The sequence below is a fragment of the Shewanella sp. FeAMO genome (assembly GCF_053653955.1).
This window is the reverse complement of record NZ_CM132201.1, coordinates 3,452,182-3,509,852: the sequence shown is the minus strand read 5'-3', so window position 1 is coordinate 3,509,852 and position 57,671 is coordinate 3,452,182. Positions and strand designations below refer to the sequence as shown.

41 protein-coding genes and 1 pseudogene (1 of these 42 running past the window's edge) are annotated in these 57,671 nt (G+C 54.0%); 18 read left to right on the top strand and 24 right to left on the bottom strand.

All coding sequences use genetic code 11. The annotated features are described in order from the left end of the window. The 3 genes in view from ACWAU4_RS15765 to ACWAU4_RS15755 are tightly spaced (at most 8 nt apart) and all read left to right on the top strand, a layout consistent with a single transcriptional unit that may run on beyond the window. Window positions 1-220, top strand: the 3' portion of a protein-coding gene (locus tag ACWAU4_RS15765; protein WP_208124968.1) for a pilus assembly protein. Its footprint begins 3,362 nt before the window's first position; the window shows 220 of its 3,582 coding nt (coding positions 3,363-3,582); its start codon lies off the left edge, out of view; its stop codon occupies window positions 218-220. An 8-nt stretch (window positions 221-228) separates the two neighbouring features. Beyond that, window positions 229-624: a type IV pilin protein gene (locus ACWAU4_RS15760; RefSeq protein ID WP_208124967.1), complete on the top strand. Its 396-nt coding sequence runs from the start codon at window positions 229-231 to the stop codon at window positions 622-624. Further along, on the top strand, window positions 621-920 hold the full coding sequence (locus ACWAU4_RS15755; RefSeq protein WP_141250864.1) for a TapY2 family type IVa secretion system protein: 300 nt from the start codon (window positions 621-623) through the stop codon (window positions 918-920). The genes ACWAU4_RS15760 and ACWAU4_RS15755 overlap by 4 nt, the downstream gene beginning before the upstream one ends. Window positions 921-957: 37 nt before the next feature. Here ACWAU4_RS15755 and ACWAU4_RS15750 read toward each other — a convergent pair whose 3' ends face one another. The 6 genes from ACWAU4_RS15750 to ACWAU4_RS15725 form a co-directional block, all read right to left on the bottom strand. After that, window positions 958-1,365: a CBS domain-containing protein gene (locus ACWAU4_RS15750; protein ID WP_025011917.1), complete on the bottom strand. Its 408-nt coding sequence runs from the start codon at window positions 1,363-1,365 to the stop codon at window positions 958-960. Window positions 1,366-1,416: 51 nt separating this feature from the next. After that, a complete protein-coding gene (gene olsF, locus ACWAU4_RS15745; RefSeq protein WP_275955702.1) occupies window positions 1,417-3,165 on the bottom strand; it encodes a bifunctional ornithine lipid synthase OlsF in 1,749 nt (582 codons plus the stop codon). Window positions 3,166-3,180: 15 nt separating this feature from the next. After that, the gene (locus ACWAU4_RS15740) at window positions 3,181-4,047 is read right to left on the bottom strand and encodes a UDP-2,3-diacylglucosamine diphosphatase (RefSeq protein WP_052658119.1); all 867 of its coding nucleotides are present in this window, start codon (window positions 4,045-4,047) and stop codon (window positions 3,181-3,183) included. An 89-nt stretch (window positions 4,048-4,136) separates the two neighbouring features. Further along, window positions 4,137-7,787, bottom strand: coding sequence for a two-component regulator propeller domain-containing protein (locus tag ACWAU4_RS15735; RefSeq protein WP_208124966.1), 3,651 nt, complete (start codon window positions 7,785-7,787; stop codon window positions 4,137-4,139). 139 nt (window positions 7,788-7,926) lie between these two features. Then, window positions 7,927-9,204 (bottom strand): YjiH family protein, encoded by a 1,278-nt coding sequence (locus ACWAU4_RS15730; RefSeq protein ID WP_243880387.1) that lies wholly within the window; start codon window positions 9,202-9,204, stop codon window positions 7,927-7,929. A 372-nt stretch (window positions 9,205-9,576) separates the two neighbouring features. Continuing rightward, window positions 9,577-11,121 (bottom strand): methyl-accepting chemotaxis protein, encoded by a 1,545-nt coding sequence (locus ACWAU4_RS15725; protein ID WP_208124965.1) that lies wholly within the window; start codon window positions 11,119-11,121, stop codon window positions 9,577-9,579. A gap of 516 nt (window positions 11,122-11,637) precedes the next feature. Here ACWAU4_RS15725 and ACWAU4_RS15720 point away from each other — a divergent pair. Next, the gene (locus ACWAU4_RS15720) at window positions 11,638-12,345 is read left to right on the top strand and encodes a DUF998 domain-containing protein (protein WP_054744358.1); all 708 of its coding nucleotides are present in this window, start codon (window positions 11,638-11,640) and stop codon (window positions 12,343-12,345) included. 44 nt (window positions 12,346-12,389) lie between these two features. Here the strand turns inward: ACWAU4_RS15720 and ACWAU4_RS15715 are convergent, their stop codons facing one another. Both ACWAU4_RS15715 and ubiU read right to left on the bottom strand, forming a co-directional pair. After that, window positions 12,390-13,250, bottom strand: coding sequence for a U32 family peptidase (locus tag ACWAU4_RS15715; protein WP_044734920.1), 861 nt, complete (start codon window positions 13,248-13,250; stop codon window positions 12,390-12,392). 10 nt (window positions 13,251-13,260) lie between these two features. Further along, entirely contained in the window at window positions 13,261-14,262 is a 1,002-nt protein-coding gene (gene ubiU, locus ACWAU4_RS15710; RefSeq protein WP_044734919.1) for a ubiquinone anaerobic biosynthesis protein UbiU, read from the bottom strand. A gap of 140 nt (window positions 14,263-14,402) precedes the next feature. On the opposite strand from ubiU, the gene ubiT reads away from it, so the two are divergent. Further along, entirely contained in the window at window positions 14,403-14,921 is a 519-nt protein-coding gene (ubiT, locus tag ACWAU4_RS15705; protein ID WP_025011922.1) for a ubiquinone anaerobic biosynthesis accessory factor UbiT, read from the top strand. A 1,460-nt stretch (window positions 14,922-16,381) separates the two neighbouring features. Here ubiT and ACWAU4_RS15700 read toward each other — a convergent pair. Next, window positions 16,382-16,873 carry a glutathione peroxidase gene (locus tag ACWAU4_RS15700; protein ID WP_028779821.1) on the bottom strand — a complete coding sequence of 164 codons (492 nt, stop codon included), beginning with the start codon at window positions 16,871-16,873 and terminating at the stop codon, window positions 16,382-16,384. Between the two features lie 118 nt (window positions 16,874-16,991). Between ACWAU4_RS15700 and ACWAU4_RS15695 the strand changes: the two genes are divergently transcribed. Beyond that, window positions 16,992-18,362, top strand: a complete 1,371-nt coding sequence (locus tag ACWAU4_RS15695; RefSeq protein WP_028779822.1) for a magnesium transporter — start codon at window positions 16,992-16,994, stop codon at window positions 18,360-18,362. 110 nt (window positions 18,363-18,472) lie between these two features. On the opposite strand, the gene ACWAU4_RS15690 is transcribed toward ACWAU4_RS15695, so the two are convergent. Then, complete coding sequence (locus ACWAU4_RS15690; RefSeq protein WP_144218318.1) at window positions 18,473-19,456, bottom strand: DUF4382 domain-containing protein; 984 nt, start codon at window positions 19,454-19,456, stop codon at window positions 18,473-18,475. A gap of 234 nt (window positions 19,457-19,690) precedes the next feature. On the opposite strand from ACWAU4_RS15690, the gene ACWAU4_RS15685 reads away from it, so the two are divergent. Both ACWAU4_RS15685 and ACWAU4_RS15680 read left to right on the top strand, forming a co-directional pair. Then, window positions 19,691-20,206: a GNAT family N-acetyltransferase gene (locus tag ACWAU4_RS15685; RefSeq protein WP_096142621.1), complete on the top strand. Its 516-nt coding sequence runs from the start codon at window positions 19,691-19,693 to the stop codon at window positions 20,204-20,206. A gap of 228 nt (window positions 20,207-20,434) precedes the next feature. Next, a complete protein-coding gene (locus ACWAU4_RS15680; RefSeq protein ID WP_454290576.1) occupies window positions 20,435-22,102 on the top strand; it encodes a GGDEF domain-containing protein in 1,668 nt (555 codons plus the stop codon). A 93-nt stretch (window positions 22,103-22,195) separates the two neighbouring features. Here ACWAU4_RS15680 and ACWAU4_RS15675 read toward each other — a convergent pair whose 3' ends face one another. After that, complete coding sequence (locus tag ACWAU4_RS15675) at window positions 22,196-25,315, bottom strand: NAD(P)-binding protein (RefSeq protein WP_208164080.1); 3,120 nt, start codon at window positions 25,313-25,315, stop codon at window positions 22,196-22,198. Window positions 25,316-25,545: 230 nt separating this feature from the next. Here ACWAU4_RS15675 and ACWAU4_RS15670 point away from each other — a divergent pair, with 230 nt between their 5' ends. Further along, complete coding sequence (locus ACWAU4_RS15670) at window positions 25,546-26,268, top strand: helix-turn-helix domain-containing protein (RefSeq protein ID WP_208134734.1); 723 nt, start codon at window positions 25,546-25,548, stop codon at window positions 26,266-26,268. Here the strand turns inward: ACWAU4_RS15670 and ACWAU4_RS15665 are convergent. Beyond that, the gene (locus ACWAU4_RS15665; protein WP_054744361.1) at window positions 26,262-26,669 is read right to left on the bottom strand and encodes a hypothetical protein; all 408 of its coding nucleotides are present in this window, start codon (window positions 26,667-26,669) and stop codon (window positions 26,262-26,264) included. The two genes, ACWAU4_RS15670 and ACWAU4_RS15665, sit on opposite strands and share 7 nt — an antisense overlap. 305 nt (window positions 26,670-26,974) lie before the next feature. Between ACWAU4_RS15665 and ACWAU4_RS15660 the strand changes: the two genes are divergently transcribed. Continuing rightward, window positions 26,975-27,421 (top strand): GNAT family N-acetyltransferase, encoded by a 447-nt coding sequence (locus tag ACWAU4_RS15660; protein ID WP_037466951.1) that lies wholly within the window; start codon window positions 26,975-26,977, stop codon window positions 27,419-27,421. A gap of 418 nt (window positions 27,422-27,839) precedes the next feature. Here ACWAU4_RS15660 and ACWAU4_RS15655 read toward each other — a convergent pair whose 3' ends face one another. The 6 genes and pseudogenes from ACWAU4_RS15655 to ACWAU4_RS15630 form a co-directional block, all read right to left on the bottom strand. Beyond that, window positions 27,840-28,304: a GNAT family N-acetyltransferase gene (locus ACWAU4_RS15655; protein WP_054744371.1), complete on the bottom strand. Its 465-nt coding sequence runs from the start codon at window positions 28,302-28,304 to the stop codon at window positions 27,840-27,842. Window positions 28,305-28,603: 299 nt separating this feature from the next. Beyond that, window positions 28,604-30,034, bottom strand: a pseudogene (locus ACWAU4_RS15650) (PfaD family polyunsaturated fatty acid/polyketide biosynthesis protein); the annotation flags it as partial. A 226-nt stretch (window positions 30,035-30,260) separates the two neighbouring features. Further along, entirely contained in the window at window positions 30,261-36,128 is a 5,868-nt protein-coding gene (locus ACWAU4_RS15645) for a hotdog fold thioesterase (RefSeq protein WP_338327200.1), read from the bottom strand. Between the two features lie 15 nt (window positions 36,129-36,143). After that, window positions 36,144-38,444 carry a PfaB family protein gene (locus ACWAU4_RS15640; RefSeq protein WP_208124959.1) on the bottom strand — a complete coding sequence of 767 codons (2,301 nt, stop codon included), beginning with the start codon at window positions 38,442-38,444 and terminating at the stop codon, window positions 36,144-36,146. Beyond that, a complete protein-coding gene (locus ACWAU4_RS15635; RefSeq protein ID WP_454290324.1) occupies window positions 38,441-46,027 on the bottom strand; it encodes an SDR family NAD(P)-dependent oxidoreductase in 7,587 nt (2,528 codons plus the stop codon). The genes ACWAU4_RS15640 and ACWAU4_RS15635 overlap by 4 nt, the downstream gene beginning before the upstream one ends. After that, window positions 46,024-46,809 (bottom strand): helix-turn-helix domain-containing protein, encoded by a 786-nt coding sequence (locus ACWAU4_RS15630; protein WP_208124957.1) that lies wholly within the window; start codon window positions 46,807-46,809, stop codon window positions 46,024-46,026. The genes ACWAU4_RS15635 and ACWAU4_RS15630 overlap by 4 nt, the downstream gene beginning before the upstream one ends. A 392-nt stretch (window positions 46,810-47,201) precedes the next feature. Here ACWAU4_RS15630 and ACWAU4_RS15625 point away from each other — a divergent pair, with 392 nt between their 5' ends. Then, window positions 47,202-47,486 carry a hypothetical protein gene (locus tag ACWAU4_RS15625; RefSeq protein ID WP_129978400.1) on the top strand — a complete coding sequence of 95 codons (285 nt, stop codon included), beginning with the start codon at window positions 47,202-47,204 and terminating at the stop codon, window positions 47,484-47,486. 75 nt (window positions 47,487-47,561) lie between these two features. After that, the gene (locus ACWAU4_RS15620; protein ID WP_208124956.1) at window positions 47,562-48,302 is read left to right on the top strand and encodes a 4'-phosphopantetheinyl transferase family protein; all 741 of its coding nucleotides are present in this window, start codon (window positions 47,562-47,564) and stop codon (window positions 48,300-48,302) included. A 61-nt stretch (window positions 48,303-48,363) separates the two neighbouring features. Here ACWAU4_RS15620 and queF read toward each other — a convergent pair whose 3' ends face one another. After that, entirely contained in the window at window positions 48,364-49,221 is an 858-nt protein-coding gene (queF, locus tag ACWAU4_RS15615) for an NADPH-dependent 7-cyano-7-deazaguanine reductase QueF (protein WP_025887237.1), read from the bottom strand. A 59-nt stretch (window positions 49,222-49,280) separates the two neighbouring features. On the opposite strand from queF, the gene syd reads away from it, so the two are divergent. After that, a complete protein-coding gene (gene syd, locus ACWAU4_RS15610) occupies window positions 49,281-49,922 on the top strand; it encodes a SecY-interacting protein (RefSeq protein WP_144221236.1) in 642 nt (213 codons plus the stop codon). Window positions 49,923-49,997: 75 nt separating this feature from the next. Here syd and ACWAU4_RS15605 read toward each other — a convergent pair whose 3' ends face one another. Next, a complete protein-coding gene (locus ACWAU4_RS15605; RefSeq protein ID WP_025010967.1) occupies window positions 49,998-50,771 on the bottom strand; it encodes a Zn-ribbon-containing protein in 774 nt (257 codons plus the stop codon). After that, on the bottom strand, window positions 50,771-51,109 hold the full coding sequence (locus ACWAU4_RS15600; protein WP_025010968.1) for a hypothetical protein: 339 nt from the start codon (window positions 51,107-51,109) through the stop codon (window positions 50,771-50,773). Before ACWAU4_RS15600 ends, ACWAU4_RS15605 begins: the two co-directional genes overlap by 1 nt. 166 nt (window positions 51,110-51,275) lie before the next feature. Between ACWAU4_RS15600 and ACWAU4_RS15595 the strand changes: the two genes are divergently transcribed. After that, window positions 51,276-51,641, top strand: coding sequence for a DUF3192 domain-containing protein (locus ACWAU4_RS15595; RefSeq protein ID WP_037466957.1), 366 nt, complete (start codon window positions 51,276-51,278; stop codon window positions 51,639-51,641). A gap of 22 nt (window positions 51,642-51,663) precedes the next feature. Here ACWAU4_RS15595 and ACWAU4_RS15590 read toward each other — a convergent pair whose 3' ends face one another. After that, window positions 51,664-51,894, bottom strand: a complete 231-nt coding sequence (locus ACWAU4_RS15590) for a DUF2789 domain-containing protein (protein ID WP_025887242.1) — start codon at window positions 51,892-51,894, stop codon at window positions 51,664-51,666. A gap of 222 nt (window positions 51,895-52,116) precedes the next feature. Between ACWAU4_RS15590 and ACWAU4_RS15585 the strand changes: the two genes are divergently transcribed. Next, a complete protein-coding gene (locus ACWAU4_RS15585) occupies window positions 52,117-52,767 on the top strand; it encodes a GNAT family N-acetyltransferase (RefSeq protein ID WP_096142629.1) in 651 nt (216 codons plus the stop codon). A 12-nt stretch (window positions 52,768-52,779) separates the two neighbouring features. Beyond that, complete coding sequence (locus tag ACWAU4_RS15580; RefSeq protein ID WP_025887243.1) at window positions 52,780-53,085, top strand: DUF962 domain-containing protein; 306 nt, start codon at window positions 52,780-52,782, stop codon at window positions 53,083-53,085. Window positions 53,086-54,860: 1,775 nt separating this feature from the next. Here ACWAU4_RS15580 and ACWAU4_RS15575 read toward each other — a convergent pair. Next, window positions 54,861-55,250: a DUF3301 domain-containing protein gene (locus ACWAU4_RS15575; RefSeq protein WP_025010973.1), complete on the bottom strand. Its 390-nt coding sequence runs from the start codon at window positions 55,248-55,250 to the stop codon at window positions 54,861-54,863. After that, on the bottom strand, window positions 55,247-56,260 hold the full coding sequence (locus tag ACWAU4_RS15570; protein ID WP_208124955.1) for a DUF3549 family protein: 1,014 nt from the start codon (window positions 56,258-56,260) through the stop codon (window positions 55,247-55,249). The genes ACWAU4_RS15575 and ACWAU4_RS15570 overlap by 4 nt, the downstream gene beginning before the upstream one ends. A gap of 104 nt (window positions 56,261-56,364) precedes the next feature. Here ACWAU4_RS15570 and ACWAU4_RS15565 point away from each other — a divergent pair, with 104 nt between their 5' ends. Together ACWAU4_RS15565 and truC are read left to right on the top strand one after the other, a co-directional pair. Next, window positions 56,365-56,688 (top strand): YqcC family protein, encoded by a 324-nt coding sequence (locus tag ACWAU4_RS15565; RefSeq protein WP_028779843.1) that lies wholly within the window; start codon window positions 56,365-56,367, stop codon window positions 56,686-56,688. Further along, the gene (truC, locus tag ACWAU4_RS15560; protein WP_144132626.1) at window positions 56,660-57,502 is read left to right on the top strand and encodes a tRNA pseudouridine(65) synthase TruC; all 843 of its coding nucleotides are present in this window, start codon (window positions 56,660-56,662) and stop codon (window positions 57,500-57,502) included. The genes ACWAU4_RS15565 and truC overlap by 29 nt, the downstream gene beginning before the upstream one ends. Window positions 57,503-57,671 lie beyond the last annotated feature (169 nt).

Here is a 57,671-nt window from a genome sequence, read left to right as displayed (position 1 = left end):
TTATGAGTTTTTGGAAGTGTGTGAGGATTGTATTCCTCAGCCACCCAAGATCATTACCCCGCCCAAAGATCCAGATGACCCGGATAATCCGGACAATCCAGATGCTGCCTTGATTATTGGTCGCGGTGAGTGTGATGAAACCGGTGAAAACTGTTCCGGTACAGTGGCGCTGGATACAGGCCTGAGTACCAACAAGATTTATTATCATGTGAATGAGTAGGATAAGAGATGAAAAAAGCAGCGGGTTTTACCCTGATTGAAGCCATGATCACTGTGGTCATTATCGGCATACTGGCGGCGATCGCTTATCCCTCTTATGTGCAGTACATTGCCAAGAGTACCAGGGCTGAGGCTCATGCAGCCTTGATGCGACTGGCCAATCTGCAGGAGCAGTACTATTTGGACAATCGCACTTACGCCACGGATATGACCAAACTGGGGCTCAATGCCAGCCCCTTTATTACTGAAAATGGTCACTACAGCATAGCGTCAACCGGCACCGGCAGTTTTACCCTGACAGCAACGGCGCAAGGGGTACAGGCCAGTCGTGACAGCAAGTGCAAGACGCTGACCTTGACTGACGCCGGGGTTAAAGGCGGCGCCTCTGCGGAGTGTTGGAAATGATGAAATCAATCAAATATGGCTTGTTGCTCATCTTGCCCGGTATCGTTTTGACAACTCATGCCGCCGAGCGGCAGGAGGTGAAGTGTCACTTGATCACCAGCAAGGGAGAGCAAATTGCCTTTTATCGTTGGGATCTGGAAAAGCAGCCGCTATTGATGGCGCGTTTGAGTAGCAAGCCGCTCAAGGATACTCAGGGGAAACGTTACTATATCAAGCAGGCCAGTGAGTGTGTGTTGCTCAATGAGGAGTTCAGCTCTGAAAAGGCCCGTAAGTTGGATGAGGTAACTCTGAGATAGCTTTCACCCAGGCCTATGAAGTCTGAGCCTATTGTGGTTAACAGCAATAGGCTCGCAATAGATCTTTCCAGGTCACTATGCCGACAATCTCACCGTTTTCCAGTACCGGCAGTGAACCTATATCTTTCTCCAGCAGTAGTCTGGATGCCTGAGCCAAGCCTAGATGAGGCGCAACGGTCACAGGATTACGGCTCATCACTTGATGCACCCGCTTATTGAGGGTCTCCAGATCTCTGCTGGTGGCCGTTTCGCTGCCAAGATTGGGGCTTAAGGCCCGCAGCAGATCCCGTTCGGACAAGACGCCTTCCAGCTTGCCTTCATCATCCACCACCAGCAGATGATGAAAGCCTGCATGATGAAATATCTCTTTGGCCACACTCAGGCGGTCGTCCATTTCCACTGTGACGACCCGGGTGATCATGATATCGGCGATGCAGAGCTGCATAGGGATCCTCCATAACCTTTTCTTTGTTATATCAGAGCCCTGTCAATAATGCTAACTCGGAGCGTTGTCATCTTGCTGATTGAGTTCCTGCAGATGACAATCGATATAGCGGCTGCGTTTCTTGAACTTGAGTTTGTCCAAGTCCACCAGCACCAAACCATCAATACAGTCGGCAAAGTCGGCATCCACTCCAAAGGCGAGGAAGCGCACCCCATCAGGCTGGCAAAGTTCGCCGTATTGCTTGTAGAGAGTTGGCACAGCGGCGCCCATACTGGCAAGGGTCTGCTTGAGCAGTTTGAACGCGCCTTGGTAATCTGAATCAACATAGAGCTTATCCAGTTCAGCCTGGCGCTCAGGAGGCAGACCAAAAGGCGTGAAAGACTGTGCCAGCTGTGTCTTACAGGGAAACTGCTGCAGGTAGAAGTGCACCAACATCTCCTTGGCCTGTGCCGGCAACTGATTGCTTATGGTCACAGGACCGAAAAGGTAGCGGTAGCCGGGATGACGAGCCAGAAAGGCACCTATGCCGTACCAGAGATAATCGAGACTGCGCTTTCCCCAATATTTAGGTTGCACAAAGCTGCGGCCGAGTTCCAGGCCCTTGGCGAAATAGGGAGCAAATTCTGTTTGATAGTGAAACAGTGACTCACTGTAGAGGTTTTCACCTGCACTGTGCAAGCGGGCGACTTCGGCAAAACGGTAGGCGCCGACTATCTCCAGCTCCTTGGGATCCCAGAGTACCAGGTGTAGATAACTGGAGTCGTATTTGTCTATGTCTCTGCGTTTTCCTGTGCCTTCACCCACGGCGCGAAAAGCCAGCTCCCGCAGCCGACCTATTTCCCGCATCACTGGGCTGCTGCCCTGATGGCGATAGAGGAAAATCTGCTTGTCATCCTGAGTTTGACCAAGCTGTTCGCACTGCAGTAAAGCCTGTTGCAACTCACGACGTTTTTCCGGATGGGCGATGGCGCTCTGGGTGTTGAACAGTGGGCTGCGGTTCTTGCCTATGCGATAGAGGTGGTTCTTCAGCAGGCTGACCCGGGTTTTAAGCGGGAAGTCACTGCCGCTGACCGCTTCGGCCGGGATAAGCTCGCCGATACGCACCGGCAGAGTATTACTGGCTTGTTTAAACATCTCCTTGACCAACAGCAGGGTAGCCAAAGGTTTATACAAGATGGAAGCACCGTAAAAGGTCGCCGAGTTCTTGGCATCGACATACATGGGCAGCAGCGGCGCATTGCAGTTGATAGCCATCTTCAGGAAGCCTGTTTGCCACTGGGTATCGCGAATGCCGCTTGGTCTGAGTCTGGATACCTCACCCGATGGAAAGATGAGCACAGCGCCTTCACTGCGCAGATGTTGATGGATCTTCTCCAGGTGTTGTCTGGGGGTTCCGCCTGTCATATTGCGAACCGGCAGCAGGATGTTGTGCAGTGGCGTCAGTGTCATCAACAGCTCGTTGGCAACCACTTTAATGTCAGGCCTGACTTCGCTGATTAGTTTTATCAGCACCAGAGCATCCAGCGAACCTATTGGATGATTAGCGAAGATAACGACCCGGCCCTGATGGGGAATGTTTTCCACCTCACTGTCCGGAACCGTATAGCTGACGGCAAAGCTTTCCAGCACTTGTTCAACAAAATCCACGCCCTTGAGAAAACTGAATTGGCCGGCGATATCATTGCACTCCCGCTCATTAAGCAGATAACGCAGTAAGGCCTTGGTTGGCTTGGCGAGCCAAGGCTTGCTGTTGATATTGGGCAGATTGGATTCCACGACTTTATCGACGGTAAACATCATAATGGGGTACCTGATTTAAGCAGCTTGTTGTTCTTGTCCCTGCCAGGCGAAGCGTTTCAGTACTTCGGTCCGGCCCAGTTGTTCATTCCAGCGCTCGAGTTGCAGCTCGCCCTCGAGGGTTTCAGTCAATAGAGTGCAGTTCTCTACCCAGTCACCATCATTGGCATAGATAAAGCCGCTCATTTCCGTGAGCTCCGGCTGGTGAATATGGCCACAGATGATGCCGTCCACCTTCTGCTTGCGGCCATAACGCACCACGGCTTCGCGAAAACTGTTGATGGCTTGCTGGGCCTTGCCGACTCTTTGCTTGATAAAGCCGGCCAAAGACCAATAGGGATAACCGAGACGGCGGCGAACCTTGTGCAATTGGCGGTTGAGAAACATCAATACATCGTAGAGGTGATCGCCGAGGCGGGCGGTGATACGGCCGATACAGACTTCGGAGTCAAATTGATCGCCATGCAGCATCAGCAGGGTTTTGCCGCTCAGGGTTTGATGTCGGTACTCTTTGCTGATAATGACATCGGCGAGTTGCAGCTGGTGGTAATCCTTAAACAGCTCGTCATGGTTGCCGGGCAGATACACCAGCTTGATGCCGCTCTGTGCCATTTGCAGCAGTTTTTGCAGCAGTTGGTTGTGACTCTCGGGCCAGAATACCCGGCGTTTGAGGGCCCAGATATCGACTATGTCCCCCACCAGATACAGCACCTTGGGCTGAACGCTGTTTAGGAAATGCAGCAGATATTCGGCCTTGCAGTCAATGCTGCCCAGGTGAATATCCGAGAGCCAGAGGGCGTTGAGCTTGATGACAGACTCGGCTGCGCGGCGGGAGGATGGGTGAAATGTCGATGGTTTTGCTACCAATGACTTGCTGTCTTTCATCGCGGCTCCTGGATAAAACCAGTGAAACGGGTTTGACTGTGAAAGACTCTAAGTCAGTTATTTGACCTTGAAGTGACGTCTTGATGACCTTATTGTGACGCCCCTGAACTTACCTCTATATCATTTGGCAGTATGATGCGGAACTCGCTGCCATGACCCGGTGCACTGATCAGACGGATCTCGCCGCCAAGTACTTGAGTCACCAGGTTATAGACTATGTTCATCCCCAGGCCACTGCCGCCTTTACCGCGTTTGGTGGTAAAAAAGGGAACAAAAATATTCTGCTGTACTTCGGTATTCATGCCGCAACCATCATCACGGTAGACAAGCTCTATGCCGTTATCTGTGCGGCTGACATTGAGCGACATCCGTCCCTCGCTTCCTTCTGGAAAGGCGTGTACCAGTGAATTGGTAAAGAGGTTACTGATAATTTGGTAAAAGACGCCCGGAGTGGAGTTGAGGGTGATGTCGGCCGGGCATTGATAGCTGTACTTGTGAGGCGAGCGGTGCAGCATGGGGTTGAGCGACAGGAAAATCTCATCCAGATAGTGCCCCAGGTTAAATTCCCGCAGTTCTTCATGGGATTGATCGACGGAGAGCTGTTTGAAGCTGCGGATCAGCTTGGCGGCGCGTTCCAGGTTGGTCAGCATCAGTCGGCTGCAGTCGGCCACTTCACTCTGGTACTGTTCGAAATCCTGCTGATCGACATCCTCGGCGTAAAAGCGCTTGTTGAAGGCTTTAACATTCTCCGCCAGATGCGAAGCCGCGGTGACACAGATGCCTATGGGAGTGTTGACTTCATGGGTGATGCTGGCAACCAGACCACCAAGTGTGGCCATTTTCTCCTTATCCAGCAGTTCAGACTGCGCCAGTCGTAACTCTTCCAGGGTGTGGTTCAGTTCATCATTGCTCTGTTGCAGCGCTTCAGTGCGCTGTTTAACCCTCTGCTCCAACTCCTGATTGAAGCGACGCAGTGCCGATTCGGTTTCTTTCAGTTTCTGAATATCCTTGATGGTTCCTGTAATCCTTAAAGGGCGCCCCTCTTGATCCCTGGTCATGACCCGGCCACGGTTGAGTACCCAAAGCCAGCTGTCGTCCTGGGTCTTGCCGCGATAGCTGAGTTCAAATTCTTGCCGGCCTTTATGAAGGCAGGCATCAATCTCGGGCCAGATGAGCGGCAAGTCTTCGGGATGGACACAGCGCTCCAGCGTATCTTTCAGGTGGGTTTCGGGCTCGGGATACCAGAGAAATGCGTTATTGCGATTGGCCTCCTGTGCCTGCAAATCCCAATCCCAAAACTCATCGCCACTGCCGATAAGTGCCAGTTGCAGCTTTTGCTCGCTGCTCGCCACCTGTTGCAGCAGTTTTCGTTGCTCAATAAACTTCTGCCACCTGTTATAGGCAAAGCCAAATATCAGGCTCAGCAACAATAAGCTGTAAATAGTATAAGCCCAGGGGCTTTGCCAGGGCCTGGGGGTTATGCTCAGCAGCAGGCTCTGCGCCGGGCTGGTATTGCCGTCAATATCCACAGCTCTGACCATAAAGCGATAGTCACCGGGTTTGAGCGCCGGGAAGAAGGCGGTTCTGGCCCCCCGGGTATTGAGCCACTCCTGCTGCATGCCTTCGAGTTTGTATTGATACTCAAGATGCCTGGCGTGATGCAGGTTCGGGCTGTGGAATTTGAGACTCAGCGGCAAGGCATCAACCCCCAGAACCAGTTTCTGTCGGCTCCAGGGTTTTGGTGCGTGCTCTTGTGTTTGCCCCAGGGCCTGCAGTTCATCTATGATCGGCTGCGCCGGAGGTTTCCTCGCTGGTAAAGCGGGGGGCTGGATATGGTTGAGACCTTTTACACCGCCGAGAAACAAGCTACCGTCCCGATCGAGAAACCCGGCGCCAAAGTTGAACTCGTTGGCTTGCAAGCCATCTTCATAAGCAAAATTCCGGCTTGTGCCTGTTGCGGGATCCAGCCATGACAGGCCGCTGGCGCTGCCAATCCAGAGTTTGTTGTCGGCATCATGTTGCATCAGGTAGGCGACATCGCCTATCAGGCCGTGTTGGCGATCAAACATTTGATACTGCCCGCTATCCGGGGTGAATGAGAATACGCCGTCACTGGATGCTATCCATAACTGTCCATCCGGATGTTGGTAGATGGAAAACAGATGCTTGCTGGGTAGAGGGACTTCAGTATCCGTGGACCAATGAGATACACTGCCATCCGGCTTGAGCCTGAATAGGCCTTCACCGTAACTGGTGATCCAGATATTGCCGCCGTTATCCTCCAGTATCGAAGTGGTTTCTGTTTTGGGCAGCGGCGTGGCATCCGGCGCGGCAAAGCCTTTTTCGATACCAAGATAACGGCTGACTCCGGCTTCTTTGGTTGCTATCCAGGCAATGCCACTTTGATCAAAGGTTAAACTGTAGAGGGTGTTGGCCGGTAGTGAGCCCGGTTCATTGGCCTGATGGCGATAGTGCAGATAGCTGTCGCGCTCGGCATTGAAGATCAGTAAGCCTTCGCCCCGAGTGCCAATCCACAGCCGGCCCTGACTGTCTTCTTTGATAAAACCGATAAAGGCCTTATCCAGCAGTTGGCTTGCTAGCGGCGAGGGTTTGAAGCCTTGAATTTTGCCTGAGTCAGACTCCAGTGCCTGATAAAGGCCGCTGGCGGTGCCGACCCAGAGTTGCCCCAGATGATCGCGAAAAATCGCTCTGACATCGCCATTACCCAGGTTGTGGTTCTCGAAACTGTTGGGGAGCAGTTTTCCCATGGCTTCCTGATTGAGATCCAGCTTACCGAGACCGGCTCCCTTGGTCGCTATCCAAAGTTGGTTGCTGTCATCCAGATGCAGCGTCTGGATGGTCTTGCCATCGCTGTTTTGTTGCCAAAGAAGCTCCCGGGTTTGAGGTGTAAACCGCACTAGACCGAGTTTATCCACCGCCAACCAGAGACGTTGCTGTGGATCCAAAACCATATGCCGAATGCCGGCATCGCCAAGTTGGTTGATGGAGTAAGGCACGGCCTCGGTTCCCAAAGACCAGTGCCAGAGCGTTCCTTTGCTTGCGAGCCATAAACTGCCGTCTTTGGCCTGTATCAGAGACTCTACCTGAGCAGACTGCGGCAATATTGTCATCTGTTGCCAGGACTTGCTGTCATCCAGCTGCCAGAGCGAGTCTCCTGCAAGATACAAGTCGCCGGAAGGCGTTGCATAAAACCTCAGTTGTGAAACGGTATTTGTCTGAAGCTGCTGGCTATCCAGGCGTTGGCGGCGTTTTGGGTCGTAGCGCCAAACCTTGGCATCATCCATCAGCAGCCAGAGCATGCCTTGCTTGTCTTCTGCCAGCTCGCGGATCCCGGTCAGCGGCAGATCGGCTTCGGCACCCAATATTTCAAAGCGGCCACTGTCCGGATGATAAAGATTCAGGCCATCGCTCAAGGTCAGCAGCCACAACTCCTTCTGGCTTGAAAACAACAGCCTTTCAATGTGATTGCCACTAGGGCCGTGGGGAGCGTCCTGCTTACTGTAGATTCTGAAATGTTCGCCATCGAAGCGGTTGAGTCCGGCTTGTGTGGCTATCCACAGGTGACCACGATCGTCTGTGGCGAGGTCATTGACAGTGTTCATCGACAAGCCGTCTTCGGCCTGAAATTGCTCAAGGACGGGGCGATAGCCCAATGACGGCGTCAGGCTATCGAGGCACCAAAGTGCCGTAAAAAGGAGCAGCAACGCAAAGATTTTCACCGAAAAGCCTCAAAAACGAACTTTTTTCAGTGTAGATGCTGGTGGCCGAAATGCGAATTTTGTGAGCACATTCTAGTGCTTAGAAATAAAAAACGGCCGCATGTAGCGGCCGTTGTGGGGAAGTCCGGCTAAATTGCCCTTAGAACAGTAGATGTGCCATCCCGGCAATCACAGGCAGAGTAACCAGGGTTCGCAGCAGGAAGATGGCAAACAACTCCCAAATTTTCACCGGTATCTTGCTGCCGATAAGCAAGGCACCTACTTCACTCATGTAGATCAATTGGGTGACAGACAGCGCCGCAATCACAAAGCGTGTCATGTCGGATTCTATGCTGGTGGCCAGAATCGAGGGGATAAACATATCAGCAAACCCGACGACTATAGTCTTGGAGGCTTGGGTAGCTTCGGGGATCTGCATCAGTTCCAACAATGGAATAAAAGGCTTACCAAGATAGTTAAATACCGGGGTGTATTCGGCGATGACCAGAGCTATGGTCCCCAATGCCATTACGACAGGGAGCACACCGAAGATCATATCGATGACATTTTTCACCCCTTCGGAGAGCACCTTGAATACGCCACCTGTGTGGGACGCCTTGGTGAGCGCCAGATCCAGTCCCCAGGACAGAGAGTTATGACCTTTTGGCAGCGACTCATCATCTTTTTGTCTGGGGCTGCCATCAACATAAACATCCTTCTTGCGCGACAGCGGCGGCAACTTGGGCACTATTATGGCGGCAACAATACCGGCCAGACAGACTGTCAGGTAGAAGGGTACAAACATTGCCTGCAGTTTCACTTGGGTGAGTACCACAAGGGTAAAAGTGATGGAGACTGCCGAGAAGGTGGTGCCGATAACCGCCGCCTCACGCTGGGTATAGAAGCGGTTCTCATACTGTTTACTGGTCAGCAAAATACCAACGCTACCATCCCCGAGCCAGGAGGCCATACAGTCGATGGCGCTGCGTCCCGGCAGGTTGAACACCGGCCGCATCAACTTGGTCAGTAAGGTTCCGAAGAGTTCCAGCAGGCCAAAGTTGAGCAACAAAGGCAGGAACATACCGGCAAAAAAGAATACACAGAACAGCAGTGGCAACAGGCCATTCATCACCAAGGCGCCGGTGGAATCGGCTATGAGCATCTCAGGGCCAACCTGGAAGAAGGTCAGACAGATAAATATGGCGCCCAAAACCCTGACCAAGAGCCAGGCAGGGCTGATATTCAACAGGGAATTGAGAAACTTGCTGCGGCGGATAAAACCGGGGCGCAGGAGTTTCACCAATACACTGGCCGTGGCGGTAAATACCACTATGGCGCAAATTATGCTGGTCAAATAATCATTGAGCAAATTCTTGAGTTCACCGGCCAACACCGCCACAGGAATGGTCAGTTCGTTGTTATAGCTGATAGGCGTCATAAAGAGTAAGACGCCGAGCAGAGATGGCACCAGGAAGGTGAGTATGGTTGTTATGTTGCGGGGTTGTTTTTCGTCTGCCACGGTTATTACACCCTGAATCTACACTAATTGGATGAGTAACAAAGCTACTCGCCAGGGGCAATATTGGCTCTGAATGCATTTTCATTCAACCGGCCCCCGAATTTAAGGGGGCAAGATTACCCCCTTAGCGCGGCTATGTAAATTCATTCGCTGTCAGTTCTGTCTCTTTGATCACAACAGCATAGTTATTTCCTGTCCTTGCTTAATTATTATTTAAGCAGTTCCTTATGAAAAGTCCTTCAAAAAGAAATGGTTAAATATTTGTTATTCAGGCTGAACCTGGGCTTTGTCTCAGCCGAAAGTCTGTCTCAGGTTCAGCGACCTGTCGGCACTGGCCTTTAACTGCAATACGGCTTGCTCAACCTGACACAGGGCGCTGACATTGTCATTGGTGGCGCCGTGAATCGTCTGTATGCCGCCTGCTATCTCTTGCACTACTTGCCCTTGCTGGGTTGCCGCCACGGCGTTTTGTCTGGCGAGATCGTGTATTTCAGCCATCCCCTGATTAACTGTGTTGATGGACTCCACAGCCGACAATGCTTCGGTGGCGCACTCCTGTGCCTGTTGTCTACTGGCTTCCATCTCATTGGCCCACTGGGTCAGCATGCTGAACATGGCCTCTATGCTGGCAGATATACTCTTGGTGGACTGCTGGGTGCGGCCGGATAAGGCTCTGACCTCATCGGCGACCACCGCAAAGCCGCGTCCCTGTTCGCCGGCTCTGGCTGCTTCTATGGCTGCATTGAGAGCCAGCAGGTTGGTTTGGTCGGCAATGGCGTCGATTTCCGACATGGCGTTGGCAACTTGCTGTGCTTCATCGTTCAGGCGTTTGGCATTGGAAGCCGCCCTGGCAACATCATCGGCCAGGTGGAGAATATGTTCACTGTTCTGATGCATCACATCCCGGCTTTGACGACAGAGGCCATAAGCCTCATCTATACGGCCTGAGGTTGCCTGGGTGTTGTCAGCCACATCACTGATAGTGGCATGCAGCTCTTCGATGGCACTGGCTATCTGCTGCATCTGTTGTTGTTCCAGATCCATGCCGACTCTGGCCTGCTCTGTGGCCACCACCAACTGAGCGGCAATATCATTGGTTTTAAGCGCTTGATCCTGAGTCCGGCCCAAAACGCCCTGAAGCATGGCGGTCTTACGCTGCAACTGAAATTCGAGCACGGATGACGTATCGTGCCCGGCATAGATGAAGCGACTGACAGAATCGTACTCTTGCTTGAGTGCCATCAATCGTGCCGGAATACGAAAGGCTTCGTCATAGAAGATAGCCAGATTGAGCGCCATCAACATGGCTCCGGCCAACACCACGCCCCAGCCCCAGATATAGCCGCTAAGCAGTAAGCCAGAGCCGGCCACCAGTGCCGAAAGCAAGCGTTTTTGCGTCAGCGTCAGCGGATCTTTGACTCTTTTGCCCTGATTCAGGCGACTGTATACCTTGATGGCCCGTTTGATGGTGCCTTGACTGGGTTTAACCCTGACAGATTGATAACCAATGATTTTTCCCTGTTCAAAGATGGGGGACACGAAAGCATCGACCCAGTAAAAACCACCGTCCTTACAACGGTTTTTGACCAATCCCCGCCAGGAACTGCCGGCCTTGAGGCATTGCCACATTTCGGCAAAGGCCGCCTTGGGCATGTCGGGATGGCGAACCATGTTGTGGCTGTGGCCCAACAGCTCGGCTTCAGAAAAACCCGATATCTCAGCAAAGGCCGGGTTGACGTAAGTGATAACGCCGCGAAGATCTGTGGTGGAAATGAGTTCGTCGGTGGATTGCAGACAGACTTCCCTGTCTGTGGTAGTGGAATTCCTTCTGGACATCTTTAATTCCGGCTCAGAGTTAGTGGCCCGATATTGATTCAGGCCTTATTATCGTTTTAAGTGTGATAAGCATAACATTTTTGTGGTTATTTGAGTGAGCGCTTTTTGCAACTTTTTTAGAGGTAAAGCGTTTGCAGGTTATTGATATGTATACTAATTGAAAACTTCGATGGCCAGTGTTTTAGTCGGGATAAAACTCTGCAAACAAGCAATCCAACGGCTGGACACAGTGAAATCTGCTAGCGCCGTATTTTTGCTCTTGGGCGGAACTGCAGTTTTCAGACCCGGCATGATCTTGCTAACCAAGGTTACTGTCATCTCCTGCGGGAGGGTATGCCAAAACAGCAAAGGATGGCCGAGGCATCAAAGTGCAATAATTCGACCGGAAGCGAATTTTGTTGTTTAAACTCGGGTAAATAAGCGATCGGTAACGCAAAAAGACCTTGCCCGGGCTTTAAAAAAAATCTGGAGCATGTAAGTTAGACAACAGAAAATGAATCCGGGGCATACACTGGCATGTTAAGAAGACAGAGACTGGCAAGAATGGCGTTGAGCTTTGGTTTGCTGGGACTCTTTGGACTGCTGCTTGGCCTGGGATTGGTTGTCTGGGGCTATCAGAGCGGCGATGGGCGGGAGTTCAGCCTGCTCAATCACAGCCTGAGTGAGCTGGGCAGTTACGGCCATTCTAAGTTGGCGGTACTGCTCAATGGTGGTTTGTTCTTCGGTAGTTTGAGCCTGGTGCTCTGTTGGTTATTCACCCTGCAGTTGTCTCGCTTATTGAGCAGCCATCTCCTGTATCTCAGTCTGACCCTGACTTGTATGGCCCTGGCCGGTGTTGGCCTGTTTCCCGTCAATGTCTATCACCTTCATATCCTGATGCTGAAGTGGTTCTTTATCTTTGGCTGTATCAGTGTCGGCTGCTACCTGGTTTATCTGCTGCAGCGCCCCTTTGGTGCCGCCACTCTGTGGACTCTGATCCCGGCGCTTATCAGCGGTGTCAGTCTGGGCGCGTTTCTGTTTCTACCGCATCTTGAACTTGGTATTACCGAGGGGGATAACCCCTTTTACCATGAGTTGGTGCTGCAATTACCTCGGCCTGACTTTTGGTGGCCGGCAGTCCTCGAATGGCTGGGGCTTGGCAGCTTTATGCTCTGGGTCCTGTGTTTGTTGCTGTGCACAAAAAAGGCCCCCGATGAACAGGAGCCTGTTGAAAGTCCTTATTAAAGGCCGGAAAAGCCCACAGCACGGGCTTGCTTAAGACCTTGACGCTAACGTCTATAGACCATGCCAGGTGCGCCGTGCCAGTATCCATTACAGGCTTCTTTGCCTGTTTCAGCATCGACTTCACTCCCTGCATTTTGCAGTAAAGACTCCGCCAAAGCGATGGAGTCATGGCCATCCGGTGACACCCTGAACCAGTCAACACTCAAACGTTTCATTTCTGGTATTTCCCGTCTGAGATCGCAGCGGGCTGCCGACTGAGTCTGTATGCCGTTGAGTCGCAATAGCGGTTGTTGCTCCTGGGTCTGGGCGACCAGGCCTTTTGGATGCTTGATGCATACCGTCTGACAGTCATCCTTTGCCAACCCTTGATGACGGGCGGTGAAGCAACGGGCCGAGTGCGCCAATGGTAAATAACCATGACCCAGTACTTCAATTTCAAAGTTTGGCGTCGGGGCGGTGACTTTTTGCAGCCACATCTTTGACAGCTCAATGGGCATCACAAAGCGCTGCATGCCCCATTGATGCAGCTTTTCCAGGCTGGCTCTGTTGTAGTTATTGATACTGGCACCACAGACAAAAGGCAGTCCCTGCTCCCGCGCCATACCAACGGCTGCCATATCATTGGCCTCAACTATGAACTCACCATTATCGAGTTGCTTTTTAAGCTCTTTAAGCTCGGATTGTGCCTCTATCAAGGCCAGAGTCGACAATACAACCTGTTTGCCGGCGGCTTTGAGCTCAAGGGCCAGGGCCAGATAATCGGCAAACTTCATCTGCCTGCGGCGGCTGCAAACGGCTTCACCCAGATAAACCAGTGGAATAGTGCTGTCTGCAACTTCACGGTAGAAGGCCTGCACTTGTGCTTTGGGCCAGCAATAGAGCAGCGGGCCAAGAGAAATATTCATAGAAAACTTCCTATTGCCAGCTGCGCTCGTAGGCACCCAGCGTGGTGGTTTGTCCCTCGGATACTTTGGCCAGCGCGGCATGCCATTCGGGTTTGGATTGGAACCGCTCCGGCGCATTCTGATAGGTGTCCAGAGCCTGGCGCCAAACCCGGGTAACCTGTTCCACATAGGCGGGGCTGCGTTGGCGACCTTCAATTTTAAGTGACACTATGCCGGCCTGGGCCAGTTCCGGCAGCAAGTCCAGGGTATTGAGGCTGGTGGGGGACTCCAGCAAAAAGCCCGGCTGGCTGTCTTCTTCGGTCAGATAACGTCCCTTGCACACAACCGGGTAGCCCATCTGCTCGTTCAACCCCGAGCTGTCAATCAAGACTTCGTTGAGGCGGGTCTGGCGACAGCCCTGATTTTCCTGCCAGCGCACATGTTTTGCCGGTGAGCAGGAGCCACCTGAATTGGGTGATTCCCCGGTCACATAGGAAGACAACTGACAGCGCCCTTCGGCCATGATACACAGACTGCCGAAGGCAAACACTTCCAGATCAACCGGGCTGGCCTTGGCAAGATCTTTGACCTGCTTGATGGATAGCACTCTGGGGAGTACGGCGCGCTCAATGTTGAATTCACGCTTATAGAGTGCCAGGGCACCGAGATTGGTGGCGCTGGCCTGTACCGAAAGATGCAGCGGCAGGTGAGGGTAGTGGCTATGGGCATAATCCAGTAGCGACAGATCGGCCATGATCAGTCCATCTATATCCGTGTTGGCGGCCAGATCGACGGCCTGATACCAACGTTTCTCTTCACCCGGTTGCGGAAAGGTATTAATAGTCAGATACAGCTTGCGCCCTTGTGACTTTACCTCTTTGGCTGCTTGTTGCAGTTTGGTCGGTGTGAAGTTCAGTCCGGCAAATGAGCGGGCATTGGTGTCGTCTTTCAGCCCCAGATAGAGGGCATCGGCGCCGGCGTTGAGAGCAGCCTTGAGTGATGCCAAGTTCCCGGCCGGACACAGGAGTTCCATGTTAACTTTCTCCCTAATTACAAACAAAGCCGCAGTTTATCGACCTTTGGATCTCACAGAATTGATATAAAACAGGTTTATGATCATAAAACTTGGTTAGACTGCCGGAGTTTTGGCATTTTAATCAGGAGTAACTCAAGATGCGCACGGCTTTAGCCGCCAAGGCGGCGCGCGATATTCTCACTCTGGCTCCCAAGTTGGTTGGAAAACCACTGACCTTGGTTCCCTTCGCCATCAAGGCGAACGTACTGCAGCAGCTATTGGCGGTATTGCTCAGCGAACAGGTTAAGGATGGTGAATTGGACTTTCTTGAAGGGCAATGGGTGGGCGTTCGGGTCGAGGATATGGAGTTGGCATTTGAAGTCAGTTTCGAACAAGGTTTCAAGGTGCGGCCTTTTACGGCTCCGGAAGTCACCTTCAGCGCCAATAGCGCCGAACTCTTGCTGGTCGCCGCCGCCAAAGAGGATCCTGACACCCTGTTTTTCCAGCGCCGACTCAGTATTGAGGGCGATACCGAATTGGGCCTCGAGGTCAAAAACTTGCTGCTTGGCATAGATGTTCAAAGTATGCCAAAGGGGTTGAAGCTGATGTTGGATAAGCTGGCCAATATGCTGACCACGCTCCTGCAAAGTTCACAAACCGCACCTCAATGGGCCTGACAAACAGTAAAATCCTGGCATAAAAAAAGCGACCCATTTGGGTCGCTGTCAGAGTTCAATCTAAACTCTGGATGGTGCGCTAGAAACCATCTTGAAGGGAGGATAATGATGAAACACTCGGTTCACTAATTCTGACTGCCGATTTTTCCGCGAGTTCCCGCACCAAGCAAAATAATTCAGTTTTATTTGCTTCACTCCTATCTGTAGATCCCCAAAAAGTCTGCCACATTATGCTCTTACAGTGATTTTGACTCAGTCTTTGCATTTTCTTGAATGGCAATATTGGCATTAACTATTTATCTATCCGAATGAGTCGAGCTGTAGGATAAAAAAAATGGCAACCCAAGGGGCTGCCATACAAGGTCGTACAAAACTGATTCGTACAAAACTAAGTCGTGCAAAGAATGAAAACCCGCTGCGCTAGCGTCGGGCCCCCATCCAAGGGAGATGATGATGAAACACTTGGAAAAGGTTCAGTTATTCAGAGTCGGCTTTGACAAAAAAGGTTCCCTGGAAGAGAAATTTTTTTTGCTGACCTTGGTTTGCAATGAAAAACCGGGGATAAAAAAATGGCAACCCAAGGGGCTGCCATACAAATTCGTACAAAACTAGGTCGTACAAAACTGATTCGTACAAAAAGTCGTGCAAAGAATGAAAACCCGCTGCGCTAGCGTCGGGCCCCCATCCAAGGGAGGTGATGATGAAACACTTGAAAAAGGTTCAGTTATTCAGAGTCGGCTTTGACGAAAAAGTTTCCCTGGAAGAGAAATTTTTTTGCTGACCTTGGTTTGCAATGAAAAACCGGGGATAAAAAAATGGCAACCCAAGGGGCTGCCATACAAATTCGTACAAAACTAGGTCGTACAAAACTAAGTCGTGCAAAGAATGAAAACCCGCTGCGCTAGCGTCGGGCTCCCATCCAAGGGAGGTGATGATGAAACACTTGAAAAAAGGTTCTGTTATTCAGAGTCGGCTTTGACGAAAAAGTTTCCCTGGTGGATAAATTTTTTATCTGCGACATGCCAAGCATGATTAAAGGCAGAGGGTTAAGTCCCCAAACAGCATGAAAATAGGTAATAAAAATGGCAGTCCAAAGGACTGCCTAAAAAATGCAGGGGACAAAGATCTTGTGCGCTAGCTCCAGTATCTCAGTCCAAAGGGAGATGATGATGAAACCGTTAAAATCGCTTCACTTATTCAGAGCCATTCGGAGAGAAAAAGTTCAGCCATAAAGAGATTTTTCTTGGGGAGCCGGCAGGCATAAAAAAAGGCAGCCATTAAGGACTGCCTTATGATCTATCGAAGATCAATGGGGCCGCGCTAGAAGCCCCTTAGGGAGAATGATGAACATGAAAAAGTAAATTCACTGCTCAATATGTTGGAGTCTTTAGTGATGTTTTGGTTCCCCCTGAATGGCGAAAAATAATCATGTTTTTTTAATTGGTTTATTTTTCAATTGATTATTTATCCTGTAACAGCTGGAGAATCTGTTCACGCAGAGCCTCGGGTTTGGTTGTGGGAGCATAGCGCTTGATGACTTTGCCATGGCGATCGACCAGAAACTTGGTGAAATTCCATTTAATCCCTTCCGAACCCAACACGCCAGGGGCCTGTTGCTTGAGCAGTTTAAACAAGGGATGAGCATTGGGGCCATTGACTTCCAGCTTGGCAAACAGTGGGAAGCTGACACCAAAATTCAATTCGCAGAAGGACTGGATCTCCTGCTCATTGCCCTTTTCCTGAGCACCAAACTGGTTACAGGGAAAGCCGAGTACAACCAGGCCTTGGTCTTTGAATTCCTGATACAGGCTTTCCAATCCGGCATACTGAGGAGTAAAGCCACAGGCACTGGCGGTATTGACCAGTAACATGACCCGGCCTTGAAATTCACTGAGATCCGTTTGTTGTCCTTGGATATTCTCCAGTGGGATAGCGTATATTGAGTTAGACATAGTGGCTCCTTGGTTGAGTCTTTACTATATATGACAAGTTTCATTGTCAGCAATTTATTTGTGTGCAATTTAAAGTGTTGGTCCAAGCGCATACCTAGAAAAAAGAGAGGAGAGTTGAGTGACACAAACAGCAGCCGAGCCGGAGCTTCAACCTCAAGCAGAAGTGGGGCAGGTGGTACAGCAGTTAACGCTATTGGAGGGCGAGGCTCAGGCCGAGGTCTTTGGTGAGATCCTTGAAGAGGCCGAACCTGGCACTATAGCCTTATTGCTGGAGTCCTTGCCGCTGGATGAACGCTATGAGCGCTGGAATCAGATAGCCTTTGCCGAGCGCTCGGCTGTGCTCAGCTTGATGCGCGCCGAACCCAGGATGAGCCTTCTTAGGCAGATGTCTGTGGAAGAGGTGGATCTGTTGCTGGCGCAGCTGTCAGCTGAAGAGATGATCGAGTGGAGCGATTATCTGCCCGACAGCTTTATCGACCGCGCTTTGGCGCAAATGGGTGAGCGGCAACGCAAGCGCTACGAGCTTTATGATCAATACTCGGAAAATGAAATAGGCCGTTACACAGAACATCAGGCCTTGGTGCTCAGTAACAAAAGCCGGGTGGAACAGGCGCAGCGTTTTTTCCGCCGCATTGACTTGGATTGCTGCGAAAATCTCTATCTGGTGGATGAGGATAATCATTACCAGGGGACAGTCAGTCGCTATGAGATTTTTCGCCAGGATCCACAAACCCAGCTTATTTCGCTTATTGAACCGGACAGCCGGGTATTGTCGGCCGATTCATCCTTGATAGAGGCGGCCGAAGCGATAGAGCATAGCTCAGACATTGAACTGCCGGTGGTCGATGAAGAAGGCACCTTAATCGGCCGCTTGACGCTGCGAACGGCAACCGCCTTGGTGCGAGAACACTATGAAGCGCGTTTGATGGCTTCGGCCGGTATGGATGAATCCGATGACCTGTTTGCGCCTATCGTCAAGGGCGCGCGTCGCCGCGCCATTTGGCTGGGGATCAATCTGCTGACGGCATTTTTGGCCTCTGCCACCATAGGTTTGTTCGAGGATGTATTGGCAAAAGTAGTGGCGCTGGCGGTATTGATGCCGATAGTGGCTTCTATGGGGGGTATTGCCGGATCGCAATCATTGACCCTGATGATCCGCGGCATGGCGATGGGACAGATTTCCATAGGCAACCTGTTTTCCTTGATGAAGAACGAACTCGGGATAGGGGCACTCAACGGCATTCTCTGGGCCATACTCATAGGTTTGGTGGCCGGGCTCTGGTTTGACGATAACCTGATTGGTATGACGATAGCCGTGGCAATTTTGGTCAATATGCTGGTTGCGGCCTTGGCCGGGGTGGCAGTACCCATGATATTACAGAAATTCAATCAGGATGCTGCGCTTTCCGGCTCGGTGATCCTGACCACGGTCACGGATGTTGTCGGCTTCTTTACCTTCCTTGGATTGGCAACCTTACTGTATCTATAGTCGTTAGCTTTTTTATGGCGCAGCATTGACCACTTCTGCAAAGTGGGCTCAATAGAAGACAGTCAAAAGAAAAGGGAGCACAGGCTCCCTTTCACAAAAGGCTTTGAAAGCTACTGGGCGACAATTGCGTTGAAATCTTGCACAGTGTCGGTTTGGTTGCTCAGGGTGACCTGATGCAACTGAGGGGCAGGGTTGGGAATGATAAGACTATCATATTGCTCTGGATCGTCATTTTCCGCGCTGCAGCTGAAGGCTACTGTATAATCCCCGGCGGGAATAAAGCCAAAGGCGTATTTGCCGAAGTTACCCACTTCATACTCTACTTCGACCGAGTTGTAAGGCACTACGGCATCTTCTGGTACGGCATTCTGATTGACATCCGGATCTAGGTTGTCGGTCAGCAGTGCAGGGTCCAGATCGTGGCCGGGATAGAGGTAGACAAAGTTACCGCTATCGGCAGCACATTCACCTGCGTTGAACAGGTTGATATCCACTTGGCCGGACAATGAAGCCACAGTCGCGTTGTCGACTATAGTCACGCCATGAGGCTTGAGGTTGTAACGCTGGCCATTTTGGTTCTCCACCAGACTACGGCGCAAGTCAAACTCTATGGTAAAACGCTGAACGCCGGCGCTGCCGACCTCAAAGCTGCCCAAACGCAGTTTATTACTGGGTTGTTTGAGTGGCACTTGACCGGTTTCGTCGATCACATAGCTGAGATCTGAACCGACCGATTCATCCAATACATGCAGGATGAGTTCTGAATAAGTGCCTACTTCCAACTCGGCATCGCTGAGGATGAGGGCGCTGTCGCTGCCTTGATATTCCAGCAGATCCAGTTGGCGGTAGTCCTCGCCATTGGCGCCGGAGACCTCGAGGATGATGTTATCCTGTCCCGCCCTTACCAGCTCAATTTTGTCAAATGCCACTACCACTTTTTCGGCGCTGTCGACCGGGGCATCAGACACGGCAAAGCTGACTTTGGCGGTATCAGGCGTAGGTGTCGGCGGGGTGTCATTGTCACTACCACCACAGGCCGCCAGTAATAGGCCTGAGCCGCAAAGCAGTGCAATAGTCGAGATACGATTTTTCATCTTGGTTCCTCTTGTTGTTCCCGGAGCGTGACTGCTACCCGATTACCGGGGGTTACTCAGAGAATTATGTTTGTTGTCTGCCACAAACTCCCTCAATGGGGCTAACATACTAACCAATTGCGGCTTTTACCTGTAGCCATACGTTAATCTGGTTAAGCCGAGGTTAAGTTTTATGGGGGATGTCCCCTTCAATAGCTCACATATCCGCCAAGTATAGTCACCAAAGGAGTATCTATGCCTAATCCTGCCCAGGAAATCACGGTTTCTCTGGCCCAAAGTCCAGATCTGATTGCTGCCGCTTGCGCTTTGGTGGACAGCCGCGATGATAATGCTCACCCCTTGGATCATCAGGCCTTTATGGCCTCCCGTGCTGTGATAGTGGCGCAAAACGGGGCCGGGGAGCTGGTGGGCTGCGCTGTGATTAAGGCCGGACGAGGAGATATCGCCGAGCTTGGGTATTTAATGGTACATCCTGAGTACAGAAGACGGGGGATTGCGGCGGCCTTGACGCGAAAGCGGATCCAAATCGCCCGGGAAATGGGGATTCGGCTATTGTTTGCTACAGTTAGAGAAGAGAATCGTGCCAGTCGTGACAACTTGCTCAAGTCCGGAGTGCAGTTTTGGGGTAATTATCTGAGTATCAGGGGCACAGGCAATACCGTGGGTTGGTACTTTTTAGTGTTGGATGACCAAGTGGATGTCACTACAGAAATGCTCAAGTTGGTAGGGGATAGGGTCAGAATCGACTGAATTTACACTTTTTTGTCATCAGCTCGTGGCAAACTTGCGTTTCTTGACAGAATTTTGTCACGAATGCCGTGAGCCAGATTGCAAAATGCCATTAGCCGAAATAGAGTTAAATCACCAACAATAAAAATAGATTCAGTGCCTTGGGCGTTTTTGTGCTCAGGGATAAGGATACGGCCATGGTCTTGGACGGAAATCGATTTGCCGACAGACAAACGTTCGCCCTTCAATATGGATAAACACCCAGGTTACCTTTTCAGGCTACTGCTTGCGTTTGTTCTGTTCCAATTCAGTGTTGGTGCCTGGGCCGCTCAGGTGCTCGACAACAGCTACATTCTTAAGGCTGAGCCACAACAGCTGGCTCCGACCTCATTCGAGGGGGTACCTGCCTGGATCCGAGCGCAACAGGAAACCAGCCTGAGTTTGAGTGGTGGCAGTTACTGGATGGTGAACCCTTTGCGGGTGGCCAGTCGTGAACAGACTTGGGTCATAGACGTACGCAACTCCATCATAGAATCCATCGACCTTCTGCTGCTTGGGCAGGATGGCAGCATGCAACAAGCCCACTCTGGCTATGATGCCGACTATCAGTATCTGTTTGATTACGGCAGGCGGTTCACCATCAAGCCGGGGATAGATTATTGGTTGGTGGTCAAGGTCGAGAGCCGTTACTACTCATCGGCACCCGAGATCCGTCTGGCACCGGAAAGGGAACACAAACTCAGTGCCGACAGGCATGCCACCGCCGTGGTGCTATGCCTCGGGGGCTTGATTTTTATCGCCTGCTATAACCTGTTCATCTTCTTTACCACCCGTGACAAGGCGTTTTTTTGGTACGGTCTTTATGTGCTGGCATACTTCTGCGGCTGGGCCTTGACCTTCCACTTGCCGGTGCACCTGTTTCAGTTCCGTCAACTCGAGCTGCACCACCTGTTCTTCATCAGCCTGCCAATATTGAACATATTGTTCTATAATAATTTTTTGCAGCTTTCTCTTTATTCGCCCAAGCTTTGGCGCCTCAGTCGTATCTTGCTGTGGGCCTGTGTGCTGGCTCTGCCTACCAGTATCTGGTTCTTGTCTTACACGGCGATTATTGCTTCCGTGCTTATCATGCTCTGGATTGGACTGGCGATAGTTTGCGGTAATGTCTGTCTGATGAAAGGCTTCTCGCCAGCACGCTATTTCATCATGGCTTTCAGCTGTTTGCTATTGCCGGCAATCATCATATTGCCCGGTAACATGGGTATCACCCCAGACTTCTTTGAGTATGCCGAGCTGGCGACTCTGCTGGGCGGCACTGCCGATGCTCTGCTGCTGTCCTTGGCGTTGGCAAGCAAGCTCAAACTCTTGTCGGAAGAGCGCCAGGAGTATATCCGCAAGTTGGGTATTGCCTGGGAGCGAGCCCGCAGTGATAGCCTCACAGGTCTTGCCAACCGCTTGGCCTATGATGAGAGTCTGGCGGATACTTGCCTGAGTAGTGGCATGCCCAAGCCGGGATATATGTTGGTATTGCTGGATATTGAAGGGCTGAAACGGGTCAATGACACCCTGGGGCATGGGGAAGGGGACAGATTGCTGCTGGCGATAGCCGAAGAGCTAAAGAGCTGGTCTGTGGCCAAGTTAAAGCCTTTTCGTATCGGTGGCGATGACTTTGCTTTGCTGTTGCCGGAAGCCGAGGCGCAGCAACTGCAGAACTTACTGCCGAGGCTGGAGCAGCGTATTGCCAGTGAAGGTTTTGCCGAGCTCTGTGTCAATCATGGCTCTGCCACCAGTACAGATAAAGAAAAGATCCAGGATTGGGTCCGCGCCGCCGACAAAGACTTGTATCAGTGCAAGAGTCTGCGTCGCCGTGAGCTGCACGCCAGACAACTGGCTGCAGCCGAAGGCCTGCCCCGCTGAACTCACGGGGCTAATTTCGGGACTAATTCCTGGGCTAAGTCAGGAGCAAGTCCAAAGCTGAGTCGAACAGGCTAAATCTCGCCTGGATGCCTATCAGAAGTCTTCCTCACCCTTGATATGGCGCGGATAGCCACTGATGGCCTTGGAGGTGTGCATACCCGCCATGGTTGCGGCTTCGACGCAGCCCACATTCAGCCCTGTTTTTATCCAATCGCCGGTGACATAGAGGTTATCCAGCCCAGTACCGTCTGTGGGGATGCGAAAACGCGAGCTATCTTTCACCGACAACACATACCGCTCGGACGGGTCGACATTGGCACGCCAGTATTGGCTGTCAAAGCGCTGTTGTCCTTGACGTTCCTCCGGGTCGTGCAGCCATTCCCAGACAAAGCCATTTTTGGCTTCCGGCCAGAGATTGCCTATTTGATGCTCGAGTTGCCCCAGAGCCCCGGACTTGGCCACGGCATTCATTTGCTGGTTAAAGTCACTCTGCTCTCTGGGTGGATATTCGGCAACCGGCAGCGCCGAGCAGAAGTAACTGGCATTTTTGACGCGGCCTATCGGCCAGCTTTCTTTGTCAATCAATTGATCCATACTGGCCCAGGTGTCATAGGGCTCGCTGAAGGCCGATAGCACAGGCTCTTCGCCGGAAGCCGGAAAAAGTTGCCAGCCAAGGCCGTTGAGATCTGTGTTGAGCCACAACTGATAGGCCTGGGTCGCCACGGTTTGCACCTTGGCCACAGCTTGAGATAGCGCCGGACTTTGGGTCATCACCTCTTTAGCCACATGAGGAACGGCTCCTATGGATAGACCGAAGATCACCTTGTCAAAATCAATCCCCTTACGCAGCTGTTTCACCGGCAGAACGTGGCCGGTTTCTTGCTGGTACAGCTGCGGCCAATCACTCCAGAAGTGTTCCAGGTTGACCCGGTTTTCGGCAATTAATCTGGCTTGAGTTTCATCCAGTTGTGATAGCAGAGGCTCGCTTGGCCAGCAGCCGAGTCCTTTGACATCCACCAGCGGCTGATACTCGCTGAGTCCGGGTTTGAGGCTGGCCTGCTCCATTATCTCTATGCTGCTGACGGATTGCCCTTGACAATGCAGCTGTTGTACCTGATGGAAGAAGTGAAAATTCACTCCTCGGCGTTTCAACACTTCATAGTAGGGGGTGAATACTGTGTCGCCCATGCCGGCCTGCATTTTCCACATCACGCCCCCTTGGTAGCAGAGGGCAATTCGCAGCATGGAGCGGATTATGGTGCCGGCTTCCACATTGGGGCGGGAGAAATCGCCCTGCTCGTAGGCAAACACCAGATCGTAGAAGCCCCTGACCGGTGCTGAATCGACAGTGTAGCGCTCGCTGGCGCCATGGCGACGCAGCCATTCGCGGTAGTCATAGCCGTTGATAACATCGAATCCGCCCTTGAATACCCCATCGACAAACATCCCCTTGAGTATGGTCAGACCGAGGTCGGCACCTATGTAGAGGCGCCTGAGCTCGTCATTGCCACTCAAGTGATCGCCAAAGCGGCGGTTGAGACGCCGATGCAGTATATCGACGGCACTCTCGATTAGGCCATCGTCCTCGACAGTGTCGTGGTGGTGATCGTCACACTCCTGGCCTATCAGCTGGTTGAAGCGGCACTCCAGCTTGTCCCCCAGGGTTTCCAGGCTATCTTTGGCATCATCCAGCGCCTCTTCGATGCGATCGTTCAGGCGTTCAAACCAGTCGCGGGAGAACCAGTCTCTGGGGCTATCCTTGGCCACGGCCTCATCGACTTCATCCATCTGTTTTAACCATTGACGGATCCAGTAGAAGGCCGCCTTGACCAATTTCCACAGCGTCAGGGTTTCTGTACTGTCGCCGGGGATACCCGGCATGGGCGGGAACTCTATGGGCCAGCTCAGGCTGCGCCCCTCTATCTGCTCCTGCAGCACAATGAAGTTATGGGGCTTGAAGGCTTCGACAAAGCTGGCCAGCGGCGCGTCATCCGCTCGCCCCAGTTCTTCATAGGCTTTGCGCATCAGAGCGGCGGCATTTTGGTAGAAACCAAACCAAATATGCAGCCCATGCTCTTCGATACGATCCCCCATAGCGGCATTGCGCCCGGAGGCTCCCTTGCCACCAATGCGCCAGCCCTGTTGATAGATATCTATTTGGTACCGGTTTTGCCAGCCAGGTTGTTCGGTCAGGCACATGGCAGCGGTAATGGCGGCAACGCCTCCACCGAGAATGGCAATTTTCTCTTTTTTGACCACAGAGTTGTCCACCAACACTTCGCCAGGCGGTACCTCAAAGTCAAAGTTCACATGGTAGGGCAGCAACACCTGCTGCTCGCCGAGCTGTACCCCCAGGGTGTCGGTCAGCGGGAAGCTGTCGTTGGCAAAGATGGTGGCCACCAGGGAGTTATCCAGCAGCGACAGATGATGCACCTTGTTGACTCTGGCCGGCGCCTGCAGCAGCGCCTGATATACCGCCTTGGTGCCGGAAGTGTCGGGGAACTGCTTCAGGAAAACTTGCTCCACCGCCGGTTTGAACAGCAGTTCGAATACCTGCTCGGCTCCAAGAGCATCCAGATCGGGAATAAAGTCGGTTTGGGCCTGAATAAAGTCCCAGGTTTGGCCTATGGCTTCCAGTGGAGAGAGGGCATTCTCCTGCTGCGGCCTGCACTTAACCTGGAGCAGTGGTGCCATTGCCAGTTCGGCATCCGGGGAAAATTTTTGAAAACTCTTGGCCGACAACGATAGTTCTGTCAGCGGCTCATCTACGCCAGGCATCCGGTATTCGCAGGCGTATTTGGGATAACCAAACAACTCGCGGCCATTGATCAATGCCATGGCATCATTGACCCAGATATGCAGCGGCTGAAACAGAATTTCGCTGATTTCGCCGGAATCCGGACCGGCCTGTTTACCCACCATCACCCAGGTGATGATATCGGTTTCCTGGATCCAACCCTTGTTGCGATCCACCTCGACACTGGAATAAGCCTTGGCGATTTGAGTGAAAGTTGTCAGTACATAAGGGGACAACACCTTGAAATACATCTTGTTGTTGGCGACCCGGTTCAGGGTTTGGTCAACACTCTGTTGTAAATTGGCAAGCTTGCCCTTGAGGAAAAAGCCGTACATATCGGCCTGGGTTAACACCAGAGGAGAGTGCATAAGCACTGAGCCGGGAGGGTAGATAAAGTCGGGGCGTTGTTCGTTCATGGCGACCATCCTTGTGTACTGACGTTTGCCAGATTTATCTGGCTGAATTAACTGAATAAACCTAGCGTATATTTAGGCATCTTACAATTGCAGTCCTGTTGCCTGTGGTTTGCTCTTTGTTGGGGAATCTTAAACCAAGCCCGCTTGAGCGAAAGGGGGCGTCGCCGCTATGCTTGCGTTCCGGGCATGAGCCGGAAGATTGTGTCAAGGCAAGGAGATAAGGGAAAGCGATGCGGCATTTATTGAGACACTATAGTGAAAGCGACGCCACAGGGTGCCATAGCCACGATATCGGTCAGCTTATCTATCTGCATCATGGCGCGGTTTTGCTGGAGAGTGGCCAAGCCGAGTCCTTGCTGCTCAGCGGTCAACTCCTGTACCTGCCACCCGGGTGCGAGCATGCTCATAGATTGCTGAAACATACACGCTGCAGTTTATTCTATTTTCGTCCCGAGGTATTGCCGCAGCATTGGCAGTCTCATGGATTGCATCAAGGACCTGCGCCCATGAGCGTCAGTCCACTGTGGTCGGCGCTGCTGCAAAGACTGGAAACTGTCACTGAAGACAAGGAGGCCGCCTATCTTGAAGTGCTGCAGGATAATCTGTGTCAGCTTCAGCCTCAAGGCCGGCTCGAGCCGCTTTACCAGAGTCTGGACCCCAGGCTATTGCCAGTTATCGAAACCATGCAGCGTTCACCCAATCTTAAGCTGCGTCTAGAGGATTTTTCCAAGCACTGCGGCGCTTCCGAGCGGACGCTGAATCGCTTGTTCCGTGTGTGCCTGGGGGTGAGCTTTAAGGACTGGCGCCGTCGTAGCCTTATGCTCGAAGCCCAGCACCGACTGCGGCAAGGGCAGCCGATGACACAGGTGGCTTTGGAGCTTGGCTATCAGAATCTCAGTGCGTTTTCGGCGGCTTATCACAATTTCTTCCGGCGCCAGTCATATCCTCAGTAGCTCTGCGCCAGTCGCTTGGCGCTATCATCGCCGATTAACACACAACTCATCTCGTCGGTGCGGATAATACGTTCGGCCTCGAATTGAAACAGGGCCAATACTCTGATGCTGAATCGGCTGCCATCGGCTTTCTCTCCCGCCACTCTATGACAGGAAAACACCTTTTGCTGCTGACAAATAAGCTGCTCAAAGCCGATCTCGCTAATTTTTACCTGGCTTCTTAGCCAGTGAATATGAGCACAAAAGGCCCGGTAATCCAGCTCCTTACCATCCACCCACTGACGATACTCCGGATGAAAGTCCTGCGTTAATGCCAGTTGCCAATCGGCGCGGGTCAGCACTCGGCCCAATATCTGTTGCACTCTGCCGGCTAACAATTTCTCTTTGGGATCCAGCTTCATTTTCGGCTCCTTATTGGTCTATCCCGGGGGATGTCCCGGTTAAGCTTTTCTGTTAAGCAACACCATGGTGCCGCATCAGGCTGGGTGCTGCTTTGGTATTGGCGCCAACTTGTGTGGTTTTCACGCCATAATGTGCTGGCGATGTCCAAGGAATATGGTGCTTGGTGAGGATGACAATGCCAGTGCCTTAATCGTTTCAAGGCAACCTGACTCTCGGCAACTGGAGCTCGGCAACTGGACAGTCACCTTAAGTTGGCGCTAATTTGAGCACTATGAAGAGAGTCTTTTTAGCTGCAAGCGCGAGCATGAGCATAAACATACGCACCGCCAGGTTAAGCGATATCCCCGCCATGATGTCACTGAGGTTGAATGTGAGCGAAAATCGCCTGCAGGATCCCGGGCGGATCACTCATGCCTGTTATCTCGGTTACCTGAGCGGCCGGCGGCGAAGCTGGGTTGCCGAGACTGACACCCAACTGCTTGGCTTTACCTGTGCCGATCGTGATGATGCCAGAATTTGGGCGCTTTTTATCGCTCAAGAGGCGGAAGGAAAGGGCATAGGTAAGGCCCTGTTACAGCAAGCTGTTGACTGGCTCCACGCCGGTGGCTGTAGCAAGCTGCAACTCAGTACCGAGCCGGGTACCCGCGCCGAAGGCTTCTATCGCCATCTCGGCTGGCAATCCTTGGGGCTTACCGAAGATGGCGAGCTGCATCTGCAGCTTATCCCCCAGAGTCATCAACCTTGCGGCTAACTACTGTGGACTTTCGTCTGTGCTAAGGAAGGTGCGAACAAGTCCCATGTGTGCTCTGCGTCGGCTTACAGGCCTGGATGCAAGGCGTGGTTCGCCGCAAATGGCCTTAGTCCTTTGTAAGAAGCACAACACAGCAGATAGGTCTGTAAGCCACGCCCTTTGGGGCTTTCACAGCAACCAGCTCTCTGCGTTATCCGACTTTGACAGGCCCCGGCATGCCTTCAGTCAGATGCCTTGAACGCCAATTGCTGTGCAAGCCAGAGTGCCACGAGGACTTATTTGCACCTTCCCAAAAGGCAGCTCAGCTATTCACAAAGAAGGTGATGGATTGCCGTTTCGACGGAAACCCGGGCCAAGTAGGATAGCGATTTAAGGCCTAGAGTTGCATAGCCGCTATACAAATGCATCCATGCATGACCTACAGCGCTGCCAGCTTTAGGCTCATAAAACAGCTATTTGGGTCTTGTTGATAGTCGGCGAAGGGGGCGCAGAAGCTAAAGCCTTCACTCGCGTACAAGGCTCGGGCCGGGGCGAAGTAGGCCATAGTGCCAGTTTCCAGGTAAAGCCTTTGGACACCCAGGCCTGCGGCATGATGCAGCAGGTGTCTGAGCATGGCTCTGGCGTACCCTCGGTGGCGGAAACTTGCAGCTGTGCGCATGGATTTAAGCTCGGCCTCGGCGTTACCAAGAAGTTTGATGGCACCACAGGCGGCGGGTATTTCTGTTACCCAAAGGGTGAAGAAGTGGATATCCGTTTGTTTCAGGCCGCTGAGGTCGAGGGCATGCACGCTCTCGGGAGGTGATGTCGCCTGCATCTCTTGCAGGTGCTCTGCAAGCAGTTGCAAAACCCCAGGATGGCTTAAATCATCGGCTCTGATCTGCATTGAATCTTCTTTGGGCATGATATTCATGGTTTTGCTCGTTGCTATGGCTCGCTATATTAGTGGCTTGGCGCTATTGACCAAGCAGCGAACGTGGCAATGCTTATGCCATCCTTGTAAAGATCGCCATTTTAGACGTGGAATTGAAGTTGGACGCAGTGCGGGTGGGCCTATATGACAAACTGGCTACAGGCCCAAAATTGAGTGGTGTCATTTGAGTTGCACCGCAAACAGGCAGAGTGCCCGTTTGCGGTGCATGGTAAAGAGCCTTTAAGGCCTTTTTTGATGAGCAGGGAGCCTGCTCAGTCCAGCGATTTCAGCGGCCGATAATGGCCCAGGCTGGATGGCAGGGCTATGCCTTGGCTTCGCAACTGGTTGACCCGGTTTTGATAGGCAGCACCTACGAGTAGTTGCAGTGCCAAGTCCACGGCGCGGCGCTGACGGTAATCATCCAGGTAGCTATCCTTGGCCCAGGCGTTGAAGGCGCCCAGTGCCGGCCCGGCCCAGATCTGGTAATCCATCTCCCGACCGCTTTCCCCTGTGTTGGACCAGCGGCTCGATAGCCCCAGATACCAGCGGAAAATGAGCGCCATCTTGCGCTTTGGATTGCCCTCGGCGCGGCGAATTTGTTCGGGATCCCGCGCCATAAAGTGGGCAACCGTGCCTTGCCAGATTTCATCCAGATTGGCGCGAAATACCTGAGTTTCCAGCTTTTGGCGCTCATCGGCCGGAATGGCCTCTATCGAGTCGTAGCGGCTGTAGATTTCGTAAAGCTTATTGGCTCGCATGGGGAAGAGGGTGCCGCGTTTTACCACTTGCAGCTTGACGCCCATCTCAAACATATCCGCGGCCGGCGCCATGGTGACATCGGCCATTTCCACGGTCGCCAATAGCTTACGGCTGTGCTCGCTGGCGCCGGCTTCGATACAGGCCTGATTGATAGAGCCGGTAACGATAAAGGCGGCGCCCATATTGAAGGCCGCCAAAGCCGCATCCGGCGTGCCTATGCCGCCACCCGCTCCAACCCGGATAGGTTCTTGGTAGGCGTATTTTTCCTGCATTTGATCCCGCAAGGCGATAATGGTGGGCAGCAGGGTAACCAGAGGACGATTGTCGGTATGGCCGCCGGAGTCGGCCTCGGCGGTAATGTCGTCGGCCATGGGCACCTGCCTGGCAAGTTCGGCCTGCAGTTCAGTGATCCATCCCTGACTCAGCAGTTGCTGGAGGATTTTCTCCGGCGGCGGCGCCATAAAGTGGGCGGCAACTTCGGTGCGGCTCACCTTGGCTATCACCTTGTTGGCGATTAGGGTGTTGCCGTCACTGTCCCGGCTCAGTCCGGCCACCCGATATCTTACTATGTGAGGGGTCAGCGCCAGGAAGGCCGAGGCTTCGACCGTACGCACCCGGTGTTTGAGGTAGAGCTCGACCGCACCTTGTTCGAGTGCCGGTTCGCTGGGGCTGTGGATCAGGTTAAAGGCGTAGGGGCCGCTTGGCAGCGCCGCCTGAATTCGGCCGATGGCGGCTTCCACTCGGGCGGGCACCAGACCGGCGGCGCCGAATGAGCAGAGTATGCCGGCCTTGCCGAGGGCAATCACCAGCTCTTCGGAGGCGATACCGTTGGCCATGGCGCCGGCATAATAGGCGTACTTGACTTTGTGGCAGGCGGCAAAGGCCGGATCGCCGAGCGCTGCTGCGCTGAGTGGCGGCACCATGGCGCAAACCGGCAGTGTATTGCCGCTTGCACTCGCCTCGGCAAACTGCGCCTGATTGGCAAACAGGATTTCCCCCTTGGTTTGTCTGGCGACAAACAGCGGCTTATCCAGCGCCTTGATTGCGTTGCCGGCACAGTTATCCGTGGCCGCAAAGACATCATCACTATTTGGGTTCAGGGCCCATGGCCAATTGAAGCTTGTCATCTTGTTGCTCTCATTATCTGTTCGGTTGTTTTTGCCTGATGGCTCAGGCTTCTTCAATGGCCAGAGCCAGATCTGTTATTTCATAAATTCGCAGGCCATCTTTGGCGAGCCAGGCATCGGCTGTCAGTGTGACTCTGTCCGGCGTATCCTCTATGGCTGTGATATGCAGCTCCAGCGACATCTGCCGGTTCAGGGGATTGATCTGACCGCGGTATTTCCACTGTACCTGACTCAGGCAATGGGCGAATCTTGGGTTACTGAATTGGCTCCCAAGCCCGGCGTCCAGGGCAAAGGCACTCAGGAGTTCCAGCATGGCTTCCACTCCGAGCGAGCCCGGCATCACAGGGTCCTGATGGAAATGGAAGCGGAAGAACCAGTCAGCGGCATCGATTTTGCGCTCGCCATAGATGTAGCCCAAGCCGGAATGGCCGCCTTGGCGGCAGATGCGGACAGAATCGACAAAGTTGAGTCTACCGCCCGGCAGGCGCAGGTGTTTTTGATCCCAAGAGCCATGATAGAGAGCGCAATCGGCGGCGCGAAGATCATAGCTCACATCGGCCTCAAGCCCTTGCTGTTTATCCCAGGGCTCGGTCACCTTACCGTTATCCAGTCCTAACTGGTTTTTCAGCGCCTCGGCCTTGAAGTAACCAAATACTGCCTCGCCTTCATAGAAGGGTTCACCATCGGCGCTGAGCACAAAGCTGAAGCTCTGGATGATGTTGGTGCCCGCCTTGACAGTGCTCAGCAGACGCGAGTCGTTGCTGATGGTCTTGCCACGCAGGTCAAGCCGGCGCAGCAGTGTGCCTTTACCGTCGAGGTTACGGAAGAAAAGCTCTGTGTCGCCATAGCCCAAGGTGGTGCCCATATAGCCGGAAATAAAACCATTGGGCTGCAGCGCTATCTCCATCAAAATCGAGTAGGGCATATGCGCCGGGTGGCTGTTTTCACTGAAGTACCAAGCCTTGGGTGGCACTTCATATTCGCCGATACAGGAGGCCGGAGACTTGAAGTCGCCGCGCTTGCCAATCACCTGCGTCACCCTGGTGGTGAGCTGCAGATCGCCGCAGGGGGTGCGCGGTGGGATAAGCCCGCGGTAGGCGGCAAAGTCGGGGCCGAAGCAGTTCTCAATATCGCCGGTGGCAAATTCAAACATATGCCAGGGGGTAAAGGGCGCAGTATCGGGCGTGCGATTCGGGTAGTCCGGCGTTACCGGCGCCGGAACATGCCTGACCGGGAGCACGCCGTGAATGGGCTGAGAGTCCGGGCAGCTTTCATGGCTCATCAAGGGGGCATTGATGGACGCCTGGCGTCCGGCGTTCAGTGCCTCGTTAGTATCACTTGCCGAGGCGGCAGGGTGTTGCGGCTTTCCGCTGTACTCCTGGTCACTCACAGCACTGTCATCGGCGTACTTGTGGCAGTCTTCATCTTCCTTGAGCATGACGCCAAGATTCTGGAAGTCCACCACCACCTTGCCGTCAAGCAAGATCTCAATATTGGCCTTGGCCCAGGGGCTGGGTGTCAGTCCTATTTCGGTGACTTCCATCCGATAGGTGAGACGATTGGATTGCGGCTGTACCTGTCCGCGGCAACGTACCTTCTGCGGCGCACTTTCCAGTGGTTGGAAACGGCCATTGCGGGTGTGTTTGTGCAGGCCAAGATAGAGCATATAGAACTGCAGCAACTGACCGCAGCCCTCGGCCATCAAGGAACCGGCCATCACCTGATCGTCCTTGAAATGACAGGGGAAATACCAGTGATCCGGCTCCAGTTGCTTGTGTCCTTCAACCAGGCCCAGGCCCCAGGCGCCGCCGCTTGGTTCGACTCTGCTGACCTCTTCGATCATCAGGAACTTTTCCGAGGCAAAACACAGCGAGGCTTGGCGGTAACCCAAGTCATGAGATGGGCCAAAGCAGGCGCCGATATTGCCGCTCAGCAGTTGCCTCATTCGCTGGTAATCAAATATCTGTTGTTTACAGTGGATCAAGGGCTGGAATTGGCGCTTGTTCGCCATCGCCAGGTTGCGGGCCTTGATCTCCTCTTCGGTGCGGATGACTCCTTTGCCATCGGCCAGCTCGGCATCGGTGAAGAAACCGGCGCAGCCGTTGTCCATCTTGAGGATCAGACGTTCGCCGACAAAACACTCGTAGGAGAAGAAAAACAGCAGGGTATCGCCGTTGCGGGCGAAGTGATTGATGGAGATGTCGTATCTCAGGGTATCACCGCCACGGGGCAGATCGCCGAGGAAGGTGAGGGTACAGTCGAGCAAACGGTAGACCCGCTCGCCCTTGTTCTCCAGATCTATGCCGAGATAGCTTATCAGCATCAAGTCACACTGGCCCGACTCCACGGCCACCGCCCAGGGGATCTGGCCATCGACCAGATAGGGGGCGTCCACGGGAATATCATACTCTGTGGTCATGGTGCTCGGCTTGTATTCGCCAAGACGGGCATTGAGTTTAGTCACCCTGGAGACCAGCAGGTAATCTGTGGTGGGCAGTCGCACCCGGCGGCGGTAGCTGTCGATCACGGCATACTCGGGGCCGAATACCGGTGCTATGTCGCCCTCGGCGTATTGCACCAGATCCTGATAATTCCAGATACAGGGTTTGTCCTTGGGCACTTGGGATATCGCTTTGGAGGTAATGGTTTTGGCAACAGTTTCAGCAGCCGTTTGAACCGATTCCTTGGGCGTGCGCGCTGGTAAAGGCGCTACTGAGGCGGAGCTCAGGTCTGCCGAGCGCTTGTCTTCTGAAACGATATTCTCAGCGCTTAAGCGGTTTTCGGCCGTGGCCCCGGCGCCCAAGAGGGCGCTGGCCAGTGCCAGTCCGGTTTCGCGGCTCTTGAGGAAGGCCAGGTGCGCTTCACGTGCCAGCCGTTGATTATCTGCCAGTGCCTGCAGGTGCGCTTCGGTAGCGGCTTTATGGGGAGCGGCCGCAATTTTATCGCCGGGCACGGATTGTCTGAGAGCTGATGGGGCGTGCTGATTGTTCACCGGAGTGAGCTCCTTAGTCAGTTCACTGTTAACTTGTTGGCTGCTGGTGTGCATTGCAGGCGCTGCCTGGGCTTGAGTGTTCTTTGCCTGGGCAAGCTTTTGGCGAATGCCGGTCTCGTGTTTAAGCTCGGCGGTGGCGATATGCTGCTCTATGGCGTCACCGCCAAGGGTGATGGTCTGCCACAGCTGGCGGACATTTGCGCCGGCTATCTTTTGACTGGGCTTTTCACTGGCCCCTTGACTGCTCTCTTGACAGCTCTTTTTATTCTGCGTGCTCAGCGCCTGTTGCAGGCGCGCCTTTTGCTCCGCCGACTGTTGCAAAGTAACCGCGGCGCAGCGGCGCTCGCCATCTATCAGCAGGGTGTGGGAATCTTTATCCCTATCCTGGGTCAGGCGCAGCAGCGAGTGCAGCAAACTGGCCATCCCGGCGGCGGCAAAGCTGTGCCCCATACGCGAGACGGCGCTGTGGCTGGTGGCCGCGAGACGGCGAAAAGCCTTGAAGCTGGGGCTGTGCTCATCTACTTCAGACTGTGCGTCCCGGCAAAGTGCTTGCTCCCTTGAGTCTGCCGCAGAGAGAGGCTCTGTAGCTGTTAATTCCACTGATGAAAACGGCTTGAAACTCAACTCTGTCAGGGCGCCGTAGCGGCCGTTTTGATGCGCAACTGACGGCTTCAGTACCAAGGCGCCGGCGCCTTCACCCGGTAACAGTCCAAGCTGTTGCAGACGCTTGCCCGAGTGCAGTACCCGCTCGGCACTGCCGGCGAGATCCACCGCGGCCACTACTACGGCGTCCAACGCCTCGGTGTGGCAGAGATTGGCGGCCACTTCCAACGCCCGGGGAACCGACAGCTCGGCGGCCGAAATACTGAAAGCCGGGCCGTTGAAATCCCATTGGGAGGCGACCCGGGAGGCCATGATGTTGCCTATGTAGCTGGTGTATTGATTGAGGCTGGCGCTGGGCAGTACGCTGTCCATCGCCAAACGCTCGAGTTCGAGATACTCATCTTGGCTTAAGGTGATGCCGGCATCTTTAAGGCTCTGGCTAATCTGGCTATGCAGATTGACCCGGCCGCGGAACTGATGCAGTTCAAGCTCGGTTTCCATGGCGACCAACACAGCCACCCGGCCACCCATGGGCAGATTGGCATCGCGAATCGCATCATCGGCCACCTTGAGCAGCAGTAATTGCTGCGCCACCAGTCTATCTCCCGGATGGGGCGGCAGGCGGAATTTGAGGAAATCCAGTTCAAACTTGTCTATGTAGCCGCCATTGGGCGCCTGTTCAAGCCCCATGCTGGAGAGCAAAGAGCGGTTGCGCTCCAGGCCTTTCCAGCGTTTGGGTGGCAGGGCTCTGGTGGCCGTTTGCCCTTTGGCTATCAGCTTGGCGAGCACCTCGAGTGAGTCGGCGGCGCCGAAATGCGCGGCGGCGCCCTCAATCGCCAGGCCGTCAGTGTCCTGGTGTGCAGCCGTTCCCGGCGAAGGTTTGGCCCGAATAAACTCTTTGGCAGCATCGGGCCCTGTGAGCAGCAAGTGGGCGTTACAGCCTCCGAATCCGAACACAGACACCCCGGCAACCGGGCCGGGATTGCCCGCTTTGGTTGGCCAGGGGATGGCGCTGCGCACTATATTGTGCTCGCCAAACAAGCCGTTGGGCGAGCTCAGCGGCGCCGATATTCTCACCGAGGCGGGTAACAGCTTGTGTTTCATCGACAGCAGCAACTTGATGATGCCGGCCATACCGGCAGCAGTCAGCAAGTGGCTGAGGTTGGACTTGACCGAGCCGATTTTAGGCGCGGCGCAGCCTTCCAGACGTGGGCCGAAAAACTGCTCCATGGAACTGAGTTCCACCTTGTCACCCAGAGGCGTGCCCGTGGCGTGGCATTCAATCACCTCCACCTGGGATGGCGCGATATTTGCCGCCTCGGCGGCCCGTTCAAACGCCAGTACCTGGCCCTTGCTGGCGGGGCTTAAGACAAACTGGCCGCGACCATCGTTGGAAAGCCCTGTGCCTCTGATTATGCCGTGAATGGTATCGCCATCCCTTTGGGCATCGCTCAGGCGCTTGAGCACCAATACGCCGCAGCCTTCACCGGCAAACAGACCACCGGAACTGTTATCCAGCGGGGCGCTTTGGCCCGACTCGGGGAAGGCCTGGAAAATGGAAAAGCCCATATGGATAAAGAAGGGATCGGCGCCGCTGACGGCACCGGCCAACATCACATCGGCGCTGTGGTTGCTGAGATAGTCGCAGGCCAGGCGCAATGCATAGACAGAGCTGGCGCAGGCGGCATCCAGGCTCAGGTTGGGGCCGCCAAGGCCCAGGCAATCGCACAGCAGTTCAGAGCCCTGGGCAGCGATATCTGTATCCCAATGGCGAATGCTTGCATCTGCCGCCGTTCCCGCATCTATGGCTGACGCCAATGGCGGCATGCCGGGGAAACGGCGCCGCAGCGCCGTATCGACACTGTGATGATACAGCGGCAAAAAGGCCTTGTTGGAAGCTCGGGTAGGGAACGAAAGCGTGCCGATCACGGCGCCGCAGCGCGTCAAGTCGGAAGCGTTTTGCGCTGGGGTTAGCCCGGCGCTTTGCAGGGCCTTGCGGGCGCAATCGAGAGCCCACAACAGGTGCTGATCCCAGATTTGGGCACCCGTTGCCATTTCATCCGCTGATCTGGCATAGCCCTCGGGCGAGAAGTTTAGCTGGCGAATATAACCGCCCTTATCACAATAGAAACGGTCGCTCTGGCCTTTTGCGCCTTGATAATCGCTGACACTGGCGCCCAATTGGCTGTCATTCAGGGAGCTGATGGCATCCCGGCCTTCGCTGAGCAGTTGCCAGAAGGCGTCCAGATCCTCACAGCCCGGGAAGCGGGCGGCCATGCCAACTATGGCAATGGGCTCGGCTTGTTTACTTGTCACTCTGTTCTCACTTTCTCACGTCACTAAGTTATCGGGCCGGGCAAGCTGTGGATACAGCGCCGCTGTGGCCAGTGGGACCCTGTGGCTGATGAGTCGAGCCAGGGCCTTGAGTAATGCTTTGTTGTCGGCGGCGCCGCTATGTTTGCGATCGCAGCCAAAGGCTTTGATATCGCTGGAGAGCTGTTTTCCGGCCATCGCCTGGATAATGCTGCTGGTTTGGCTGTCGGCGCCGACCTCCAGAAACAGCTGCGCGCCATGTTTTCGGGCCCGTTGCAGCAGCGACTCCACATCGAGTGGCTGGCTGAAACAAGTCGCTATGGTCTCGGCTATCTGCTGGCGCTCAAGCCTGGCAGGTTTGAGCGGCTGCTCGCTGCCGGCGCTGATATAGATGGGCTGCGGCTGTTCAAGCTCACCCGAGAGTGGCCTGTCATAAAAGGCGGTCAATTCTGGCTTTACACGCAGGGCCGCCGGTGTGTGCATGGCGGTGACCCGGTTGGCGGCAACGCCGCGTTTGCCAAGGGCCTTTATCAGTGCCCGGCACTGAGCCTCATCCCCGGCCAGCACGCAGCTTGGCCCCTGACGTATGGCGAGGTAGACCCGCGAGTAAGCCGGGTTTTGCAATAATGGCGTGATGCTGCCTGTATCAATGCGCAGCAGAAAACTGTTCCAGCCGATGGCATCTCTGGCATCGAGTTGCCACTCCTGGCGCACGGCTGTGAGCGCGCCCGAGATCTGCTCTGAGAAAATCCGGCTTTCCAGCGTAGGTTTAACCAAAGCAAAAGGCTTGTCCCAGACGCCATTGGCGGCAAACATGGCCGCTTCGCCCATGGAGTAGCCGATGGCAAAGGCCGGGCAGAGCTTGAACTCCCGCCGCAGTATCTGCGTCAGCAGCACACTGGCGCCGACCCCGGCAACGGCTTGCTCGGCGAGTGTCATTGTTGGCGCTGGACTGGGTGTGGCCTCTTCTTTATCGCTCAAGGCTGATGCACAAGAAATATCGCTCAAGGCTGTTTCATTAGAAGCATCGCTCAAGGCTGTTGGCAGCAGGGTGGATAGGGCGACATTTTCGGCTGTTGCTGCGGCCTCAAAATCGGCATAACTCTTGGGGAAGGCCTGTTTTAAGGCGCCGAGCATGCCATGGTAAGCCGTGCCGACACCCGGATAGACAAAGCAGAGGCGAGCAGGGCCCAGCGGCTTGGCACAAAAAACGCTGCCATTTGGCGTAATAAGCTCAAGCTCTGGCAGTTCGGCCAAAGACGTTATTTTTTGAAGCTGACCCAGGAGCAATTCGCTCTCGGCAATAAGCTCGGCGGCATCTCGGCCAATAAGCGCCAGCGAATAGTATTCGCCGCCCTCGGGCGCTGTGCCTGAAAAACTCTGCTCCAGGGTTTTTAATTCATCCGTCAGCCAGTGCGCCAGAGCATCTGCGCTCATCGATTGGCTCAGGCGACTTTGGGCCTGCTGCAGCGCAGTTTGCGCCTCATTGAGCAGAGTCTTTGGGTTGGCAATCAAGGTCAGCGGTAAAAGCCAGGGCGCTCCTTGGGGGCAAAGGCCAGAAGTTGATTCTTTTCCAGAAGCCAAGCCGCTCACACCAGAGCTGTTCAGGCAAGAGTCGCTCAGGGCTGTTTCATCACAAGAACCGCTCAGGGCTGTTTTATCACAAGAACCGCTCAAGGCTGTTTCATCACAAGAGCCGCTCAAGGCTGTTTTATTATAAGAGCCGCTCAAGGCTGTTTCATCGCAATAACCGCTCAAGGCTGTGCCTTGGCTGAGGATCAGCGCCATAGCAGGGGAACTGAAGACCAGCGCCAGAGACTTGCCTTGAAAAGGCAACCCCGCCATTTTCTGCGCCAGGCGCCGCTTGGCAAATGCCTCCAGTTGCAGGCATAACTGCTCAAGCTCCAGCGGTTGCTCCAGAAACAGAGTGTCCCTTTCTTCCATCTCCGGGCGTTTTGCCTGCTGCCAGGCCTGCTTAAGAAGCTGCTGCGGCTTGTGAGCGCCATGGCTTAAGGCCTGCAGCAAGGCTTGGGGATGCAGTCTTGCTTGCGCCGCATCGACAGCGCTTAGCAGCAATAGCCGCTGCTTTGATGGCAGCACCAGGCTCAGGCTTGCCCCGGCCTTGACCTCGGTCACCAGCCAAGGCCAGTCGGGAGCCTGATTGCTATCAAACGCGATAGTGCGCAAGGCAGCCCTAAGCTTGGGCGCCAGGCTTTGCTCCTCTTCGACCAGGCACAGTGCCAGCCGCAGCGGCTTTTCGGCCGCAGACTCAGCTGGCTTTACTTCAATGTGAGGCATAGGGCCTATCGCTTTGCTCAAGGCCTTTCTCTATTACCTGTGGCGGCCTTGGCCGGTTCAAAGGCGGCATTGAGCCCCTTGCTAATGGTGACCTTGGCATTTTCCAGCCCGGTTTGCAGTTGGCCCTCGGCGTTGAACAGGGCCAGATCGGCGCTGAGCTGACGGCTGGAGTGCTTGGTCACCTGCAGGCGAATAAGGCCGGTGTCATTTTCAGGCAGCAGGGCGTTTTGCCAGAGCGCCGCCAGGGAGGAGGGCAGGCTGGCGGCATCGTATTTGAGCCGGGCCCAGATCAACATGGCCTGCAGCAGTGCGTCTTGCTGGATCAGGGCGCGATCTTCGCTCGATGCGGCATCTGGTAGCCGGTATTGGCAGCTAAGCCCTTGGTCGTCAAACTGCAGCACCTCAGTAATGGCCTGCAGCTGCGGGCCATGGAACAGGGCGCCGCTGTGATAAAACTCACTGCCTTGACGCACTTGGGGCTCACCTTCGCCTATCTCAGTCATAGAAACATGCGGCAGTGGCTGACTGGCTTGCTGCGGCATTAACGGCTGCTGTATTAACGGCAGTAGGGTCGCCTGATACTGAGGCCGCTCATCACAGCTGATGCTCGCCTGCAGCTCGCCGTCGGCTCCCAGAGCCAGGCTGAGCTGCAATCGCTTTTCATCACTGTCAAACACCACGCCTTTGAGCAGCTTATAGTCCACGGCGCGCCAATCGCCGCCAAAGAGGCTCTGGGCACTTTGCAGCATCCACTGGAGCGCGCAGACAGTCGGCCATACCGGATTGCCGCCAATGCAGTGATCTTTCAGCAGCGCCAGCTCCTGGCGCTTGATGCTGCGACTCAGGGTTTGCGGGCCGGCTTGGGCCTCTGGCGCATCTGTGTGGTTCATGCCTTGTTTGCCACCCGGGCCTTGCATGCTGGAGCCAATCAACAGCTGCGGCTCCGAGCGGGCCAGAATCGCCTCGGCAAACAGCTTGGCACCGGCTTCTCTTGGGATCACATAGACGCCGCGGGACTCAAACATCTGCTTCAGCGCCGCGTTGACCATGCCGCCATCCCAGGGGCCCCAGTTGAAACTGATCACTCGGGTGGTTGGCAACTCATGATGTAGCCGATGAGCGGTTTTATTGAGGATTTCATTGGCCATGGCGTAGTCGCTCTGGCCTGTGTTGCCGTAGAAACCGGCGGCGGAGGAAAACAGCGCCAACAGTTTTAAGTGCTCGGCGGCCTTTTTGTTTGGCGCCAAGGCTCTGAGCAAGGCGGAGAGGCCGCCAACTTTAGTGCCTGTAACCAATTCGAGTTCGGCGAGGGTCTTGTCGGCGATGTGTTTATCGGCCAACACCCCGGCGCCGTGAATAAGCCCGCTGATAGGCGCCAATGCTTGAATGGGCGCCAGTGTGGACGCGACCGCATCCGGGTTACTGACATCCAGGCTCAGGTATTCGGCGCTGGCACCTATGGCCTCAAAGCGCTTGAGCGCCGCGTGAATCTCAAGCGCGTTGACCAGAGGTTTTATCAGGGCTTCCACTTCCTTGGGCGAGGGCTTTTGCCCCTTGGCCAATAGCGCGGTGATTGCGGCTGCTTTTAGCTGACCGCTCTCAAGCCCTTGCGCCCAATCTGGAAAGGCTTCCAATGCCAAGGCCTTGCTGCGACCGGCGAGAATAAAGTGACTGCCACTTTGGCGGGCCAGCGCCAGGGCACAGTCCAGGGTGACGCCTTTTGCGCCCCCGGTCACCAGTATTTTATCTGAACTATCGAGTCTGCATGGCGCCAGGCTTGTATCGGCAGCATTCTGGTCATCGGCCGAAGTCGCTACCAGGGTCACTCTACCGGCGGCGCTTTTGCCCCACTCCAACGGATCCTGACTCGGGCTGTAGAGCGCATCCATGACTTGCGAGGCCAGCGCCGAGGCATCAAGCTCAGGAGCAAGATCCAACGCGCGGCAATGCACCTGAGGCCACTCCTGCGCCAGGGTCTTGGTTAAGCCAAACAGGGCGCTCTGATTCAATTCACAGGGCTGACCGCTGAAACCCAGCTGACCATCCATGCGCGCCACAGTGATAAAGGCGCGGCGGCCTTTTGTCGGCGTTTGCCAGGCTGGGCTCAAATGCTTGGCGAACAGGAAGCTCAGTTGTACCTGAGTCTTGGCCGTGATGTTGAGCGGCATCAACTCCTCGAGTTGTTCCCGCGGCAGTTGTGGCTGCAGATGGATATAGATGGCCACTTGCTGTTTGAGCCCGGCGATGAGCGCCTTGACACCGGCATCATCATTGCTGGCCAGAGTCAGGATTGGCAGCTTGCTATCCAGCGCCGATTGCGAATCGGTTGCCGCCGGGCGCACCAGAGTGACACTGATGCCACTGTCTGTCAGTTTCTTGGCCAGGACACCGGCATTGTGGCCGTCATCGAGCAGCAGCGCACAGCTGTTCGCGGCAAACAGAGCCTCGGCGCTTGCGCCTGAGAATCTATCTGCCGCCAGCAGCTTTTTTAGGCTGACTCCCGAATGGGGCGGCAAGGCCACACTCGGCTGAGTGTTTGGCATCTCATAGGTTTGGGTTAGCGGCTCGGTTGCATGCTCAGCGCTTGAGCCGGCAAAATAATCTATGATCTGCCCCAAGGTGCGGCATTCGCTTAAGCTTGCGGCGTCCAGCTGCGGCAGCTCAGGCAATTGGTCTTGCACTGTGCCGAGAATTTCTACCCGCTTGATGGAGTCGATACCGAGATCGGCCTCCATATCCATCCCCAGCTCAAGCATTTCGGCCGGGTAGCCGGTCTTGTCGGCCACTACCTGCAGCATGATTGCCGTGACATCACTAGCTGTGTTTGACAGGGCAGGGCTCGGCTGAATTGGCTCAGGCTGAACGCCGGAGTTCACACCGGCGCTTTGCTGCAGATAATCGACAATCTGCCCCAGGGTGCGGCATTCGCTTAGGGTGGCGGCGTCCAGCGGCGGCAGCTCTGGCAATTGGTCCTGCACTGTGCCCAAGATCTCCACCCGCTTGATGGAATCGATACCGAGGTCGGCTTCCATATCCATCCCCAGTTCCAGCATCTCTGCCGGGTAGCCGGTCTTGTCGGCCACTACCTGTAGCATGATTGCCGTGACATCACTCTTATTTGATACTGGCTCAGGCTGCACACTGGCGTTCACACCGGCGCTTTGCTGCAGATAGTCGACAATCTGCCCCAGGGTGCGGCATTCGCTTAGGGTGGCGGCGTCCAATTGTGGCAGCTCAGGCAAGGCATCCTGCACTGTGCCCAAGATCTCCACCCGCTTGATGGAATCGATACCGAGATCGGCCTCCATATCCATCCCCAGCTCGAGCATTTCTGTGGGGTAGCCGGTTTTGTCGGCCACTACCTGCAGCATCAGTGCCGTGACATCATTCTGATTTGCATGAGCAGTGTTTGATTGAGCTGCGTTTGATTGAGCCAGGGGTGGCTGAATACTGGCGTTCACTCCGGCGCTTTGCTGCAGATAGTCAACAATCTGCCCCAGGGTGCGGTATTCACTTAGGGTGGTGGCGTCCAGCTGTGGCAAGTTGGGCAAGGCATCCTGCACTGTGCCGAGAATTTCTACCCGCTTGATGGAATCGATACCGAGATCGGCCTCCATATCCATCCCCAGCTCGAGCATCTCTGTGGGGTAGCCTGTCTTGTCGGCCACCACCTGCAGCATCAGTGCCGTCACATCACTAGCTGTGTTTGATTGAGCCGCGTTTGACAGGGCAGGGCTCGGCTGAATTGGCTCGGATTGCACACTGGAATCCACACCGGCGCTTAGCTGCAGATAATCGACAATCTGCCCCAGGGTGCGGCATTCACTCAAGGTTGCGGCATCCAATTGTGGCAGCTCAGGCAAGGCATCCTGCACTGTGCCGAGAATTTCCACCCGCTTGATGGAGTCGATACCGAGATCGGCCTCCATGTCCATCCTCAGCTCGAGCATTTCCGTGGGGTAGCCTGTCTTATCTGCCACCACTTGCAGCATCAGCTCTTCGACACCTGTGCTTGGCTTGGCTGTGGTTACGGCTACTGCTGGGACAGGGTCTGGAGCTTGAGGCCAGCTCTGTAGCACTTGGCTTGGTTGCTGTGGCGTGCTTGCTGCTTTGACTGGCGCTGCGGCGTGAGTTAAAGGCGCTGCAGCCTGGACGGGCACTGGCACAGACACTGACACTGCTTGGGTTTGCTCTATATTGGGCAAAACAGCATTGGGCAACACAGACACAGTGCCGCCCTGAAGTTGTTGCAACAACTGCTGGGCGCCGAGATTTTGCGACTGAATAAAGTCGTTGTGGATCTTTAACGTCTCGGCCTGGTGCTGGTGGAACATGGCCAGGGTCTGATTGAGGCTGTCAGGAATCGCTTTGCCGGCCGTCGCCAGTTTTACTTGCTCTGCGAGTAGTTGCTGCACACTGTTGCCATATTGCAGTGGGATATTCAGAAACTGCTGATGCAGCTCGGCCAACTGTTGCTGGGCGCTGAAAAACTGCTGTAATCCGCTGCCGCTGTTTGCTGGGAGGCCGTTTGCAGCTTGTGGCGCTGTAGCTTGGCTCGGTTGACTCGGGTTCTGGCTTGCGGCCGCTACTGGGATCTCGACGATTTTTTCCACGACTTTCTCGACTATTTTTGTCTGTTGACTGACCCGGCCCTCTTTGAGTGAGGCCGCCATCTTCTGGGCGGTCGCCGGGCTGATATAGTTACTGGCACCGAGCTTGATAGTCATCGGTGAGGCCTGGTGTTTGGCCTGGGTTTGTACGGCGCGATAGGCATCGGGATCTGTCAGAGGCAGGCCCGCCAATGCCAGGCTGAGCAGGGCTTGCTTCAGCTCAGTGTCGGCGGCCAGTGAATCGATACAGCTTGGGTTGTCCAGCGACAGGAACAGGCATTCGGCGGCGCGATCGCCCAAGGTGGCTTGTGCCAACCTGGCCAGGGTGTTTTTCGGGCCAAACTCGACAAATATTCTGGCGCCGTCCCGGTACATGCTCTCTATCTGCTCACTGAAGCGCACCTGCTTGAGCATATGTTGCTCCAGGTTGGCTCTGAGGCTTTCGGCATCCTGTGCCAGCTTGTCACCTGTGGCATTGACATACAGAGGCGTTTTCGCATCGCTCAAGCCCTGGTGGGCAATCGCCTCGGCAAAGGGTTGCTGCGCATGGGCCACCAGCGGAGTGTGGAAGGCACCGGATACCGGCAGCGCTATGGCGCGCAAACCTGCCTCGTTCAGCTTGAGGTTGAGCCGGGCCACCGCTTCACTCGCGCCGGCAATCACAAGCTGAACCGGGCTGTTGATATTGGCTATCTGCACCTCGGGTTCAGTCTGCAGCAGCTGCTCGAGAGTATTGCGTTCAGTGGCCGAGGGCAGGATAACGGCGCTCATGGCGCCCGGATCTTTATCTTCGGGGACACTGGCCATGGCATCGCCTCGGGCGAAGGCCAGCGCGTAATAGCTCTCACGGCTCAAGGCACCAGCGGCGCGCAGTGCCGACAGCTCACCAAAGCTGTGACCGGCCAGCATATCCGCCTGGAATCCGGCCTGGCAAAGCAGAGTAAACTGTCCCATGCCAAGGGCGCCGATGGCGCTTTGGGCAAAGCGGGTATTGGCCAGTGCCAGTTCATCCTCTTTGCTGGCCTGGGGCGTGAATTTGGCTATCGGGAACACCCGCGCCGACAAGGGGCCCATGCCGTACTTGTCGGCTACGCCCTGGCGGGAAAACTCACGGTCGGCGGCGGCAAATTCGGCGCGAAGCTCGGGATAGAGCTGGGTTAGCCCAGAGCCCATATGTAGATACTGACTGCCTTGACCGGCAAACAGGGCGGCGGTCTTGGCCTCAGTCAAAGGCCCACAGCGGTACTCGACTCCCTGCTGTTGCCAACGGGTTTGCGGCTGTTCTTCAGCCGTGCTTTGCAGTTTGCTCAAGGCCAGTTGCAACTTATGCTGCAGCTCTATGGTGTTGCAGGCAAGCAGTCCCAGCCTGGGGCCTTGTACCTGTGTCTGGCTGCCGAGGCGATAGGGCGCGCACAGGGTTTCAAGGTCGTCATGGGCATCTGACTCCAGCGTCTTGAGCAGAGCGCTTATCTCTTGCTCCAGCGCCGGTTTGTCTGGTGCGCAAAACAGCAGCGGCAAAGGCGTGCGTCTCAGGCGAGAGGGTTGCTTGGGTAATTCGGGGCTGTGCTCTTCCAATACCAGGTGGAAGTTGGTGCCACCAAAGCCAAAGGAGCTGACGGCGGCGCGCCTCGGTGTACCGTCGGTTCTTGGCATCCAGGGGCGGGTTTGAGTGTTGAGATAGAAGGGCGATTGCTCCACTGCCATCTTGGGGTTGGGCTGCTTCACATTGATGGTGGGCGGCAACACCTTGTGATGCAGCGCCAAAGCCGCCTTGATCACCCCGGCGGTGCCGGCGGTCGATTTGGTATGGCCCACCTGGGACTTGATTGAACCCAGCGCAATGTGCTGCAGCTCAGGATTATCCTGACTCATTACGGCGTTGAGGCCGCTGAATTCGGCCACATCACCGGCAGCAGTACCTGTGCCGTGGGCTTCCATCAGGCCCAGAGTATGGGGCGGGAACCCGGCATCATCGTAGGCCCGCTGCAGTGCCTTGGCCTGGCCCTCGGGGCGCGGCGCGTAAATGCTCTTGAACTTGCCGTCGCTGGAGGCGCCAACCCCTTTGATCACCGCATAGATGCGGTCACCGTCGCGCTCGGCATCCTCCAGGCGTTTCAGCGCCACCATGCCTATGCCTTCGCCTATCATCATGCCGCGGGAGTCGGCGTCGAACGGCTTTATCTGCTCATCGCTGGTAAAGGCCGGGGTCTTGGAGAAGCTCATGTACATATAGGCGGAGTTGTCGGTGCAGACGCCTCCGGTGAGCATCATATCGCTGCGGCCTTCAGTCAGCTCGGTGAGCGCCATACGCATTGCCGCCAGAGAGCCGGCACAGGCGGCGTCGACCACACAGTTCATGCCGCCGAGATCGAAACGGTTGGCAATCCGACCGGCGATAACATTGCCGAGCGACCCAGGGAAGGAGTTTTCCTCCCAATGTATGTATTGGTCCTGGAACTTGCGGATCAGCATTTCGCTGTCCTGCTCACTGACGCCACTCTCGCGGAACACCTTTTTCAGCACAGGGTATTGCAGCCTGGCATTGAGGCTTTGGCTGATCTTCTGGCCACCGCCAATCCCCAAGGTGATGCCGATGCGGTCGCGATCATAGTCCGAGCCTTCATGGATACCTGCATCCTCCAACACCTCTTTGGCTACCACCAGCGACAGCAGCTGCGAGGTGTCGGTCAGTTCGAGGATATTGGGCGGCAGACCAAACTCCATGGGGTTGAAATCCACTTCCGGGATAAAGCCGCCGCGCTTGCAGTAACTCTTGTCGGCGGCTTTCTTGTCGGGGTCAAAATAGTCGGCCACTTGCCAGCGGTCGGCGGGCACTTGGGTGATGGCATCTATCTTGTCGCAGATCAGATCCCAAAACTGGTTCAGATAACGGCTGCCGGCAAACAGGCTCGCCATGCCGACTATGGCAATCGGCGTGTCTTTCAGCCTTTTGTTGAGGCGTTTGTCTATCTGAGAGGCTTGTTCTTGGCTCATTGAGCATCTCCATTGGTGGCTGCAAGTTGCGGCCTGGGTTTGCGCCCTGCCTTGGCGGCAGCGGGAAACCTGGACTGGAAAATATGGTAGTTGCGTACCAGCAAGCGGCGTAGTGCAAACGGGGCACGCTTGAGGACGTAGGCTATGTAGCGGTCGGCGGCGAGGGTGTCGTCATCCTGATAGATGTCGACATAGACCCAACCGCTGACGGGATCCATCCCTATGAGTACCGAATGGGTCTGTTGGCCAATGGGAATACTCATGGCTTCGACCTGAACCACAGTGTGTTCATCGGTACTGGGCAGCATCAACGCATCGGCGAGCGTTTGGCTGTTGAGGGTGTAGGTTTGCATTTTGCTGCCGCTGTAGACCGGCAGCTTATTGAAGTGTTTCGGTGGCAGCGAGTGCGCGGCATCGATATTGTCGAGCCGGGATGCGCCGTGGCGTTTCAGACAGCGGGCCAGCCCGGAGCGCGAAACATGGGGATTGATAAACTCCTGGGTGACTTGCAACAGCCTGTCCAGCGGCATCTTGAGCTGCCAGCGCAGCCCGACAACCACATACTCCTGAATATCGCTCAGAGTGGTATTCAGATGATGCGGGGTGTGGGATTGATCCTGGGTCGACTCGCGTTTACGCCACTTGCGAACGGTTGCTTCACTGATATTCAGTAACCGTGCCAGTTGGCTGACATTGAGCTCCGACTCCTGGATAAAGCGGCGCATTTCCGGGGTGGTGGTGGCATTACGATGACGCCGTTTTCCGGTTTGAGTTTGCTTCATAATCAGCTGGGACTGGGCCCTTGGACTTCCTTTCTCGCCTGTCTGCCATGGTTGCAAACTTCCACAATACTGAGCGTCAGGCTGTTATTTCAGTAACAGGTGAAGCAGATTACCAGTGCCTGCCGCTCGATACAATCATCTGGGACTGAAAATCCTGCTTTTGTTTTAAAGACTTTTGTTCGCTAACTTCGCTTGTTGTTAACTTGTTTTTAAATTGATATAAATTGGTTGTTTTGGTTTTTTGTGCTGTAAAAATGGATATCTGATACCTATTTATCCCTAATCCCCAGTGGTCTGTTGCAGCTTATATTGCAGCTTATGTTACAACCTGGGTATCTGCCTTTAGGGCAACTGGATGAACTGGCATCAGCAACAGAAATGGAGAGTGTCAGGTGTATTTAACAAAAAATAATCTACTGGGAATGGCGAGTGCTGCCTTGTTTACTGTACTCGGCGCCGGTTGCAGTGGTACCAGTGCCACTACCGCCGAGTTGTCGCCTGAGGACGCGGCCCGCCAACAAAGACTCGATGAACAGGGATACCGCTGCGACCGGGTTAGGGTTACCGGCAGCAATATTCCCAACCGCCGCTGTACAACCGCCCAGCAGCGGGAAAGAGAGCGGGAAGAGGCGAGAGCCTATGTCGATAAAATGAATCAGCAAAACATGAATGATTAGCACTTGAGACCGAGGGGGAGGCCAAGGCAAAATAGCCTACTCCCCCTTGGTTTTTTGGAGTCTCCCATCAACGCCGTGCAACTCTTTTTGTATCCCTTACGCCAGAGTGAGCCTTTAAAAATAAAAGACCTGGCGCTGTGTCTGACGCCGGCCGAGCGGGAAAAGTTTGCCCGAATAAGCCATAAAGAGGTTAAGCAACGGGCAATAACAAGCCGCGCCTTGCTGAGAAAGACCCTGAGTACTCAAGCGCCGCTTGCAGCCCGGGAGTGGTGTTTCGATTATGGTCCCCAGGGTAAGCCGCGCCTTTGTGATGAGCAGTTTCAACAGACTCAGCTGCATTTTAACCTCAGTCACAGCGGTGATTGGCTGCTGTTGGCATTGCTGAAACATCCTTCTCCTGAGTTGCAACTCGGAGTCGATATAGAGCGTTTACGGATGCGCACGGCTATCGATACTGTGATGCGCCACTATTTTGCGCCTTTTGAGCTGCAGCAATTACGAAATCTGGATGATGCCACGCGGCGAGAGGCGTTTTTCGACCTCTGGGCCTTGAAAGAGTCTTATATCAAGGCGACCGGCAAGGGGTTGGCGCAGCCGCTCGATGGGTTTGCGTTTGACTTGAGCTCAGGGGAGGCATGCTCGGCCGAGCGGCCAGCCGAGATTGTTGCGATGCGCCGTGGGCTTTTGCTAAAGCCTAAGGAAAACACCCAATGGCAGAGTTGGCTTGGCCATATGGAGCCGGGTTATCGATTGGCCCTGACGCTGGGGGCGCCTGCAGCCATCAACTGGCAACTGCTGTGGCACCTTGGTCAGTAGCACTCTGAAATAGGTTACCGGCAAGAATGAAAAAGCGGCTTTAAAGCCGCTTTATGTTCGATTACTGTCTTGCCAGGCGTTGGCTTTCCGGCACGTGCTCAAAGTCACTGCGGAAAGGGTTGATGTCCAATCCGCCTCTGCGGGTGTAGCGGGCGTAGACGGTCAACTTGCTGCAATGGCAGAAACGCTTCAGATCGGTGAATATCCGCTCGACACACTGCTCGTGGAACTCGTTATGCTGGCGGAAAGAGATCAGATAACGCAGCAGTTTTTCCCTGTCTATCTTGGGGCCCTGGTAGCGGATCATCACGCTGCCCCAATCAGGCTGTGAGGTGATCAAACAGTTGGACTTAAGCAGGTTGGAGTTCAAGGTCTCGGCGACTATCTGCTTGTCGTCTGTGCTGTCCTCGAGCCATTTGGGGTTGAACTCATAGTCGCTGACTTCAATATCCAGATCGTCAATGCAGTGCCCCGGCAGCTCAACAACTCTCTGACTGTTGAAGTGCTTGGGCTCAATCACTCTGACTTTTACCTCGCCATTGGCACAGCGGCTCAGATCTTGGGTCAGGGTCTGCTCGACGGCTTCAGTACTGTCAAAGCGGGTTTGATTGAAACTGTTCAGATAGAGCTTGAAGGATTTGGACTCAATTAAATGCTCACTGTTGAGATCCAGCTGGAACTCGGCGATGGCCACCATGGGCTTGCCCTTGGCATTGAGCCAGGAGAGTTCATAGCCGGTCCAGATATCGGCCCCCTGAAACGGCAGAGGCGCACTCAGGTTGATTGCATCACGGTTGAGTTTGCGGGGCACACCCTGCAACAGCTCAGGGGCGTAATGCTCTTGATAATCTGTCTGCTGACCCAGTGTCAGGCCAGATAAGGCTTCGGCGTTCCGGTAAGGGTCGTGATTCTGTGTCATCAAGCGGGTTTCCGTGTCAAAATAGGCCACCATTATACCTGAATTTGGAAGTGCGATAAGTGTCTTGTGCCCAGGCGTTGGAGCAATTTCTCAGCCGTTATCATCAAAGTTACCAGTCGAGTCTGGGGGAAGGCCCCAGATATTATGCCAGGGGAGAAGCCTCGCCCTGTTTGCTGCAGGAGAATGGCGAAGATCCGCTACTGTGGCAGACTATTCGCCGTGAACAGCCAGGCAGTTTTGCCAATGTCAGTCATGCGCTGGAGTTGCCGTTGCATGCCGATATCGACGAGTTTTATGGACAGTTTTTTGCCGCGCATCTGTTGTTTGAAGCCGATTTCGGCGAAGGGGAACTACTGCAGCCCTGGAGCCAGGACGATTTTGAGTTTCTGCAGCAGAATCTGATTGGGCACCTGATGATGAAACGCAAGCTCAAGCAGCCACCGACCTGGTTTATCGGTCTATTGGGGCAAGGTGATGAGATGATCTGCGTGGATAATGAAACCGGTGCTGTCTGGCGTGAGACCCCTGGTGAGCTCCCCTCAAAGAAGCTGGCAGACAGTCTGGAAGAGTTTCTTGTTATGTTGCGCCCCAGAGTGGCGCCGGCGGTTGAGCCTGTGGAGCCGGCAATGGCGAATGTCGACCATCCCGGTCTCTGGGCGCGGATGAAGCTTATGTGGCAACACCTGTTTTCCCGCCGCTGACAGTCGGGGTTACCACAATCACTATTGATTGATGATCACTGCTATTGATGATCCTAGACTATTGATTGTCCCAGTTTATTGATGATCCCAGGAGAGGTTGGAGACTATCCGGCAGTTGTCACAGCGGAAATGAAACAGATCCAGCAACGGGCTGGGTTGGCGCCAGTCCGGGTTGCCGCAACGGGGGCAAGGACGGGCCAATTCGGCTTGCTTACTCTCTCCCCCGACCCGGTAAAGGTAGTAATAGGTAGGAATTTTGGTCAGATATTCGATACGGCCGCGCAGATCCCAGCCGCGGCGGAACAGATCGCTATCCGGGCTGGAAAGCTCCTCAAGTGCGGCAAATTCGGCCTTGGTTGCTGCGGCCATCTGCAGTTCATCACAGGCTTGCCACTCGGTTTGCCAACGGATCACCCGCTTGTGATCGCCGTTGAAGGTCGCGGGAATGCGGTAGAGTGGAATGGGTAGCAAGTTATCGCCGCTGCGCAGCGGCGAGCACATATGCACATAGCTGGTATAAAGCAGCTGCCAACTTGGGGGCTCCAGGGTGCTGACCTCGGAATTGATATCCTGACCTATGAGCTTTTCCTTGGGGGCCAGCAGTTTGGCCTCGGTTAACTGCTGCAACGCCTGTTTGGCCCAGGGACTGTTGTGCCTGTTGGCCAGACTGGTTTCTTCCGGTAGCAGCAGCCTGACTCTGAACTCCCCGTCCCTAAAGGCCACCGCAAATTCCCGTCCCAATACCTGACCGTTGGCCCGCCAGGCCTCAAGCAGGGTATTGATGGCTTTTTCTGCGGCGCTGATAGTGGTGTTGGCAAAGCATTCAAACCTGAGTTCGCAGACAAACATTATTGCTGTTCCTCAAGCTTGGCGAGTCTTTGTTGCAAGGCCGCGAATTCTTGTTTCAGTTGCTGCTGTTCCTGGCGTAGCTGGCTGATTTCCTGCTGGAGAACTTCTACTGTGGTGACAGCTTGTTGTGGCACGGTTTCTTGCAGTTGAGGTGCGTCTTCAAGCAGTTTTTCCCGTTCACTCTCTGGCAGGGATTTGAAACGCTGCAGACCTTCAACCAGCAGTGGCATTGGTAACTTGTTGCCGAGTCTTGCCTTAATCAGTGCCAGAGAGGGAGTATGGCCGCTTTGGGCTACTGCCGCCGCGGCGGCCATGACCTGTTCCAGTGGAGTGGACATCTTGGTAAAAAACCTCACATTTTCGCGAATAGCTACATAGTGCAGCAGTTGTTTGCTTTTATCATTTTGATATTTATCGGTTTATTTGTTGGCCTGCATGTTGCATAGCGTTTGCTGCATTTGCTTAACAAAAGTCAACATTTGATAAATATAACAAGGAGTGACAATGAACAAGTTATTACTGCCACTGATGGGGATTGCAAGCTTAGGGCTTAGTGCCTGTGTGGTCAATGTCGGCGATCACGAAGCCAACTGGGATGAAAAGGAGTCCTGGCAATTGCAGCAACAGCAAAATCAGCAACAACTGGCCAAGTTGACTCTGGGGATGGATCAGCAACAGGTGCAGCAGCTCATGGGGCAGGCCGACTTTAATGAAGCCTTTCTCTCCAATGATCAGCAAGTACAGGTACTGTTTTACCGTACCCGCCACAGACACAGTGATGGCAAGACCACCAAGGATGAGTGCACCCCCTTGGTGTTTCGCGATCAACAACTGATTGGCTGGGGCGATAAGGCTTACGCGCAGCTGTAATTCAAACTCATCCCAATTCCAATCAACTCCTGAGCTGGGCGTCCAAATGGTCTATGGTGTCTGACCATTGGGCGTCCTCGGCCAGAGCCTCCGTTAAAAAAGTGCGCTGCGCTTCATTCCAGAATGGTGCATCCACCAGTTTGACTCCCTCGGGGATAGAATGTGCGCCGATAAAGCCTTCTATCGCCTTGCTGCTGCTGGGGAGTCCCAATTGCTCAAATAAATGGGCCAAGTCTGTGTGGGTGGTATCCATATTCTGACCTCCTGAAATCCCGACATATATTGCCAAGGTGATGAGTGATGGGTGAACAAGCCTTAATAAAACAGATAGTAAGCCTTATTCCTTCCCCTTAGCTTATACCAATCTGCCTAAAGATGAAGTGACAATGCCTGGCAAGCAAGATCAAGATATTGCACTTTGATCCAATATTGTTAAATTGGAAATTGCCCTTTTGGCTGACAAGGACAACAACAAATGGAAACCCAGACTCCCGATTCTCTGCGTGCCGTCTACCTGACAGCGGAAGATTTGCGCCTGGCCGCATCAATTCTCTATAACGCCTATCACTATGATGCGTTTTTTCAGCAGACCTTGCCGGCCGCCAATGCCGTCGAATATGAACAAAAGCTCAGAGCCGCGATCCGTGAAGAGCTCAATGAGCTTTGGCAACAGGAGCAGCCTCTTATTGGGTTGTTCGACGCTGAGCGCTTGATTGGGGTTGCCTGCGTGGTGACCTCATCACTTCCCCAAGGGGAGGGACGCTATTGGCATTGGCGTTTGAAAATGCTGCTGGGGACAGGCTGGCAATCGACGCAGAAGTTGATGCAGAAGGAGAATTCAATTCTGGAGCACCTGCCGGCTACTGAATACGGCATTATACAGTTCATTGCAGTAGCTTTAACCGAGCAGCGCAAGGGTTATGGCAAGTTGCTCGTCCAGGCGGTATTGGGTTGGTGTGATGAGCAGCCGGAGCTGGAAGGGGTTGGAGTCTTTGTGACTGAGGATGGCCATTCTCATCTGTTCCGAGAGCAAGGCTTTGTACCCGTGGTTGAGCTCAATATAGGGCAGTTAACCGGAGAGTTGCTCTTTTACCACAGTCATACTGATGATGACGTCTACCAATAACAGGAGTTAAGAATGGAGCAAAAGTACAAGAGTTTTGCTGAGTTTTATCCTTTCTATCTATCTCAGCATTCCGATCCCGTATGCCGAGGTTTGCATTATCTAGGTTCGACCCTGGTATTGCTTATTCTGTTATTCAGCCTGCTTAGTGGACAATTTGTATGGCTCTTGGCTCTGCCTGTGGTGGGTTATGGCTTTGCCTGGATTGGTCACTTTGGTTTTGAACACAATAAGCCGGCGACCTTTCAATACCCAGTCTACAGCTTGATGGCTGACTGGGTCATGTTGGCCCAATTTGTCAGTGGCAAACGTCGTTTCTGAGTGTTTTTGGTTATTTACCAGTACCAATGTGAGATATGTCTCACAAAGCTGTGCGACAAACATAAGACTTATTTGCTGTTCTTACTGGCGAATAATTAAATATTGTTAATAAACAAGTGATTAGCATTTCATTAGAGACTGCTGAATATTTGTCATTCCCAGCCTGTTCTAAAATTGACCATCTCAAAGAGGGGTCCTTGGGTACACTTAAGTTGTGGTCAGGGCAGGATGCTTTGACAGAGCTTCCAAGGAAAGGAACTGAAGTTACGAGCCTCAAGGAAGAGAGGGCCTCAAGGAAGAGGGAGCTGCAAGGAAAGCAATGCCAAGGAGTTTAAGGCGGCAGCTAAGGCGGGGCAAGTGTCAGGATGACACGTTTGGGAAAGGCCTATGCAAGGACGAGCTGCAAGGAAGCCTGCTAAATGGATTTCAGTCATGGATGACAATCAAGACAGGACGTCTTGAAACCATTCCAGGGAAGCTCAAACCAAGGAAACGGCTCGCAGGGAAAGCAGTATCCAGGATGGATACACAGGAGATTTTTCCGGTAATAAGGAAATTGCCGCGCCAGGAAAGGCAATTTGAGACAGGAAGGTCTGCTAAGGAAAGCGTTTAGGACGAAGTAGGGGACAGGCTCAGGGATGCCAGCCTTTGGGTTAAGGGAATACCCAACTCATGGACGACAGCTGCTAGTGGATGGGCAAACATGGAAGATGAGTGCCAGGAGGCCACAAGGAGGCTCAAGGGAATTGAGCAGACACCAGGATGGTTGTAAGCAGGGATGAAAAGATAGCTTGGAAGCTGTCGTAACTGAGACAAGGTGTCCACAGGAAGAGATTCATACGCATGGAAGGTGCAGGGAGCACAACTCAGCGGGATGGCTGACAGCAGTAAATAGGGCGCGTCTTAGGACGCGCCTTTTCTTTTGCTGTTTTTTCTTATAGGGCGTCATTAAAGCTAGGGTCATTCCGGTACTGATTTATAGGCGATGTGTCTTTAACTACACATCGTTTTCCATTAAAGCCGGGCATCGTGTGCGAGATGTCTCACAAGGCTGTGAGACAAACAAGAGTTAAATAGAGGGTTTTGTCGTTAAAAAACAATTAAGCCTTTTAAAATTAATTGGTTATGCACTCCATTTCAATTGCTACAAAAAAGTTGCACGAGTTATTGAACGGTTTCTGTACAGCCCTGGGGCCGGGATTGGATTAGTATTTAAGTCATCCAAGGACAAGGATGATTCAGGGAACAAGGTCAGGAAGACCTAAACCGTGAGGAACACGGTCCAGGGATGACTCAAGGAAGATGCCTATCAGGATGATGGCAAACAGGGAAAGGTACTGACCCAAGGAATGTGGTCAGCGTCAGGAAGACGAAACAGGATGTATTGAACGGATGCGCAAGGACGATACTGGACACGCTTAAGGATAGAGCAAGGCCCGATCAAGGGATAATCGGGACTAAGGGAACAGGTACGCAAGTACAGGGACTCACCAGGATGGTATAGGGAGCGCAGGACGCACGGCAGACGCATGGATGGTGCAGGGAAGCAACTTAATAGCTGGAAGGCTTAACAGAGAAACAGATGGGCGCGGCTTAATTGTCGCGCCCTTTCTTATTTAAGGGATTTTTTATTTGGGGACTTAAATGGTTCTCAAACTTTGATGGCGCAAGAGTCTGCTGCCATTTTTCTGATTTTTTATCTGTGTAACCTGGCAAACTTTACTGATTCTTCAACGACGGGGTTGGCTCAGTTTTCTGTCAGATGCAGCAAAATATCAGCGGCACTTACCCGAACTGCAACCTCCGCGGGAGCCACAACCGCCACCGACGCTGCCTCTGGCAGTTGGCGCTTCATGCCACTCGGGTTCGGGAAATATTGGCCATTCAATTTTCTGGATCTGTTTACCGTGCATCAGGATGTGGCCGCGATACTGGTTGATGCCATCGGTACTGAACTCAAACATAAAGCGTGCATTCCAGCACAGGCCGTTCTTGCCGCCTATGCTGGGACGGGCTGACTCCATGGCGATGGCCAGCATCTGCACCTTTTGCCGTTGGCATTCCCGCTCGGCAAATATCCGACTGAGTTCGGCCATTTGTCGCAACTGCCAGAAAAACGCAGCAATCATTACCAGCGCTGCGATCAGGAGAAAATCTGTCATCATTCTGTGGTCGCCCTGAACAGACCGCCGATGGCGCCGGATAGGCGGTCACTGCGGTGGGGATTGCGAAGTTCGCTCAATACCTGGGTACGTATCCCGGGTATGGCCACAATATCAGCAAAGATTTGATTAAAGAAGCTTTGCTCCTGCAAAGCCAAAGCCTCGAGATAAATTTTGCGGCACTCATCCTGTTTCAGGCTATACCAGCAACGGGCGGCGATGGCGATCAAGGCGTCAATATTCAGCGCCTGCTGACTATCCAGCTCTGTTATCGCCTGTTGGCAGAGTTCAGGGTGAGATGCCAAGGCGCGAAGGAAGTAAACCTTATGCTCGGGGGCAGCGTCTTTGAATGCCTGGAAGAGCGTTTCGGCAAGCGGCTCTGGCAATAGTATATGTTCCAGTTGCTGGCAAAGGGCAATTTGCACCTCGGCGGCGCCTTTGCTCAACCCTTGTTGCAACAGGGCTGAGTGATCCAGTTCATTGACCCGGGCACAGATATCCGCCAACCCTTGCAGTCCCAAATGTTGCCAGTTTTCGGCAGCCACCTTGCCGCTCAGGTATTGGCAGGCATATTCATACTGCACAGAAGCGGCTTGTCCCAGTTGTTTGCGCACCAAGGCGTTGAACAGAGCCAGTTTTTCCTGCGGCGGCTTGAAACTGAAGGGATGATTGGCCATCTGTTGCTGTTGGGCTTCGGTCAGTTCACGGGTCAGGTTTTCCCCCATGGCTTCAAGCAACATCTGAATAAACTGGCTGCGTGCAGCAGGGACCAGGAGTCCGTGCTCATCCAAAGGTAATTTCAGGAACCAGATATATTGCTGATTACTGCCATCCCAGAACACCAGGGCAAACTGGGCATGCCCTTGTATAGGGAAGGGATAGGGGCTTTGAAGGGCCTCTATCTGATGAAAAGCCATGGGATCTATGTGTTGCACCCGGCGGCCGAGATCATAGACCTGATATTGGGTGTTGGCGGCGCTGAGAAGTTCGCTGAGGGTAGTGATACTGTCCATGCTCGTTTGACTCTTGTACAACAAATGCGGTGCATTATAGGGATAAGCTTGGCCCGATGGTATGATTGGTGCCAATTTATTGTTTTGGATCTGCGAGGTGACAGATGCCTTTTCTGGCGACTGAAAAACTCCTGTTGGCCATAGAGGCCGAGTTGAAAGCGCAGGGAATGTGGAGCGCAACCGAACCTGGCGCGGCAGCCATGGCCAGTCAGGCGCCCTTTGCCTGCGACAGCATGGCATTTGAAGCCTGGTTGCAGTTTATTTTGTTGCCCAAAATGCGCACGCTGATAGACGCCGAAATGCCGCTGCCATCAGCCATAGCAACTGCACCTATGGCCGAGCATGTCTGGGGCGAAGCGCCCACATACCGTAATTTGATCACTTTGTTGAGAACCTTGGATGAACTCCTTACCAAACAAGCAAGATGAGACCCAGATTCAAGCCGAGATTTCGGAGCAAGCTTTGACACCTGTGGATGAAGAGTGCCCCGAGATCCGTATCCTCTATGAAGATGAACACTTGGTTGCCATCCATAAACCGGCGGGATTACTGGTGCATAGAACCTATCTGGCGCGAAAAGAGCGTTTTTTCGCCATGCAGCTGACCCGTGATCTGGTGGGTTGCCATGTGTTTCCGGTGCACAGGTTGGATAGGCCGACCTCGGGTGTCTTGTTGTTTGCCAAGAGCAGTGAAATTGCCGCTATTTTATGTCAGCAGTTTGCCGGGCGCGAGACACGCAAAGAGTATCTGGCCCTGGTGCGCGGCAATATGCACCAAGCCGGTACACTGGACTATCCACTCAAAGAAGAGCTCGATGCCGTGGCCGATAAACATGCCGACCGCAACAAGGAAGCCCAGGACGCCATTACTCAATATGCGCCGCTACTCAATGCCGAGATCCCTTTCCCGTCAGGGCGTTACCCCAGCAGTCGTTTTGCCTTGATACGTCTCTCGCCGCAGACTGGGCGCAAGCATCAGCTCAGAAGGCATATGGCTCATCTGCGTCACCCCATCATAGGTGACACCACCCACGGCGATGGCAAGCAAAACCGTTTCTTTCGCGAACACTTCGGCCTCAACCGTTTATGGTTGTTGGCTCAGAGCTTGAGTTTTACTCACCCAACGACAGGCGAACCCGTCACCATAGTGACAGAGCCGGAGGCCGAATGGCTGCAAGTGTTCGAAGGCCTGGGCTGGGACGAGTCCCAGCTTGAGTCAGACAGCGGTTTGCTGCTGGCTTAGGGAAGGTGCGAATAAGTCCTCGTGGCCTTCTCTTTTGTAGAGAGTGGCTTGCACAGCAATTGGCGTTCAAGACATCTGACTGAAGGCATGCCGGGGCATGTCGAAGTCGGATAACGCAGAGAGCTGGTTGCTGTGAAAGCCCCGAAGGGCGTGGCTTACAGACCTGTCT

Bases quoted from the DNA above. Each gene is read 5' to 3' on its own strand.
- ACWAU4_RS15585 (WP_096142629.1), top strand. From the start codon at position 52,117: ATGGAAACCCAGACTCCCGATTCTCTGCGTGCCGTCTACCTGACAGCG.
- queF (WP_025887237.1), bottom strand. From the start codon at position 49,221: ATGACACAGAATCACGACCCTTACCGGAACGCCGAAGCCTTATCTGGC.
- ACWAU4_RS15655 (WP_054744371.1), bottom strand. From the start codon at position 28,304: ATGCAGATCAGAGCCGATGATTTAAGCCATCCTGGGGTTTTGCAACTG.
- ACWAU4_RS15665 (WP_054744361.1), bottom strand. From the start codon at position 26,669: ATGAAGCTGGATCCCAAAGAGAAATTGTTAGCCGGCAGAGTGCAACAG.
- ACWAU4_RS15565 (WP_028779843.1), top strand. From the start codon at position 56,365: ATGCCTTTTCTGGCGACTGAAAAACTCCTGTTGGCCATAGAGGCCGAG.
- ACWAU4_RS15600 (WP_025010968.1), bottom strand. From the start codon at position 51,109: ATGTCCACTCCACTGGAACAGGTCATGGCCGCCGCGGCGGCAGTAGCC.
- truC (WP_144132626.1), top strand. From the start codon at position 56,660: ATGAACTCCTTACCAAACAAGCAAGATGAGACCCAGATTCAAGCCGAG.
- ACWAU4_RS15760 (WP_208124967.1), top strand. From the start codon at position 229: ATGAAAAAAGCAGCGGGTTTTACCCTGATTGAAGCCATGATCACTGTG.
- ubiU (WP_044734919.1), bottom strand. From the start codon at position 14,262: ATGGAACTCCTGTGTCCGGCCGGGAACTTGGCATCACTCAAGGCTGCT.
- ACWAU4_RS15590 (WP_025887242.1), bottom strand. From the start codon at position 51,894: ATGGATACCACCCACACAGACTTGGCCCATTTATTTGAGCAATTGGGA.
- ACWAU4_RS15660 (WP_037466951.1), top strand. From the start codon at position 26,975: ATGAGCATAAACATACGCACCGCCAGGTTAAGCGATATCCCCGCCATG.
- ACWAU4_RS15725 (WP_208124965.1), bottom strand. From the start codon at position 11,121: ATGTCCAGAAGGAATTCCACTACCACAGACAGGGAAGTCTGTCTGCAA.
- ACWAU4_RS15740 (WP_052658119.1), bottom strand. From the start codon at position 4,047: ATGAAAGACAGCAAGTCATTGGTAGCAAAACCATCGACATTTCACCCA.
- ACWAU4_RS15605 (WP_025010967.1), bottom strand. From the start codon at position 50,771: ATGTTTGTCTGCGAACTCAGGTTTGAATGCTTTGCCAACACCACTATC.
- ACWAU4_RS15755 (WP_141250864.1), top strand. From the start codon at position 621: ATGATGAAATCAATCAAATATGGCTTGTTGCTCATCTTGCCCGGTATC.
- ACWAU4_RS15720 (WP_054744358.1), top strand. From the start codon at position 11,638: ATGTTAAGAAGACAGAGACTGGCAAGAATGGCGTTGAGCTTTGGTTTG.
- ACWAU4_RS15580 (WP_025887243.1), top strand. From the start codon at position 52,780: ATGGAGCAAAAGTACAAGAGTTTTGCTGAGTTTTATCCTTTCTATCTA.
- ubiT (WP_025011922.1), top strand. From the start codon at position 14,403: ATGCGCACGGCTTTAGCCGCCAAGGCGGCGCGCGATATTCTCACTCTG.
- ACWAU4_RS15680 (WP_454290576.1), top strand. From the start codon at position 20,435: ATGGATAAACACCCAGGTTACCTTTTCAGGCTACTGCTTGCGTTTGTT.
- olsF (WP_275955702.1), bottom strand. From the start codon at position 3,165: ATGATGTTTACCGTCGATAAAGTCGTGGAATCCAATCTGCCCAATATC.
- ACWAU4_RS15595 (WP_037466957.1), top strand. From the start codon at position 51,276: ATGAACAAGTTATTACTGCCACTGATGGGGATTGCAAGCTTAGGGCTT.
- ACWAU4_RS15635 (WP_454290324.1), bottom strand. From the start codon at position 46,027: ATGAGCCAAGAACAAGCCTCTCAGATAGACAAACGCCTCAACAAAAGG.
- ACWAU4_RS15700 (WP_028779821.1), bottom strand. From the start codon at position 16,873: ATGTCTAACTCAATATACGCTATCCCACTGGAGAATATCCAAGGACAA.
- ACWAU4_RS15630 (WP_208124957.1), bottom strand. From the start codon at position 46,809: ATGAAGCAAACTCAAACCGGAAAACGGCGTCATCGTAATGCCACCACC.
- ACWAU4_RS15685 (WP_096142621.1), top strand. From the start codon at position 19,691: ATGCCTAATCCTGCCCAGGAAATCACGGTTTCTCTGGCCCAAAGTCCA.
- ACWAU4_RS15730 (WP_243880387.1), bottom strand. From the start codon at position 9,204: ATGACGCCTATCAGCTATAACAACGAACTGACCATTCCTGTGGCGGTG.
- ACWAU4_RS15575 (WP_025010973.1), bottom strand. From the start codon at position 55,250: ATGATGACAGATTTTCTCCTGATCGCAGCGCTGGTAATGATTGCTGCG.
- ACWAU4_RS15750 (WP_025011917.1), bottom strand. From the start codon at position 1,365: ATGCAGCTCTGCATCGCCGATATCATGATCACCCGGGTCGTCACAGTG.
- ACWAU4_RS15715 (WP_044734920.1), bottom strand. From the start codon at position 13,250: ATGAATATTTCTCTTGGCCCGCTGCTCTATTGCTGGCCCAAAGCACAA.
- ACWAU4_RS15675 (WP_208164080.1), bottom strand. From the start codon at position 25,315: ATGAACGAACAACGCCCCGACTTTATCTACCCTCCCGGCTCAGTGCTT.
- ACWAU4_RS15570 (WP_208124955.1), bottom strand. From the start codon at position 56,260: ATGGACAGTATCACTACCCTCAGCGAACTTCTCAGCGCCGCCAACACC.
- ACWAU4_RS15690 (WP_144218318.1), bottom strand. From the start codon at position 19,456: ATGAAAAATCGTATCTCGACTATTGCACTGCTTTGCGGCTCAGGCCTA.
- ACWAU4_RS15670 (WP_208134734.1), top strand. From the start codon at position 25,546: ATGCGGCATTTATTGAGACACTATAGTGAAAGCGACGCCACAGGGTGC.